Source organism: Ruegeria sp. YTSA064 (assembly GCF_059610325.1).
The window spans coordinates 451,875-504,843 of record NZ_JBXWNK010000001.1; the positions used below are offsets into that span (position 1 = coordinate 451,875).

The window sequence follows — 52,969 nt, forward strand, 5'->3', positions numbered from 1 at the left end:
TTGCAGGATCGCGTTCCGATGATCGTGTTGACCGGATGCGTCGATGCGGACGAAGCACTGACCTACACTCATCAGGTGATGGATCACTCGCAAGTCTACCGCTCGATCACCAAGGGCACTTTCATGCTAACTGCTGACGGGGCCGATATCATCGCCGACAAGGCGGTATCGCTTGCGAACCAGCCGCGCCCCGGTCCGGTGCACATCGATGTGCCAATCTCAGTGGCCGATACGCGCGTATCGGGGGTTAAACACCGTCGTCTCGCGAAAATCGCACCCGTCGCACCTGGCGCTGAATGTCTGGAAAAGGCTCGCCGTTGGGTGGCCGAGGCCGAACGCCCCTTGGCGATCATTGGTCTCGATATTCTCTACGACGACTCGCGCTTTGTCGTGCGGGCGTTTTTGGAGCATTTCAACATTCCCTTCGTCACGACCTACAAGGCCAAGGGGGTGGTGCCCGAGGATCATCCGCTATGTCTGGGTGGGGCGGGTCTTTCGCCGCTGGCCGACAAGCATCTGATCCCGTTGGTGGAACAAGCTGATCTGGTGCTATGCTTGGGCTATGACCCCATAGAAATGCGCCCTGGCTGGCGCGAGATTTGGGACCCGGAAGACAAGCGAGTGATCGACATTGCTGCTGTAGTGAACGATCACTATATGCATCAGGCCGGATTAAATTTGGTGGCGGACACCAGCGCAACGCTTGAGGCCATCGCCAAGGGCAACCCTGCCCGCAAGACTTGGTCGAATGGTGAACCGGATCAAGTCAAGACAGCACTGGCAGAAGCCTTCCCAACCGATGAAGACTGGGGACCGGCGGCGATCATCGCGGAAACCCGTGCAGTGCTACCAACTGAGTCACTCGCCACCGCCGACAGTGGCGCCCATCGCATACTGCTCAGCCAGATGTGGGAGTGTTCGGAGGAGCGCGGGCTGATCCAGTCTTCGGCGCTATGCACAATGGGGTGCGCTGTCCCTATGGCGATTGGACTGAAACTGGCTGAACCGGACCGCCCCGTGATCAGCTTCTCGGGCGACGCCGGGTTTCTGATGGTCGCCGGAGAGCTTTCGACTGCCGCCGAAATGGGCGGCAACCCGATCTTTCTTGTGTTTGTCGATTCCAGCCTTGCCCTGATTGAATTGAAGCAGCGCCAGCGCCAGATGGGCAATCGAGGTGTCGATTTCGACCGCCACGACTTTGCCGCCATGGGGCGAGCCTTTGGCGGGTACGGTCATACGGTGCGCAACCGCGACGAATTGCGGGCAGCGCTGGATCAGGCGTTGAAAGCCGACAAATTCACTGTCATTGCTGCGGAGATCGACCGTGGAGGATATGATGGCCGCATCTGAAGGACCCCTGAAGGGCGTCAAGGTACTGGATCTGTCGCGCATTCTGGCTGGCCCGACCTGCACGCAACTGCTGGGTGATTTGGGAGCCACCGTCATCAAGATCGAAAACCCAGCGACCGGAGGTGACGACACGCGGCAATGGGGTCCTCCCTACATCGAATACGCGGATGGTAACCGCTCGGATTTGAGCGCCTATTTCATGTCATCCAATCGCAACAAGAAATCGGTCGCGTTGGATATCGCCTCGGCGGAAGGTCAAGCGGAAATCCGGAGATTGGCGTCTCATGCGGATATCCTGATCGAGAACTTCAAGCCCGGCGGGCTGGCGAAATACGGGCTCGACTACGCCACCCTGTCCAAAGAGTTTCCCAGCCTAGTCTATTGCTCGATCTCGGGTTACGGGCAGACCGGTCCGAACGCATCGAAACCCGGTTATGACCTGATGGCACAAGGCTATGGCGGAGTTATGTCGCTGACTGGAGATCCCGAAGGCGCACCAATGAAGGTTGGCGTTGGCATCGCCGATGTGATGTGCGGCATGTATGCCTGCGTCGGTATTTTGGCGGCTCTGCGGCATCGCGATCTGACCGGCGAAGGCCAGCAGGTCGACCTTGCGCTGGTGGATTCGCAAGTGGCCTGGCTGATCAACGAAGGCGTGAACTACCTGACCTCGGGCAATGTGCCTCAACGACGCGGCAACGGGCATCCAAACATTGTCCCTTACGACGTATATGCAACCAGCGACGGGCACGTGATTCTTGCGGTCGGAAACGACAGCCAGTTCAAAAGATTCTGCAGTTTCATCCAACACCCAGAGCTTGCTGACGATCCGCGATTTGCCACCAATCCTGCCCGTCTTGAAAATCGTGACGCATTGAATGCAATCCTTCGCCCCGCCGTACAGGCGCTGGATACCAGCCGCGTTATTGCAGGACTGGAAGAATTGAAAGTACCGGTTGGTCCTGTGCAAACACTTGATCAGGTCTTCACCTCAGATCAGGTCGCTGCCCGGCGGATGCAGGTCACCATGCAGGCTGCACCCGGTGAGGTGCAATTGATCGGAAACCCTCTGAACCTGTCCCGTACACCTGTAACATATCGCAGTGCACCTCCAGTCTGTGGCGCTGACACACAAGCTGTTCTAAACGCAGAAAATCCCTTCGAAGATTGAAACACTCTGCCTGATTAGGCGGCAAGTTGCTGAAACATGCCCTTGAATCGGCGGTTTTTTTCGCGTTTTCCACACACGCGTTTTCACCAATTCGAGAGCAGGGTCGATACTGTTACGACCCCGCGGCACACTCTGTTACATCAAACACTATAGAATGCCGCAATCAGATTGGACCCAAGCATGAAACAAGACGTCTTTGGACAGATGAACACCCTGACCCAGCCCGCAAGCGTCGAGGCGTGGGATGGTGTTCTCCTTGGGTTCATGGCGCACGCAGCCGTAACGCCGCAGCATCTGGGCAAGGTGCTGGAGCTTGAGCCGGACTTTGCCCTGGGTCACGCGATCAAAGGTCTGTTCATGGTCCTGCTGGGTCGCCGCGAGATGATCGCGGTCGCGGCCGAAGCGCTGACCGCAGCCAATGCAGCGATGGAGCGTCAGCCGGTTTCGGACCGTGAAAAGCTGTATGTCGAGGCACTGGCGATGTATATGGCTGACCTCCCCACTCAAGCGGTACAGAAATTCGAAGAAATCCTTCGGGCGCACCCCACGGACACTCTGGCGATGAAACTCAGCCACGCCACTCGGTTCGTTCTGGGGGATTCGCACGGTATGCGCCGTTCGATTGAGCGCGTGATGCCCGCTTACGAACCCGACCACGCTGGGCGTGGATATCTGCTGGGCTGCCATTCATTTGCTCTTGAAGAAACGGGTGCCTACGAGAAAGCCGAGATCGCCGGGCGTCAGGCCTTGTGGATGGTCTCGGACGACGCCTGGGGACTGCACGCCGTAGCGCATGTGCACGAGATGACCGGCAATGCCCAGTTGGGTCTGGACTGGCTCGCGGGACGCGAGGACGCCTGGGCGCATTGCAACAACTTCCGCTATCACGTCTGGTGGCACAAGGCGCTGATGCGTTTGGATCTGGGACAGGTCGATCAGGTGATGGCGCTTTACGATCACCACATTCGTCAGGACAAAACCGACGATTACCGAGATATCTCGAACGCCACCTCGCTTTTGTCGCGGCTTGAGCTTGAGGGCGTCGACGTAGGCAACCGTTGGGAAGAATTGGCCGATCTCAGCGCCGCCCGCACCGAAGACGGATGCCTGATCTTCGCCGACCTGCATTACTTGCTGGCCCTGACTGGCGACAACCGTTCGGATGCGACCAGCAAAATACTGCACCGCATCCAGAGCGATGCCCAGCGCAACCAGGGCGATACGCCGATCCGCATGTCTGATCCCGGCGTCGCTGCGGCCAAGGGGCTTGAGGCCTTTGGCGAAGGCCTCTATGGCCAAGCCTTTGACTTTTTGTCAGACGCACGTGGTGGAATGCAGCTGGCTGGTGGCAGCCACGCCCAACGTGATGTATTCGAGCGCATCACAATTGATTCAGGCCTGCGCGCCGGCCGTCTGGATGCTGTCGAGCGCATTCTTGACGACCGCCGCGCCAAGCGCTCCGGTGGCGAAGACAACTATGCCCTCGCCCGCCGCGCGTTGATCGAGGCCGCACGCGACAATGGCGACGCACAAAGCGTCCCCGCCGAATAAGAACAATAAAAAAGACCAAGAAGGACAGAAACCGTATGGCGACTGCATCGCCCGCTTCTGATTTTGCTCCGGTGGCCTCTCAAAGCGCTGCCCCTGCCCGCACGCGCGACCCGCGCCTTGATTTCTATCGCGGTATCGCGATGTTCATCATCCTTATTGCCCATATCCCGAACGATCCCTGGGCCAAGTGGATTCCTGCCCGGTTCGGGTTTTCGGATGCAACCGAAATCTTTGTTTTCTGCTCCGGCATGGCCTCGGCCATCGCCTTTGGCGGAGCGTTCATGCGCAAGGGCTGGTTGATGGGCACCGCGCGCGTATCGTTCCGTATTTGGCAGGTCTATTGGGCCCATATTTGTCTGTTTTTCTTCGTCGCTATGACCATGGCAGCGCTGAACCAAAGCGGGCTGTTCGAGAAAAACTATATCTCGTCGCTGAACCTGCAGCATTTCTTCAATGACCCCGCGCCACAGATCGTAGGGTTGTTCACCCTGACCTATGTGCCCAACTATTTTGACATCCTACCGATGTATCTGGTGGTGCTTGCGATGATGCCGCTGTTCATGGGGCTGCATCGCATCGGGTTTTGGGCAGTCGCCCTGGCCTCGGTCACGATCTGGCTGATCGCGCAATACGACTATCTCGATCTGCCTGCTGAGCCCTGGTCGGATCGGCAATGGTTCTTCAACCCGTTTGGCTGGCAATTGCTGTTCTTCACTGGCTTCGCGTTCATGCGCGGCTGGATTCCCGCCCCGCCGGTTTCAAAAACGTTGATCTGGGCGGCCTCATTATTCCTGATCTTCTCGATGCCGTTTGGTTCGTGGAAGGTTTTTACCTGGATAAATGCCGCAGCACCCGATCTGGCCGATGAAATCCGCAAAGTCTGGCCGGTAACCAAAGAGTTCCGCAACAAGACAGACTTTGGCCTTTTCCGATATTTGCATTTCCTCTCACTGGCCTATCTGGGCTGGGTTGTTGCCGGTGAGCATGGCCATCGCCTGATCACCACCGGTCAGGGAGCCGCAGCGAAGGTTTGGCAGTTGCTGCTGAGTGTCATCACCAAAGTCGGGCAGCAGTCGCTTGCGGTCTTTGTATTTTCCATGGCTGCAGCACGACTTATCGGCGTCGGATTGGACCTGAGTGGGCGGGATGTTGCCAGTGTCTTTGTCGCCAACATGATTGGCTTTGCCATGATCATCGGCGTGGCCTATCTGGCCGCGTGGTTTAAGTCACACCCTTGGAAGACTAAGAAATGAATTTTACACGCCGCGCATTCCTCGCCTCATCAACGGCATTGATCCTCGCTCCGGCAGCTCATGCGACCGGCGGTGAGGTCGCCTTTGACCGCAACACAGTTATCGAAATGGCGCGTGACCTGGCAAGCCGACCTTATGTAGAACGCGAGATGGTGCCGCAAGAATGGCAGGATCTGAATTATGAGCAATATCGCTCGATCCGTTTCCAGTTGGAAAAAGGCCTTTGGTACAGCACCAAGTCACCGTTCGAAGTCGACTTCTTCGCGCCCGGACTTTACTTCCCTCGCGCAGTGCAAATTTCAACCGTCGACCATGGTCATGTGACACCTGTTGCCTTTGATCTGGACATGTTCACAAAAAGCGAAGACGTTCCCTCTTTGCCTGCAGATGAAACGCTGGGCTTTTCGGGGTTCCGCCTGCGTGCCGAGATGCATCGGCCCGGGTTAACCGACGAGTTCTGCGTCTTTCAGGGTGCCAGCTATTTCCGCGCGATCGGTTTGCACGAAGCATATGGTTTGTCAGCACGCGGTTTGGCGCTGAAAACCGGCGATCCCGATGGGGAGGAATTTCCCGATTTCATTCGCTTCTGGCTCGAAAAGCCTGCGTCGGGACAGCGGAACATGGTGGTCCACGCCCTGATGGACAGCCCCAGCGTCAGTGGTGCGTACCGGTTTGAAATCACGCCAGGTGACGACACCATCATGGACGTCAGCGCAACGCTGTTTCCGCGCACCGACCTGTCCCATGTCGGCATCGCACCAGGCACATCCATGTTCCTGTTCGATCAGACCAATCACAGCCGGTTCGATGATTTTCGCCCCGCAGTTCACGACAGCGACGGGTTGCTGATCCGGAATGGTGCGGGCGAAGTCCTATGGCGGCCATTGGCCAATCCAACCCGCCTGCAGATCGCCTCATTTGTGGATATGAACCCACGTGGCTTTGGCCTGATGCAGCGTAAGCGCGAATTCTCAGACTACGCTGATCTTGAGGCCAACTATCACAAGCGCCCCAGCCTGTGGGTCGAGCCCAATGGGGACTGGGGCAAGGGGTCTGTCACGCTGGTAGAAATACCCGCAGATCAGGAAATCTATGACAACATCGTCGCCTACTGGCGGCCGATGGAACCGTACGCGGCAGGCAGCCAAGTTGATATGTCCTATCGCCTGATCTGGGGCGAAGAGCCTCAGCACACACCCGTCGCGCGGGTCATCAATACAGCCATGGGCGATAATACCTTTGGCGAAGGACGGTTGGCCGTGATCGACTTTGAACCAAGCGATCTGTTTGACGACCCCGAGGAGATGACTGTTTTTGTCGACTCGCCTCATGCTGAGACGTCGGACGGGGTGTTGCAGCGTAATCCAGATACAGGTGGATTACGACTGGCGTTCTCGTTTGAACCTGGTGAACGCAACCATGTCGAATTGCGCGCACAATTGCTGAAAGACAAACAGCCGGCCTCTGAAGTCTGGCTATACCGTTGGACCTCATGAGCCGCGATCTTCATATCATGCCGCCCGAGGCCCCTCTGGCGATGCCCGCGCAGAACTTTGCGCAGGGGTTCCGCGATGCGCAGGCCCCGACTGGCGGTCGGAGACCATCAGCCGGATTCTGGCGTGCGCTGGCCTTTTCACCGGCGATGGCGGCAACTTTGGGCCTGCTCTGGGTCATGTCTGACTGGTTCAGCGCCGAGGGGATCAACCTGGTCGAAGGTATCCTGCTAACGTTGATCTCTTTCAACTTCTTCTGGATTTCATTCACGGTCTGTACCGTGTTGCTGGGCATGGTTTCGCTGTCCCGTCAGGAGCAGCCCAAACGCGAAGGCCGACCGCAGCCGCTGCGCGTGGCGCTGTTGACGCCGGTCTACAACGAGGTGCCCTGGAACGTTCTGGGCAATGCTCGCACAATGCTTGAAGACCTGCAGCAACGCGGCGGTCAGCACCATTATGCCATGTTCATTCTATCCGATACCCGCGATCCCGAAATTGCGGCGCAAGAACAGGCCAGTGTCGAGGCATTGCGCACAACCTTGGCACCAGGTTTGGAACTTTACTATCGCCGCCGCCCTGCAAACACGGATCGCAAGGTCGGGAACATTGCCGATTGGGTCAGCCGCTGGGGCGCGGATTGGGATGCGATGCTGGTGCTGGATGCCGACAGCTTGATGACAGGTCGCGCGATCAGCCGTTTGACCGACGCGCTGGCGCGTGATCCGGGTGCAGGCCTGATCCAGAGCTATCCGCAACTGATCGGCGCGCAGTCGGTTTTCGCCCGGATGCAGCAATTTGCCAATGGTGTCTATGGTATCGCATTTGCCGAAGGTCTGGCCCGCTGGTGCGGGCAAGAAGGCAATTACTGGGGCCATAACGCCATCATCCGCACAAGCGCTTTTGCCTCCAGCGCGGGCTTGCCGAAGCTGAAATCTCTCAATGGGCAGGACAAGCTGATCATGAGCCACGATTTCGTCGAGGCCGGACTGCTGCGTCGCGCCGGATGGGCCGTGCGCTTTTTGCCACGCATTCGCGGATCGTATGAAGAAACACCACCCACCCTCATCGGCCACGCCATGCGCGACCGCCGTTGGTGTCAGGGCAACCTGCAGCACCTGAAACTGCTTGGTTCGACGGGGTTCCGTGCGGTCTCACGCTTCCATATGTTTCACGGTGCGGTCGGATATCTGATGTCGCCGCTATGGTTTGCGCTTTTGGTGATGTGGGCTTTGATCGGCCAGGGCAAGGATGCCTCGGTTCTGCATTACTTCAGCCCCGACAATCCGCTTTTCCCGCAATGGCCTGAGATGTCCGAAACACGCCACGTACTGATCATTTTGGTGATGTACGCAATGCTGCTGGCCCCAAAGGTTCTGGGCGTGGCCGCACTGCCCCTCAGCGGCGTACGATATTCCGATTTCGGCGGTACCCGTAAGTTCTTTACTTCATTCCTGTCCGAGGTCGTTTTATCAGTTCTCTATGCTCCGATTTTGATGGTGCAGCAGATGATCGCGGTTTTCCGGACCACCCTGGGCATTCAAAAAGGCTGGTCACCGCAGGCCCGCGATGGCGGCAGCTATGGGCTGCGGACCCTGATCTTGTGTCACGCGCTTGAAACCGTAAGCGGTGTGGCATTGAGCGTTGGTATCCTTGCTGGTCTCGTCTCAGTTTGGTTGGCCCCAATCGCGATCAGTCTTGCGCTGGCAATCCCGCTTTCGGCGCTCAGCGGCGTATCAGCGGGCGCTGCGCGTCGTATGGTCGGGATGCGCGAAGACGTCAGCGAGCCTGCCATCACCCGGTCAGCACGGCTCTATCGTGATGAGTTGAAGCGCCTGATCGAAGGTAAGGGCATCGTCACCCCAGCAGAGTAATCAACTGCCGGGTAAGCCCTCGTACCAATCCACCATCATATCGGCCCAACCTTTGGGCACTGTATGTCCACCTGGAAACAGCGCGAATTCCAGCGCGCTGCTTTCAGCGCATCCCATCCAGTTCCGACGCATGAACTGGCCAGTGGTTGAAAACCCGCTGGGTTTGGTATCGACGCATTCATTGGCAACGCGCCAGATCTCCAATCCAGCAAAGATATCACCTTGATGGAACCGGCCTCCGCCCAGTATGCGCCCTTCCAACGGAACCACATTGTCTGTCCAACCGTGGGTGTGGAACAGACGGACCGGTCCTTCGCAAGTCTCGGGATGCGGCCTCCAGAAACCGCCTGAAACCGGTGCATAGGCCGAGAAGTTTTCCGGCGCAGCGCAGGCAAGGTAATAAACCATAAATGCACCCGCTGAAAAACCGCTTAGCACCACGCGACCGGGGTCTACGTCAAACCGCTTGGCCGCATCCTGAACGGCTTCGGTCAAAAATGCGGCCTCATCACGCCCGTCCCAACCAGGGAAGAAGTTCCAGCTTTGACGACCATTCCGCTCGGAACCTTCCGGGGCCATCACGGCGTAGCCGCGATTCAGGAGCGGATCGACCATTGCCCTGTTCTTGAGTGTCCCAGTACCCGTGCCACCGTATCCATGCATGAATACGACTAGCGGCGGATTGTCAGTTGCCGGCAACTCGATCTGATACGCGCCTGCATCTGTCTTGCAAACCCCATCTTGATCACCGCAAACGGCCAGAGCGGTTTCCCCCGTAAAGGCAAGGCCCAAAGCCAGCAATAATCTCGCTCGCATTACGTATCCTCTTTGTAATCATTGACTGGCAGACCCGCACGAACCCAACCTGGTCCGGCGGCCGACCCCAACATACCCTCAGGCACATCGATGACATTGGTGAAACCCGCTTCGGTCAGTTGGTTGCTTAACCGGGCAGAACGTACACCACGCGCGCAAATCAATGCCACCGGCACGGTGCGATCGCCCTCGAGCAATTGATCCAAAACGGGCACAAAATCTTTGCGTCGCATGTCGAGCGGATGGGCACCTTCACCGATCCCCGTTGCGCGCCATTCGCGAGGGGTACGGATGTCGATCAGAACAATATCCCCCTGCCGCACCTGCTGGTGGGCAGTGGAAACCGCGATCTGATGTCCTGCGTAATCCTGTGGAATCAAACGGTATTCCCGGAGCGCCAAGCCTCCGGCTATCACCGTTCCTGCACCAAGCAAGACCCATCGACGGGTTTTGATCGCGTGTTCTGCCAAATTGCGACTCCTGATGTAAATTTGGGTCATATCACAAGCACGCCACCATTTCGCGCCCCAGTTCGCGCGCGTTGTTCAAGATATCGTCATCGCCCCCCGAACAACTTTGCAATGGTCAATCTCTTCGAAAAAACAGCCCAATCTCTGGACAGTTCGGAATTTTTCCCTACAAAATCAGGACTAACTTGACCGCACAGACCGGAGTATCGCACTTGTCCCTATTCCTTATCGCGGCCCTTCCCTTCCTCGGAGCTGTTTTTCCAGCCCTCTTGATCCGGGCAGGACGAAACGCAGCAGCTTCCGCGGCAGGGCTGACCACATTCCTCGCCCTCATGGGACTATTGATCCATATTCCCAGCGTCATGCGCGGCGAGGTGGTGACTGCGCGATTTGACTGGATACCGGGGCTGGGGCTGAACGCGAATTTCATGCTCGACGGGCTGGGTTTTCTGTTCGCGCTGCTGATCTTAGGGATCGGCTTGCTGATAGTCCTGTATGCGCGGTTTTACCTGTCACGCGAAGATCCGATGGGGCAGTTCTATACCTATCTACTGTTGTTTCAGGGCGCGATGGTCGGTATCGTTCTGTCTGACAACATATTACTTCTTCTTATTTTCTGGGAACTTACGTCCCTAAGCTCATTCCTTTTGATCGGCTATTGGAGGCATCTGCCCGAAGGGCGGCAAGGTGCCCGGATGGCGCTGGCTGTCACCGGCTCAGGCGGGCTGGCGATGATCGCCGGGATGCTGATCCTGGGCAACATCGTTGGCTCCTACGATCTAAGCGTCATCCTGCAGAACAAAGAACTGATACAGGCGTCGCCCTACTACCTGCCCGCGCTGATCCTGATACTGCTGGGCTGTTTCACCAAGTCGGCACAATTCCCGTTTCATTTCTGGCTACCGCACGCCATGGCTGCACCGACACCAGTTTCAGCCTATCTGCACTCTGCCACGATGGTAAAAGCCGGTCTGTTCTTGATGGCCCGGATGTGGCCGGTTCTGGCTGGGACGGATGCGTGGTTTTACATCGTCGCCACCACCGGGCTGATCACCATGCTGCTGGGTGCAGTGATTGCGCTGTTCAAGGACGATCTCAAGGCACTGCTTGCATTTTCGACAGTCTCACACCTTGGATTGGTGACCATGCTGCTGGGCTTTGGCACCAAGATCGCGGCTGTGGCAGCCATCTTCCACATCATCAACCACGCGACGTTCAAGGCGGCCTTGTTCATGACCGCTGGGATCGTGGATCACGAGACCGGAACGCGCGATGTCAAAAGGCTGGGCGGCCTGCGGCACCTCATGCCAATCACCTTTATCATTGGCACCATTGCGGCGTTATCGATGGCCGGTCTACCACCACTGAATGGGTTCCTGTCAAAAGAGATGATGCTGGAGGAGACCGTTCACACCACCTGGCTGAACTCGCATTATCTGGTGCCCGGTCTAGCCCTGCTGGCGGCGCTGTTTTCGGCGGCCTATTCCTTCCGCTTTGTCAGCCATGTTTTTCTGGGCCCCGAGCGCGACGATTATCCCGCGCATCCGCACGACCCGCCCGTCGGTCTTTGGCTGGCCCCGGCGTTCCTTGTGGTGCTGGTCGTCCTGATCGGTCTTTATTCCGCAGCCATCGTTGGCCCGCTTGTCGCGGTTGTCTCCAGCGCGGTGATCGGGGGCGAGAAGCTGCCCTATTACTCGCTGAAACTATGGCATGGTTTCACTCCTGCGCTTTACATGTCGGCAGTGGCAACGCTGGGTGGCCTGTTCCTGCTGTCGCTGCATAAACGCGGCGACCAGATCTGGAACGTCCTGCCCCGCCCCGAGGCCAAGGTGATCTTCGAAGCGGTCATCGACGCGCTTACCCGCCTTAGCCGGTGGATTACGGATGAGCTGCACAACGGCGTGATCAGCCGCTATGCCATCATCCTGATCGCCTTCACGGTCGGCATCGGTTACTACGCCTTTGCAACTGGCACGATAGGCTTAGAAACCCGGGTGCCGCTCCCGGCCCAGATCATTCCCATCATCGGTTGGATTTGCCTTGTCGCGGCGACACTTGCGATCATGTGGTTCCACCGCAACCGCCTGCTCTCACTGGTGTTGATTGGGGTTGTCGGTCTGATCGTATCCATGGCGTTCAACTATCTCTCGGCCCCCGATCTGGCACTGACGCAGATCTCAGTTGAAGTTGTAACCATGATCCTGTTGTTGCTGTCGCTGAACTTCCTGCCCACCGAAACGCCTTGGGACAGCAGCGCCGCACGGCGCTGGCGCGATGCAGCGATTTCGGTTGTTGCCGGGGTCGGCTCGGGCGCGTTGATCTACGCGCTGATGATGCGGGATTTCGCCTTTCCGACGATTTCGGAATTCCATCTTGCGAATTCCTACAAGGGCGGTGGCGGTACCAATGTGGTGAACGTAATTCTCGTCGACTTCCGGGGTTTTGATACATTCGGTGAGATCATCGTGCTGGGTATTGCCGCCCTGATCATCTTTGCCCTGACCGAAGCGGTTCTGAGCACCAACGTGCGCGGCTATTTGCTGAACCGCAAACCGCACTGGCCGCAGTCAGGTGACTCGCATCCTCTGATGATGGTTGTCGCCACACGGGTAATGATGCCAATTGCCTTGATGGTTGGTGCCTACATCTTCTTCCGTGGCCATAACCAGCCCGGAGGTGGCTTTATCGCAGGCCTCATCGTCGCCATCGCATATCTGATGCAATACATGGCCAGCGGATACACATGGGCCATCGAACGGCAACGGTTCTACTACCACGGCACGATCGGCTGGGGTGTCCTGATTGCCGCCGCCACCGGTTTAGGCGCGTGGTTTAATGAGCGCCCGTTCCTGACAAGTGATTTCGGTTATATCCACTGGCCACCTCTGGAAGAGTTCGAATGGGCCACTGCAATTCTGTTCGATACCGGAGTGTTCCTCGCCGTATTGGGGGCGGTGATGCTGGCGCTCGACAGTCTGTCGCGGTTCGCCTGGCAGCCGGGCATGGCGCAGGAATTCCCGATGGATATCAATCCGTTGCGAGACAATCCTCCGGAAGATGAAAATGAGAAGGAGCAGGCCTGATGGAAGCGCTCGTAGCCTCTGCCGTAGGTGTGATGACCGCCGCCGGGATTTTCCTGATCCTGCGCCGCCGAACCTTCCCGGTTATTCTGGGCCTGTCTCTGATCACCTATGCCGTGAACGTATTCCTGTTCGCCACAGGACGTTTGGCGCTGGACGCCCCGGCCGTTCTGAACAAATACGAAGATGTGCCCTATACCGATCCGCTGCCGCAAGCGCTGGTTCTGACGGCAATCGTGATCTCGTTCGGGATGACCGCGGTGATCGTGATGATCGCCCTGTCTGCCTATCTGTCCTCGAAGGATGACCATATTGACATGAGTGCGAGTGACAGCGTGGATGCACCGGGAGAAGACGCATGAACCACTGGATCGTTGCGCCGATCGTCCTGCCCGCGATCCTGGCCCCGTTCATCATCATGGTCCTGCGATATCATCTGGATTTGCAACGCATATTCTCGGTCGCGGGGGTAGTCGGGCTGCTGGGGATCGCACTGACCATCACAGCGCAAGCCACAACCGGGGAAATCCAGGTCTATGAGCTGGGCGATTGGCCTGCGCCATTCGGCATCGTGCTGGTATTGGACCGGATGTCGGCCATGATGGTGCTGCTTACTGCGTTGCTGGCCCTGCCCATCGTTCTTTACGCCATCGGATCCGGGTGGGATGATAGGGGCAAGCATTTCCACGCCCTTTTCCATTTCCAGCTCATGGGTGTTTGCGGGGCCTTTCTGACAGGGGACGCCTTTAACCTATTTGTGTTTTTCGAGGTCCTTCTGATCGCTTCGTACGGGCTCATGACACACGGAGGCGGAGCGGTCCGGCTGAAGGCAGGGGTGCAATACGTCACCTACAACCTGCTGGGATCAACCCTTTTCCTGTTTGCGCTTGGAACTATCTACGCCGTCACCGGCACGCTCAACATGGCTGATCTTGCTGTTCGGGTCGCAGAAATTCCACCCGAGGATACCGCCCTGCTACGGGTTGGGGCCGTTCTGCTGCTGTTGGTGTTTTGTATCAAGGCTGCCGTGCTGCCGCTGCATTTCTGGCTTCCTGCAAGTTATGCCAATGCGCCTCTACCTGTGGCCGCCCTGTTTGCAATCATGACGAAGGTCGGGGCCTACTCTATCCTGCGGGTGTATACTCTGGTCTTCGGACCGGACGTTGCCGCAACCGAAGGCCTGGTTGGTGCGTGGTTGCAACCTGCAGCATTGGTCACCTTGGCGGTTGGTACCGTAGGCATTCTGGGCTCACAGCATATCGCACGGATGGTTGCTTTCTGCGCCATTACCTCGATGGGAACATTGCTCATCGCTATCTCGCTATTCAGTGAGGTCGCAGCGGCAGCAGCCCTGTATTACGTCTTCCATTCGACGCTCGCGACCGCTTTGCTATTCCTGGTGGCGGATATGGTGATGGAACGTCGTGGAGGTGCCATCTCGCCGACTGCACCGATGCCGCAAACCGGGCTGATCTCGGCCCTCTTCTTTGTTGGTGCCATTGCTATGGCAGGAATGCCCCCACTATCCGGCTTCATCGGCAAATTGCTTGTTCTTGACGCCTCGCGCGGGGCACCGGATGCCAATGCGGTCTGGGCTGTGATCTTGATCGGATCATTCGTGACCATTGTCGGACTGGCCCGTGCCGGCACACTCATTTTCTGGAAGTGCCACGACGTGCAGGCAATCCCGCCAACTGAACCAGATTCCGAAGAAGAACCTGTTGCCACCGCAATTGCGCCTGAACCGCACGCAGCCCTTGCGTTTACCTCAGTCTTTGGCGCGGTTCTTGGTCTGGTACTGCTCACACTATTTGCTGGTCCGGCACTGCAGTACACCAGTAAAACCGCAGAACAGTTGTTTACACCCGACAACTACATCTCTGCCGTGTTAGGGAGGGAAGAATGATAAAGCTGCTGCACCGGATTTTCCCCCACCCTCATTTGACCGTTTTGCTGACGCTTGTCTGGATTTTACTGGCGAATTCGCCGTCGCTGAATTCGCTTGTGTTCGGCTTGTTGCTGGGGATCATTATTCCGTTCATCACGCAACCCTATTGGCCTGACCGTCCCAAGCTGCGCAATTGGCCAATGGTCGTGGAATATATGCTGGTCGTGCTGTGGGATATCGTGATCGCAAACATTACTGTCGCCAGGATCATCCTGTTCAAACGGGATGCCGACCGCCAACCCGGATTTGTCTGCGTTCCCCTCGAACTGCGCACGCCCGAAGCGATCACAGTGCTTGCTGGAACTATCACCATGACACCCGGTACCGTAAGCTGTGATCTGTCCGCACAAGGGCACAATCTGCTGGTACACTGCTTGGATGCGCCAAACCCCGAGGAAGTGCGCGACCAGATCAAAAGCCGCTACGAGCGCCGCCTTAAGGAGATTTTCGAATGATCGAATATGCGATATATTTTGCATTCGCCTGTTTCGGAGCGGCGATCATGATGTGCCTTTGGCGGATCATCACTGCAGATGGCGTGGGCACCCGTGTACTGGCACTGGATACAATGGTGATCAACACCATCGCATTGCTGATACTGTATGGGCTTAGCATCGAAACCGAGATTTTCTTTGAGGCCGCGATGATCATCGCCATGCTGGGCTTTGTCTCAACCGTGGCCTACGCGCGCTTCATGCTGCGCGGCAACATCATCGAGTGAGGGCGGCATGACATTCATCTTCGAACTGCTCATTGCCTTCTTCCTGATCGTCTCGGGCATATTCGGCTTTGTCGGCTCGTTTGGCATGATTAAGCTGAAAGACCCGATGTCGCGATTGCACGCACCAACCAAAGCGACAACGCTGGGTGTGGGAGGTGTACTCCTGGCTTCGATCGCACATTCAGTACTGCTTGAGGGCAAACTTTCACTGCATGAGCTGTTGATTACGCTGTTCCTTTTCCTGACGGCACCGATCACGGCCCTGTTCATTGCCAAATGGCACATTCATCGACATGAAAAGCCCAGTGATTTGCCTGATGCGGGCGAGGATGAGCTTTGGGCCACCCACGCCGTTGAGCAGGTTGAAGACGTCCCGGACCACAGCGCGAACTAGTTACAATGCACACACCACCGCTGCCCCTGACCCGCGATCTGGTTCTGATTGGCGGGGGTCACACCCATGCGCTACTGCTACGCAAATGGGGGATGAACCCGTTGCCGGGTGCGCGTATTACGGTGATCAATCCCGGCCCGACCGCGCCCTATTCGGGAATGTTGCCGGGCTTTGTTGCTGGCCATTATCAGCGTTGGGAACTTGATATCGATCTGGTCCGTCTCGCCCGCTATGCAGGGGCTCGGGTAATATTGGGCACAGTTGAGGGGATCGATCCGGACAGACGTCAAATCAATGTTCCCGGACGCGCGCCGGTGGCGTTTGATGTCGCCTCGGTCAACGTGGGGATCACGTCAGATATGCCTGCCTTGCCCGGTTTTTCCGACCATGCGGTCCCCGCCAAACCCCTTGGCCGCTTCGCCGCACAATGGGAGGAGTATCTTTCAGAGCCCGGCCCCGCCTCGGTCGCGGTGATCGGTGGCGGTGTTGCCGGTGCTGAATTGGTCATGGCAATGGCCCATGCCCTGCGCGCCAACGGGCGTGACGCAAAGGTCACTTTGATCGATAATGCAACCGCCCTGTCCGCAACAATTCCAAAAGCCTCAGCAACCATCCGTCAGGCCATGAAGCAACTAGGGATCGAGGTTCTTGAGCACGCTTCCATTCAGCAAATTTCAAAGGGGCGAATTGATTTGTCAAACGGTCATCAGATCGTTGCCGAATTCATCACCGGAGCGGCAGGCGCACGGCCATATGATTGGATTTCCAACAGCGACCTCGCGCTTCAAGACGGCTTCATCCAGGTGAACGCGTTCCTGCAATCCAGCGATCCTGCGATCTTTGCCGCCGGCGATTGTGCGCACCTCTCAGATAACCCGCGCCCCAAAGCCGGGGTATACGCGGTGCGCGAGGCACCGATCTTGTATGACAATCTGCGCGCGGCACTGGGTGCCGGGAAGATGAGGCGATATGCCCCTCAAAAGGATTACCTGAAGCTCATCTCGCTCGGCCAAAAATCTGCGGTTGCCGAACGATTGGGAACCTCGTTCAGCGGAACGCTCATGTGGAAGTGGAAGAACCGCATCGATCAGCGTTTCATGAACAGATTTCGTGAACTGCCCCAAATGCCCGCCCCCCCTCTGCCTCGGTATCACACTGCTGGGATGCAAGAGGCACTGGGAGAAAAGCCGATGTGCGGTGGATGCGGTGCCAAAATCGGTCGAAGAGCGCTGCAAACCGCGCTGGCCGAACTGCCGCGGCTTGAAAAGCCTGACATCACTCAGCTGCCCGGCGACGACGCGGCATTGCTGAAGACCGGCGGTGTACGACAGGTTATAACTTCGGATCATCTGCGAAGCTTCACCAATGATCCGACCTTGATGACCCGGATTGCCGCAGTTCACGCACTTGGTGATATTTGGGCGATGGGCGCACAGCCACAAGCCGCGACGGCCACAATCATCCTGCCCCGCATGTCCGCTGAACTCCAGCAACGCACGATGGCCGAAATCATGCAGGTTGCCAGCTCTGTCATGCATCAGGCCGGTGCCGAAGTTGTCGGTGGGCACAGTTCGATGGGCGATGAATCGACCTTTGGCTTCACGTTGACAGGTCTTTGCGAAGCCGAACCCATCACGCTAGGCGGTGCGAAATCCGGTGATGCCTTGATCCTGACAAAGCCACTGGGCAGCGGTGTGTTGATGGCCGCTGAAATGGCCGGGCAAGCAAAAGGAGATTGGGTCGTATCCGCCTTCGAGCACATGATACAGCCGCAAGGCGAGGCATCCCACATCTTAAGAAGCGCCCACGCGATGACCGATGTCACAGGATTCGGTCTGGCAGGTCACCTGCAGGGCATGTGTGAGGCTTCGGGATGTGGCGCGACCCTGTCTCTGGCGCAGGTCCCGGTTATGAAAGGTGCAGTTGAACTAAGTGATCAGGGCATCCGATCCACAATCTACGCCGATAACCGCACCATAACCCCTGAACTTCCAACCGGAGGCAAAGCTGACCTGTTGTTCGACCCCCAAACAGCCGGAGGCCTATTGGCAGCCGTTGCATCCGAGGAGGCTGAACATCTGTGTGCCCAACTGCAGGCCGTCGGCTATCCTGCTGCTCTGATCGGCCACTTGAACACGACACCGGTCCTGCGCGTTCACAACTGATCAAGTATCCTTTCGATCTGTTCCGCTGTCGCGGACAACCCCTTGCCATCAAGTGACGGCGCATCAATCTGGGCGATTACCTCAGCGTGTTGTGCTTTACGGGATTTGGCGTAAGCCGGATCATAGTGCTGCTCCATCAGTGCCTGAGTCAGAGCCCTTTTGTCCCCCGCGTCAATCAAATCCAACCAACCATCTACAACATCATGGCCACGATGAAGCCGCAGCAGTGACAATCGGTCTCGTAGCCTTTCTCTATCTGACAAGATGTCGTCATAGGCCGAAACCAGATACTCCGTCCGCGCCTCGATCGGCGCATTGATTTGAATTCTAGGTGCCGAACACAGGGCAGACCAAAGGCTGGGTGGCAGGATCAGGCTTCCGATTTTCGACGACTCCGCCTCAACTACGATCGGCCGGGCCTCGTCCATTTCGACCAGAGCTGCGGTCAAAGCGGATTCAAACGCTTTCTGACTCGGTTGGCCGCCGGGCATTTCGCCCAACAATGATCCTCGGTGATTGGCCAACCCTTCCAGATCAACCACCTGAACACCTAACGTCTGCAGGTGTGCTAGCAGGTTAGTTTTGGCCGTCCCGGTGTATCCGTCCAGTGCGACCAGCCGATAGGGCAGCGCATCATCATAAAGGTATTGCTTCACCATCCGGCGATAGGATCGGTATCCGCCTTCAACCACCTCGGCGCGCCAGCCAATCTGCTGAAGCATCCAGCCGAAGGACCCGGATCGCTGACCACCACGCCAGCAATAAACCAAGGGTTTCCAGTCTCCCTCATGGTGGCTAAGTCGGTTCTCAATGTGATCCGCTGCATTGCGAAATACCAGTGCCGCACCCAACTTGCGGGCCAGAAACGGGCTTTGCTGGACATACATGGTGCCAACCCGCGCACGCTCTTCATCGTTCAGAACGGGAAGGTTGATGGCGCCGGGCATGTGATCCTCGACGAACTCAGCTGGGCTTCGCACGTCGATGACCGTATCAAACTCGTGGCTGTAAAGCTGTGCCAGACTGGAGAATTTCAATGTCATGCCAACGGTCTATCGCGCCTATCGGCAGAAGAAAAGCAAGCGGCCATCAGTGACACCGGAACGCCGCATTGATGAGCCATTGCAATACGCGTGCGCTTGGGTAATGAACTTTCTAAATAGATTTCATTCATGGGACCTGCGCTCGAATGGCACAACAGACCCCGAACTCTCTCAAAAGCAAAGCACTAAGTGATCTTGAGGCGGGAAAGCTGCCTCAGGCACTGAAAAAGGCGCAACTGGGCATCAAGAAATTCCCCAAGGATTCAGATTATCAAGCCATTGTTGGTTTTGTGCTGACTGAGATGAAGCGGTACAAGCAAGCCATTCCCCATTTCGCCGAAGCATCGCGCATGAAGCCAGACGATGTGCAATTTGTTGAAAATCTGGCAAATGCGCTGATGCAAACAGGGCAAATCCCACGCGCGCTTACGTATTCCGAACAAAAGCTGGCGCGTTTCCCCAACAGCAAAGAACTGGTTCGTGTCATCGACGAAATCCAGCTCAAAGGGCAGAACTGGCGCTTGATCATCGAACATGCCACGCAAAAATTGGCGACTGATCCTGATAATGCTGATCTGCTTTCATCGCGTGCCCGGGCCTATGGGCAGATCGGCTTTGCGCAACAAAGCACCGAAGATATTTCACGCGCCTTTGAGATAGCACCTGAAAAAGAAGACATCGCCATCCGAAAAGCAGTGAACCTGCATCAGGCCGGCGACAAGGACGGGTCAAGGCAGATCTTGCTCTCTGTTCTTGCGGCAAATCCTGTTTCAGCTGCGGCGCTATACCAAATGTCGATGGTAGCGGATGAAAAGCAAGCAGAGGAACTTGCCGACACCATTGAAACCGCGATTTCACAAAGCGATCACGACGATTCATTGCTTGGCTTTGCAAAGGCAAACGTGACTTTGGCACGCAAAGGGTTGCATGTGGCGTTGCCTCTATTCGCGCGCGCCAATGCGGCACAACATGCGACGAACCCGTATGACTTCGCAATTGAAGAGAAAAAGCAAAGCGAAATTTGCAGCCTGTTCACCGATGATATGTCTTCAATTGGTTCGATGCCTGACGGCGAGCCAAGACCGATTTTTGTGGTGGGGCAGCCCCGGTCGGGCACGACATTGATGGAAATGATGTTGAGTTCCCTACCCGGTGTTGTTGGCTGCGGAGAGCTTATGCTGGGGGCTGATCTTTCAAATTCCTATCTGGATTCGAACACGCCTTTTGACGCGAATGCAGCCGCAGACTTTGCACAGGAATTCCGCAGACTAATGCCACCGCCCCCCAAGGGTTCAACTGCATTTGTCGACAAGATGCCTCACAATTATCAGCGGGTTGGATTTTTATTAGCGGCTTTCCCTGAAGCCCGGGTTATCAACATGATCCGCGATCCGCGGGATGTTGGCCTGTCCAAATGGATCAGGCGTTTTCCTGAACCGGGGCTGCGCTATGCGTCTGATCTTAAGGCAATTGCGCATTCGGCCAACCTGTACAGGCGCTATATGGCGCACTGGAACAACATCTTCGGGGACCGTATCCTGTCGGTATCTTACGAAGAGCTGGTCGCCGATCCCGAAACTCATAGCAAGAACATTACAGCGTTTTGCGGCATCGGATGGGACGAACAGATGATGCACCCTGAAAGAAATACACAGCAAGTGCGCACTGCCAGTGTCGATCAGGTACGCCAGAGAATCTCGACCCGTTCCATAGGCGGCTGGCGTGATGTCACATACCACATTCAACCTATGTTAGACGGCTTCGACCAAGCGCTTTGGCCTGAGTACAAGTTCGACTGAACCAAAAAAAGGCCGCCTGCAATGGGCGGCCTTTCCGTTTGTTGTGCTAGCCTTACTTTTGTTTGATACGACCGTCCAGATAGGGCTGGTATGGGGCGTTTTCGGCAAGGTATTCGGCCGTTACATCCGCCAAATCGGGGCCAAAGTCATAAGCGTTCTTGTCATCGCCTGAGAATACGCTGTACCCGTCACCACCGTTGCGGACATAGTTGTTTGTGACAACCAGATATGTCGCCGCCGGGTCAATTGGTGCGAACCCGTCGCCGTTGGCGACCAAGACCTCGACAACCCGGCCTTCATTCGGTGCAACCGATGGATCCCAGGTAAAGGTCATACCCGCCACCTGCGGGAAGCGACCTTTGACCTCTTCAACCTGGCTCACGCCATTCTCAAGCGCATCAATGACACCCTGGCCGCTGATCTCAAAGGTCGAGAGCGTGTTCTGGAACGGCAGAACCGTCAGCACCTCGCCCATGGTCACCTCGCCTGGGTCGATTGAGGCTCGCAGCCCGCCCGAGTTTGCAATCGCAAGCTGGACGCCCTGATCCGCGACCCGCGCCAACATCGCATCCGCAACAAGATTGCCCATCGCGCATTCCTGTACGCGGCAGACCGACCGATCGCCTTCAATCGCGTCTGCAGCCTCGGCCACAACTTTTTTACGAATCTCTTCGAGCGGAACGGCCAGCTCAGCGATGCGGTCCAGCGAACTCGGGTCCTCGGTCACGGAATTGTCCATGATCAGCGGCTCACCAACAGCCGCAACGACATTGCCGTCATCGTCGAATGTCACATTGAGTTCGCCCAGGAATTTGCCATAGGCATACGCCTGCACGATCTGCACCCCGTTCACTACGGTCGGATACGGTCCCGCTGCTTTATCGGACGTGTTCGACAAGTAGGTATTCGAATGACCGCCTACAATCACGTCGACACCAGTGGTTTCCTGCGCCACGCGCTGATCCACCCCATAACCCGAATGGCTGAGGACGATGATCTTGTTCACGCCCTCTGCGGTCAATCTGTCCACTTCATCCTGAACCGCAGGCACTGGATCCGAGAAGGTGATATTCGGTCCCGGCGACGCCAGGTCATGTGTGTCTTCCGGCGTCAAACCAATCAGGCCGATCTTCTCACCGCCCACCTCAATCACGGTGGATTTCTTGATCTTGTCGGTCAGAAGTTCTTCGTCCGCTATATCGGCATTTGACATCAGAACCGGGAAATCAACCGAATCGATGAAGCCACGTAACACTTCGGGGCCATCGTCAAACTCGTGGTTGCCTACGGTCATCGCGTTATAGCCCAGTTTGTTCATGAACTCAGCGGCGACTTTGCCCTTGTAGTAGGTATAGAACAAAGAGCCCTGAAACTGGTCACCTCCGTCCACGAGAATCGAGTTTTCGGCCCGTCCACGCGCCTCTTCCACCGCGGTCACCAGACGTGCCGAGCCGCCAAAACACTTACCCTCGGCATTGTCTTCATCACCACAAGCGCTGTCGTACTTGTTGATCGGTTCAATGCGCGAGTGAAAGTCATTGGTGTGCAAAATCGTAAGCTTGTATTCGGCAGCCGCCATACCGGCTGTCAGGCCCAATACAGCCACCGAAGTTAAAAATCGGGTGAACATCTCAAAACTCCCTATCGTTGTTTTGTCGTGATCGTGCGCGTTGCGCGGCGAAGAGTCAAAGGGGGAAATCCGGCTTGATTCTACCCGACGCGCAAGGCATCAGACCGATATGCTGATTTACAAGATTTTCCGGGCCGACGAGTGGGCCGACTTGCAGGCACACGGAGCCTCGAACGGGGCTCCGATTGATGTGACAGATGGGTTCGTCCATTTCTCAACCGCCGAACAGGCTGCAGAGACAGCCGCCAAGCACTTCGCTGGTGTCGCGGGGTTAACACTTCTGGCATGTGATGCGGATGCCATGGGCGACGATCTGAAATGGGAGGTCTCGCGCGGCGGTGCGCTGTTTCCTCACCTTTATCGTCAAATTCGAATGTCGGACGTGATTTGGTCGCAAGACCTGCCCTTTGATGGTCAAGCCCACCGGTTCCCGGAGGGGATGGAATGACCCGCTTCATCGACCCGGATCGGGAACAGTTTGAGGCATTCAAAGACCTCAACCGTGACCATCCGATCGAGATGCTCAACTTGGTGAAGTTCCGCGACACAGCGCAGTATCCGTCGGATCATCCGCTGGCCAATGCTGGGTTGACCGGAGCGCAAGCCTACCGCAATTACGGGGCAGAGACTACCCCAATCATCGCCCGCATAGGTGCAACGATCCTTTGGCGCGGTACGTTTCAGACCACGCTAATCGGGCCGCAGGATGAAGAATGGGACGAAGTGTTTATCGCCCGCTATCCCACCACCCATGCGTTTCTTGAGATGGTGACCGACCCAGCTTATCGCACTGCCGTGATGCACCGGCAAGCCGCCGTTGAAACCTCGCGCCTGATCCGCTGCGCGCCAACAGAGGGTGGAGCTTCCTTCGGATGAAACTGACTGAGAAACTGGGGCTGGCCGCCCTGCACCGCCTTGACCCTGAAACTGCACACGGGCTTTCGATCAAGGCCCTGACCTCGGGGCTGGCACCGACGCCCGGGCCGGTCACATCGGATCGTCTTAAAACCCGTGTTGCAGGCCTGGATTTGCCAAACCCCGTTGGACTGGCTGCGGGGTTTGACAAAAATGGTGAGGCGCTGACACCGCTCTCGCGCGCCGGATTCGGGTTTATCGAAGTGGGCGCGGTGACACCCCGCCCACAGCCCGGCAATCCAAAACCACGCCTCTTCCGCCTGACCGAAGACCACGCGGCGATCAACCGCTTTGGTTTCAACAATGAAGGTATGGAGGTCATGGCCGCGCGTCTGGCGCAGCGCCCAAAGGATGCAGTGATCGGGTTGAACCTTGGGGCCAACAAGGACAGTGACGATAGGCCTGGAGACTTCGCCAAAGTGCTTGCCCATTGCGCTGCGCATCTGGACTTTGCCACCGTCAACGTGTCCTCGCCCAATACCGAAAGACTACGAGATTTGCAGGGCAAAGCGGCGCTAACTGCGCTGCTCAGCGGTGTGATCGAAACCCGAAACGCCCTGCCCCGCCCGATCCCGATCTTCCTGAAAATCGCCCCTGACCTGACCGAGGCCGAATTGCAGGACATCGCCGATGTCGCCGGTGAAACCAGTGTGGACGCGGTGATCGCAACCAACACCACACTGTCGCGCGATGGCCTGCGCAGTGCACACAAGGATCAGGCTGGTGGCCTATCCGGCGCGCCCCTGTTCGAGAAATCGACACGTGTGCTGGCGCAGCTCAGCCAGTTGACGGGCGCAGATATCCCGCTGATCGGGGTTGGCGGCATCAGCTCAGCAGAACAGGCCTATGCCAAGATCTGCGCCGGTGCTTCCGCAGTGCAGTTCTACACGGCGATGGTTTATGGAGGGATTTCTCTGGCCGCTGAAATCGCGCAGGGGTTGGATGACCTGCTGGCACGCGACGGATACACCTCGGTCGCGCAGGCGGTGGGCAGCAAACGAGAGGACTGGCTATGATCGAATATTGGCACAACCCGCGCTGCTCCAAGTCCCGCGCGGGTTTGGCATTGTTGCAGGAAAACGGTGCACAGCCTGAGGTGCGCAAATATCTTGAAGACGCGCCCTCGGCTGATGAAATCCGGACAGTTCTGGCCAAGCTGAATATCCCGGCGATCAGCATGATGCGCAACGGAGAGAAGACGTTCAAAGAGCTGGGTCTGACCAAGACCTCACCCGATGAGGTGCTTATTCAGGCCATGGTCGACCACCCAATCCTGATCGAGCGCCCGTTGGCCATCGCGGGCGACAAAGCCGCTATCGGACGCCCGCCGGAAAACCTGCTGGACTTGCTTTAGGCGATCTGTGCCTCAAGTCGAGGATAGCGCCAGCCAAGCGTAAGCCCACGCGCGATGTTCAAGACCATCAGCGCGGCCCAGAGGCCATGATTACCCATCGTCGGCACCAGCACGAACAGCGCGACCACGTACAGTGCGACCGACTGGATCATCGCATTGCGCATATCGCGGGTCCAGGTGGCACCGATATAGATACCGTCGAACATCCAGCTTGCCACCCCGATGACCGGTGCCAGAGCAGCCCAGAACAGATATTCGCGTGCCGTCGCCCGAACCTCGGGCGATGTTGACATCAGATCGATGAGCGCCGGCCCTGCCAAATAAAACATCAGCCCAAGCCCGACGGCCCCGCCAACGCCCCATTGCGAAGCCATGACCGATGCGCGCCGGACTTTCCGGCGGTCGCGCGCGCCGACGGCTCCACCGACAAGCGCTTCAGCCGAAAAGGCAAAGCCGTCCAAAGCAAAGGCAGTGATTTCGAGAAACTGCAACAGCACCTGATTGGCCGCCAAATTCACGTCGCCCAGATCGGAACCGACAAACAGAAACGTTGTGAATGCCCCGGTCAACAAAACCGAGCGCACCATAATATCACCGTTTACCTGCATCATCCGGCGCAAACGCATTGGGTCAAAAATTCGCGGCCAATCCCGCCACTGGTTGCCGCCAAACGCCTCTCGACACAGGCATAAGCCCAACGCAAGGCCTGTCCATTCGGCGATCAGAGTGGCAATGGCAACGCCTTCGACACCCCATCCAAGGCCAAGCACGAACCATAGATCCAGCACGATATTCAGCCCGTTCATCCATATCTGCAGGATGAATACGCCTCGCGTGCGTTCGACTGCGATCAGCCAGCCTGTCACCGCATAAAGGGCAATCGTGGCCGGAGCGCCCCAGATGCGAATTTCCAGATAGGCGCGCGTCAGAGACTCGACCTCGGCGCTGGCTGGAGACAGTGCAAAAGCCCCAAGGAATACCCAAACTTGTGCAGCGATAAAGACCAAACCGGCCGTTGCGCCCAGCAGCAAGCCGCGCATGAGCAACGCTCCGGTTTCTGCTGTATCGCCCGCACCGCGCGCCTGTGCGGCCAGCCCGGTGGTCCCCATCCGCAGAAAGCCGAAAATCCAGTAGATCGCCGACAGGATCACCGCACCCATGCCCACTGCCCCGATAGGTGCTGCCAGCCCCATCTGACCGACAACGCCGGTATCGACCGCGCCAAGGATCGGCACGGTCGCGTTCGACAGCACGATCGGCATCGCGATTTTCAGGACGCGCCGATGGGTGATGGGCGCGTTGGCCTCCTCCAAGCTCACGGCTTTGTCGGAGGCTGCGGCATTAAGAAATGCCCGGTGCCTTGCGCAAAGAGTTTGGCGTGGTTGTCCTGCCAAGCCTCGACCCGGACAGAAGCATAACGTCGACCCGATCGGTTGATGAATGCGCGTGCATAAGCGTCTCGCGGCAAACCAGACCGCAGGTAATCGACCGTGAAGTCGATGGTTTTGGGAAAGCGGATATTCTCGTCGGTCAAGATATCTTCGGCACCGATCTCACCGCTTTCAATCCTGGGGAACATATGCTCCCAACTCAGCGTGATAACGGCAGTGACTTCCAGGAACGCCGCCGTCACACCGCCGTGGATGGCAGGCAGAAAGGGATTGCCGATCAACTTCTCATCGAAATTCAGTACACCTGTCAGTTCGTCCCCACGCCGGTCGAATGTAATGTTGAGGAACCGAATATACGGCACACCTTCGACCAAAGCGGTCAGAGCGGCATCACGGCGTTGCTTGACTACCTGCATGGGTTCGGGGCGAGGTCTTGCCATCTCAGCGCCCCTCCACGGTGAATGCGCCCGAGGCAGTAGCAACCGGTCGGTCGCTGTCATCATCCGTCGCCGTCGCACGAACAAAGGCCACATTGCGCGTGATGTGATAGCAGGTCGCCCGTGTCCGGATACTTTGACCGGGCGTCGCGGCCCGCATGTAGTCAATACGAAGATCGATTGTAGCGGTTCCTCCGGGGGCCGATGGGTGGCTCATCACCGCAGCACCACAGCAAGTATCAAGCATGGCAGAAACCGCGCCACCATGGATTACTCCGGTTCTGGGGTCGCCGATTAGTTGCTCGTTGTAGGGCATCGAGATTTCGGCCTCACCCTCTCCGATATGGGTCAAATCAAGCCCCAGGGCTTTTGCATGCGGAATCGCCTCGATGAACTGCCGCGCTAAAACTGTCTTATCGACCATGGGGTTGGGTCCTATCCTTATAGCCACCCCTTTATGGGCCTGCGTTTACGCCAAGGGCAAGCCCACCTGTTGCGCTTGCCGCAACGACGCCCTAGGTTGCAGCCGAGGAGACCCAGAATGTCCGACACCCGTTTGTCATTCAAAGAGATGTGCGCCGAGTTCGACGTGACCCCGCGCACCCTGCGCTATTACGAGTATATCGAGTTGCTGCAACCGGACCGCGAAGGTCGGTCGCGGTTCTATGGTGCTCGTGAATGCGCAAGAATGAAACTGATCCTACGTGGTCGCAAGTTTGGATTTCCTCTGGAAGAGATTCGCCAGTGGTTGCTGATCTACGAAGATCAGGGCGATCAGGCCCAGATGGCGACCTTCATCGAGATGGCAGATCGGCAAATGGAAGAGCTGCGTCAGCAACGCGCGCAGCTGGATGAGGCGATGGATGCGCTGCAGCAATTGCGCGACCAGACCGTCAATCTGTTGAAGTAATCGCCCTTCCCTTACGGCAACAAAATTGCCGAAACCCCTGCTTACGCGACCGGATGTTACGTCAACTTATTTGTGACGTAGCGTCCGCATTACGTAAACGTCACTTGTGTGTTGTAAAACGCTCATCGACTGCGCAACTCAGGTTGCATGACGCCAGTGATGAGAGTTTGAACCTTGACCGAAGATCTGCTGACCATCCGCGAAATGTGCGAGACATATGATGTCACGCCCCGCACATTGCGGTTCTACGAGGCCAAAGAGCTTTTGTTTCCGATCCGCGAGGGCCAAAAACGCCTGTTCACCAAACGGGATCGTGCACGCCTGAAACTGATCCTGCGCGGCAAGCGCTTTGGCTTCAGCCTCGAAGAAATCCGCCAGCTTCTGGACCTGTATCACGTCGGTGACCAACAGCTGACACAGATGTCCCGCACATATGAAATCGCGTGCGAGCGCCTTGCTGACATGGAATCGCGCCGCGAAGAGCTGACACAGGCCATCGACGAGTTGAAAGAGCAGTTGCGCTGGGGCGAGAAGGTGATCGCCTCGATGAAACAGGAAAAGAAGGCGGCTGAATAAACCCGCCTCCGGACATATGAATTAAGGGAGCTTCACATGCCCGTCTACAACGCGCCAACCAAAGACACGCAGTTCATCCTGCACGACGTTTTGAAAATCTCACAGTCGGATATCCCCGGCTATGACGAACTGGAAGCCGAGTTTACCGGCGCGGTTCTGGAAGAGGCTGGCAAGGTTGCCTCCAACGTATTGCACCCGCTGAACGTGGTGGGCGACACCGAAGGGTGCCGGTTGGAAAACGGTATTGTGTACACCCCCACAGGTTTCAAAGACGCCTTTGAGCAGATGAAAGAAGGTGGCTGGACGGGCCTCGACATGCCGGGAGAGTATGGCGGCCAGAACATGCCCTATGTGATGGGCACAGCGGTGGGTGAGATGTTCTCGGGCGCGAACCAGGCATTTGTGATGTATCAGGGCCTGACCCACGGCGCGGCCTCAGCCATTCTAGCGCACGGCACTGACGAGCAGAAGAACACCTACCTGCCGAACATGGTCAGCTGCGAATGGACCGGTACCATGAACCTGACGGAACCGCATTGCGGCACCGATCTTGGGCTTATGCGTACCAAAGCCGAACCGCAGGACGACGGCAGCTACAAGATTTCCGGTCAGAAGATCTTTATCTCGGCTGGCGATCACGACATGGCCGACAACATCATCCATCTGGTGCTGGCCAAAATCCCTGGCGGCCCCGAGGGCATCAAGGGCGTATCGCTATTCATCGTCCCCAAATTCATCGTGAACGAAGACGGTTCGCTGGGCGAGCGCAACGGTGTTTCGGTCGGCAAAATCGAAGAGAAGATGGGCATCCACGGCAACTCGACCTGCGTCATGAATTATGACGAGGCAACCGGCTGGCTGCTGGGCGAAGAGCACAAAGGTATGCGCGCCATGTTCACCATGATGAACGAAGCGCGTCTAGGTGTGGGCATGCAAGGCCTGTCTCAGGCCGAAGCGGCCTATCAAAACGCCTTGGAATACGCAAAAGATCGCCTGCAAGGCCGCGATGTAACAGGCGTAAAAAACCCGGACGGCCCCGCCGATCCGCTGATCGTACACCCCGACATTCGCCGCAACCTGATGGATCAGAAAAGCTTCACCGAGGGTGCGCGTGCGTTCATCCTGTGGGGCGCGACCATGATCGACAAGGCGCACCGCTCGGGAGACAAAGACGCGGACGGGCTGATCTCACTGCTGACGCCAGTCATCAAAGGCTTCCTGACTGACGAAGGCTACGACATGACTGTTCAGGCGCAGCAGGTCTATGGCGGCCATGGCTACATTGAAGAATGGGGCATGTCGCAATACACCCGCGATGCCCGGATTGCGATGATCTACGAAGGTGCAAATGGCGTTCAAGCGCTGGATCTTGTGGGTCGGAAGCTGGCCCAGGACGGCGGCAAGCATGTCATGGCCTTCTTCGAGATGGTCAAAAGCTTCTGCAAGGAGAACGGTGGCAAGGACGAAGCTTATGATAAAGCCTTCATCGAACCACTGAAGGCCGCCTCCAAGGACCTGCAGGCCGCCGGCATGTATTTCATGCAGGAAGGTATGAAGAATCCAAACAACGCTCTGTCCGGGTCATACGACTTCATGCACATGTTCGGCCATGTCTGTCTGGGCCTGATGTGGGCGCAGATGGCAAAGGCCGCTCAGGACGCACTGGACGGTGGTGCCTCGGATAAAGAGTTCTACGAGACCAAGATCAATACCGGCCGCTTCTACATGGCCCGTCGCCTACCCGCGACGGCCATGCATCTGGCCCGCATCCAGACCGGAGCGGACACGGTAATGGCGCTGGACGCGGCGAACTTCTGATCTCAGTGTGGGCTCGGGCGTCGTAACCCGAACCCACCCCTGGAGGAGACAAGATGCCAAAACGCTTTCGCCTGACCCGCCGATTTCCGGTCGCGATGACCGAGGACGGCTACCGTAAGCTCCGCGGTTTCGCACGAGAGGCGGGATTGGATGAAGGTGAGGCTTTGTCGTTCCTTTTTGAGAATTTCAACAGCGTGATCGATGACGAAAACCTGACGCATAGGCTGCGCATATTTAATTCAGAGCTGGAAGCTCGAAAACGTTAAAACTTCGTGCTGGCCACTGAAGGTCGCACAGAAAACATATCTTTATGCCTTGGGAGGCGCGCGCTCATGACCATTCAACTGCATTGCTTTGGTGAAAGCGGAAACAGCTACAAAGCCGCGCTTGCGTTGGAAATGTCCGGTCTGGACTGGGAGCCGGTCTTTGTTGATTTCTTCGGGGGTGTGACGCGCACCCCTGAATTTCGGGCAGAAGTGAATGAGATGGGTGAAGCCCCCGTGATGGTGGACGGTGATTTTCGCACCAGTCAGTCCGGCGCGATTCAGGCTTATGTGACGGAAAAATCCGGAAAATTCGGCGGCAAAGATCGTGATGAAAATTACGAGATCTTCAGATGGGTTCTGTGGGACAACCACAAGCTTAGCTCGATGGCCGGGCTGACCCGTTTCCTGATCAACTTCTTGCCCGAGAAGCACCGCAACCCGGATGTTATCGCGTTTAATCAGGGTCGCCTCAAGGCAGCTTATCAGACGCTGAACGCCCATCTTGACGGCCGTGACTGGATCGTTGGCAACGGCGTGACCAATGCTGACATCAGCTGCTGCGGCTACCTCTATTACCCCGAACCATTCGGCTTTGATCGCGCCGACTGGCCCAATATTGACGCCTGGCTGACGCGCCTCAGCGAACAGCCCGGCTGGAAACACCCCTACGACCTGATGCCCGGCAACCCGTCGGATCGAGCTTAAGGAGAAGACCCCATGACCGAAGCCTATATCTATGACGCCCTGCGTACTCCGCGCGGCAAGGGCCGCAAGGATGGCAGCCTGCACGAGGTAACCTCGGTACGCCTGTCGGCCCTGACCCTGAACGCAATGAAAGAGCGCAACAATCTGCAAGGTCACGCCGTCGAGGATGTGATCTGGGGCAACGTCACGCAGGTGATGGAGCAAGGTGGCTGTCTGGCACGCTCGGCAGTTCTGGCTTCGGATCTGGATGAATCGATCCCCGGCCTGGCGATCAACCGTTTCTGTGCCTCGGGCATGGAGGCCGTGAACTTGGCCGCAAATCAGGTCAAAGGCGGCGCAGGTGAAGCCTATATCGCAGGCGGTGTCGAGATGATGGGCCGGGTGGCCATGGGCAGCGATGGTGCGGCGATTGCCGTTGACCCGTCTTTGGCGATGGAAACCTATTTTGTGCCGCAAGGTATCTCGGCCGACATTATCGCAACCGAATATGGGTTCAGCCGCGACGATGCGGATGCGCTGGCCGTTGAATCTCAGAAACGAGCGGCTGCTGCGTGGGAAGACAACCGCTTTGATAAGTCGGTGATCTCGATCAAGGATCAGAACGGCCTGACCATTCTGGACCACGATGAGTACATGCGCCCCGGCACAGACATGCAGAGCCTCGGCGCGCTGAACCCATCCTTCCAGATGATGGGCGAGCAAATGCCGGGCTTCGACAAGGTTGCGATGATCAAGTACCCGCATCTTGAGCGCATCAATCACATCCACCACGCCGGCAACAGCTCGGGCATCGTGGATGGAGCGGCGGCTGTACTGATCGGCAACAAGGAGTTCGGCGAGAAATACGGCCTGAAGCCGCGCGCGCGCATCAAGGCGACCGCAAAAATCGGCACCGACCCGACCATCATGCTGACCGGCCCGGTTCCTGTGACCGAAAAGATTCTGGCCGACAATGGCATGAAGATCGGCGATCTGGACCTTTTCGAAGTGAACGAAGCCTTCGCCTCGGTCGTGCTGCGGTTCCAGCAGGCGTTTGATGTCGATCCTGCGCTGGTGAACGTCAATGGCGGCTCGATCGCGATGGGTCACCCGCTGGGTGCGACTGGTGCAATGATCATAGGTACGCTGCTGGACGAGCTGGAGCGCCAGGACAAAGAAACCGGTCTGGCCACACTCTGCATCGCGTCCGGTATGGGTGCGGCAACCATTATCGAGCGTGTCTGATGCCTAAAATTGATCTTTCCAAAATCCCGTTTCGGAACGGCTCGGGCTATCCTGGCAAACTGGCCAGAGCAGGTGGCGACCGCTACGTCCAACCCTTGGGGGATGCGAACGGTTTGACGCAATTTGGGGTCAACATCGTACGGCTGGAACCGGGCGGTCTATCCTCGCTGCGCCATTACCATATGGAGCAGGACGAGTTTGCCATCATGCTCAGCGGCAAATGTGTGCTGATCGATGATGATGGCGAGCATGAGATGCTGCCCGGTGACTGCGCCGCCTGGCCTGCAGGTGACGCCAATGGCCATCACCTTGTGAACAAAACCGACGCGCCCGCGAGTTTTCTGGTGGTGGGCACACGGACCCCGACCGAGACCGGCTATTACAGCGACATAGACATGATGGTGAAGTTCGAGGGCGACGACTTTCGCTTTACCCGCAAGGATGGCAGCCCACTGACGGCTGACCAGATTGGAGATGACAATGACTGATTTCACCCTCAGCAAAGACGCCGACGGCGTTGCCTTCATCACCTGGGACGTTCCGGGCAAATCCATGAATGTCCTGAGCCGCGAGGCTTTCACTTTGGTCGGTGAACTGATCGATCAGGCGCTGGCAGATGATGAGATCAAAGGGATTGTTATCACCAGCGGCAAGGAAGGGTCGTTTGCGGGCGGCATGGATCTGAGCACCCTCGCCACGATCCGTCAGGAAGCCGGAGACGAGCCGGCTCAGGCTTTGTTCGACTTTGTCATGAGCGGCCACAACATCCTGCGTCGGTTGGAGCTGGCAGGTATGGACCCCAAGTCCAAAAAGGGCGGCAAACCAGTGGCTTGCGCCATCAACGGCACCTGTGCCGGGATCGGGACCGAGATCGCATTAGCCTGCCACCACCGGGTAATGACCAACAATCCAAAGGCTAAGATCGGCCTGCCCGAGATTTTGCTCGGCATCTTCCCCGGCGGCGGCGGCACCATGCGCTACAGCCGGATGGTTGGTGCAATGGCGGCAGCTCCGGTGCTGCTGGAAGGTAAGATGATGGACTCGAAGAAGGCCAAAGGCGCGCAACTGATCGACGCCGTGGCGGACGATCCGGTTGCCGCGGCCAAGGAATGGGTTCTGAACGCCAAGGATTCCGATCTGGTCAAACCATGGGATGCGAAAGGCTACAAAATGCCCGGCGGCGCACCCTACCACCCAGCTGGCTTCATGACGTTCGTCGGCGCAAGCGCGATGGTGAATGGCAAGACACAAGGTGCATTCCCGGCGGCCAAGGCTCTGTTGAGTTCCATCTACGAAGGCGCGCTGGTTGACTTCGACACCGCCCTGAAGATCGAAGCCCGTTGGTTCACCAACGTGCTGATGAACCCTTCGTCTTCGGCGATGATCCGCTCGCTGTTCCTGAACAAGGAGGCGCTAGAAAAAGGCGCTGTGCGGCCCAAGGATGTGCCCGATCAGCGGGTCAAAAAGATCGGCGTCCTGGGTGCTGGCATGATGGGCGCAGGCATTGCTCTGGTCTCGGCTCAAGCGGGCATGGAAGTTGTTCTGATCGACCGTGATCAGGAAGCTGCCGACAAAGGCAAAGCCTATTCCGAGACCTATCTGGACAAGGGCATCAAGCGCGGCAAGGTTACGGCTGAGAAGAAAGAGGCCATGCTGGGCCAGATCACCGCGACCCCCGACCTAGAGAACCTAAGAGGCTGTGATCTGATCATCGAAGCCGTGTTCGAAGACCCGTGCGTCAAGGCTGAGATGACCAAGAAGGTCGAAGCGATCATCCCCGAAGATTGCATCTTTGCCTCGAACACTTCGACCCTGCCGATCACCGATCTGGCTAAAGCTTCGGTGCGGCCCGAGCAGTTCATCGGCATCCACTTCTTCTCGCCCGTAGAGAAGATGTTCCTGGTCGAAATCATCAAAGGCAAGGAAACTGGCGATCGCGCGGTGGCCAAAGCGCTAGATTACGTGCGCCAGATCCGCAAAACGCCGATCGTGGTCAATGACGCACGCTTCTTCTACGCCAACCGCTGCATCATCCCCTATATCAACGAGGGTGCTCGGATGATCACCGAGGGCGTCAGTCCGATCTTGATAGACAATGCCGCGCGGCAGTTGGGTTTCCCGGTAGGACCGATCCAGTTGACGGACGAAACCTCAATCGATCTCGGGGCCAAGATAGCACGGGCAACGAAAGCAGCGATGGGCGATGCCTATCCTGATAGCCCCTCGGACGATCTGATCTTCTGGATGGAGGAACAGGGGCGTCTGGGCCGCAAGGCCAATGCCGGATTCTTCGACTATGACGACAAGGGTAAACGCGTCGAATACTGGAAGGGTTTGCAGGACAAATACCCGCTGGCTGCCGAACAACCCGACCTGATCGAAGTGCAGGAACGCCTGATGTTCGCGCAGGTTTTGGAAGCGGTTCGTGCGTTGGAAGAAGGTGTTCTTGAGGACATCCGCGAAGGCGACGTGGGTGCAATCCTTGGATGGGGTTTTGCCCCTTGGTCGGGTGGTCCGCTCAGTTGGCTGGACATCATCGGCACGCCCTATGCATCTGAGCGTTGCGACCAACTGACCGAGGCCTATGGCGAGCGTTTTGCGTGCCCACCGCTCCTGCGCGAAATGGCCGAGAAAGGTCAGAGTTTCTATGGTCGCTTCAACCCAGAGGCCGAAGCTGCCTGATATTGAGCTGCTGGCGCAATCTGTTTTGCGCCAGCAGATTACGTTCAGATGCGCCAGTCCGATCGCAGAAACAAGATCGGGGCATTAGGCCGCCCTGGCCGCCCTGGCCGACGCATGCCCTTGGGGGGGCGAATAGGGAATATTGGTTCCTGCGGGATGGGCGCAGGCAGCGCACCCAATGGGTTTGCAAAAACCGATATGTCGCCTTTCATGGCCACCGCTTCGATCAACAGATCAGCATCTTCTTGGTCGGCAACTTCGTATGTGCAGACCGGTCCCATACCTCCCGCAGGACAGTAGGCTTGGAATCCCCCCTCGATAAAGACAATCTCATCCTGATCAAAATACAACGACGTCACATCAAAGGTTTGCGCCGGAGTATTTGATCTGAGATTGCCAACACCGCTTAGCATACGCGCAGGGACAATTGAGAGCCCCTCAATTCCCAGATCCAGTTTAGTCTGATCCAGCGCCATTCCCTGCTCTGGCATCAGCCAGACCGGCCGCCCATTATACGCGGCGCGAGCCGGGACAAGGACCGGCAGATACTCTGGCCTGCGTTCCCCCCCTGGAACCACAACGCTATCGGCGCAGACACGGCGCAATTCTCTAAACCCGTGATCCAGCGTTCGCACCAGTTCGCCAGTAACCAGATTTTCAACCGGCTTCCAGCCACTGGTTGTTGCAACCCTGGTCCCATGCAGCAATCCACCGCGGCGCACTGAAACGGCTGACTCTTGAACAGGTTGCGGGCCTTGACCCTCACGTTTCGAATACCCCGAAACACTCACTAACTCTAACACTTGCGCCCCCCTCTTGGCACTTCGACATAGTTCAGATTGACCATGCGAATGTGCCACGAGCTGGCTAAGTTTTGCCACAATTGCGGCGAAACAAGGACCTTTTGGCCATATTTCACGTGACGTTCCGGAACAATATGGGCGGCGAAGATCGCTTTGCACGACACCTGGAAACTATAAGCGATGTGCAAGTAACTTTGCTTTATCTACACACGTCCTCAATTTGGCAGAGCTTTGGGCAGCTTTCCGGCAGTGCGCTTCTCTCTCCATGCCAATAAAATTCCTGCAGTTGCGATCATGCCAATACCGACGACCTGCATTAATCCTACCGATTGTCCAAAGGCGATCCATGCAAAGAAGGGTCCGAATATCATGACCGAATACTCGAATACGGCGACGTAGGAAGGCTCTCCTAATTGGTAAGCTTTGATCAGCATGAAAACGGCGATCGTAGACCCAATCGCCTGCAGCACCACCCAAGGCAGGGCTTCATGTATCGGCCAGACCCAACCGCGCATGGCAAACCCCTCTGGGCCTTCAGGCACGTCAACCGGAAACACAGCCAGCCATATCAGACCAATCAACCCTGCCAATCCCAGAGTTACCACCATCGCGGCCAGCAGGGCGACGGTGCTTTCATCACGGCAATGCGTGCGGGTTACAACGGCGCTGAGAGCATAGAAAAAACCTCCAGCTACTGGGATCAGCGTCTTGAGATCAAATGAATTGGGGTCAGGCTGCAAAACACTGAGTATTCCGGCAAAGCCCAAAAGAACGGCCACGATCCGCCAGGGGCCGATATGCTGCTTCAGAAAAAGCGCGGAAATCAGCAGCACAAAAATCGGTGAGGTAAACAGCCCTGCCAACGCCTGCGCAATCGGCATCAGAGCCAGAGCTGTAAAATAAAAAAGCATCGCCATGGTTATCAATACGCTACGCACCGCGACGATGCCGTACCGGCGCGGTTTCAAACCGCCCAAGCCAAGAACCGAAAGAAGCGCAATCAGGGGTAACATCAACGTCGCGCGGCTTAGATGAAACTGCCAAAGCCCAATGCTTTCGGCGACCCGGATCACAAAGTTATCGATGACGCCGATAATGGCCATCGAGGCGACCATCAGTAAAGAGGCCAGCATCGAATGGGATTGTTGTTGTGACTGCATTCCCGCCTCTGCGCTTGATTAGCCAGTGCTGGCCAGAAAACTACCCGCTACAATCAGCACATTTCACAAACCTGACGCAACAGGTTTGCGCCGCTGGTTTTTGCCATGCTAAGCTTAGTGCAAAATAATACTCGAGCAGCATTAACCGATGACCGCACTCAAACAGTACCAGCGGATCGAAGCCACCGGTTTGTGGCGCCCTTCGCCCGATGAACAGCGGCGTGAGGTTGTGGTTTCGATTGGCGAAGCCACTCTGACGATCTCGGATTTCAATGACAGCGCGCTCACGCATTGGTCTTTGGCTGCGTTAGAGCGTCAAAACCCGGGTGCGTATCCCGCCATCTATTGTCCCGACGGCGATCCCGGCGAAACGCTGGAGCTTGCAGAAACGGAAACCACGATGATCGAGGCCATCGATCGTCTGCAACGTGCTATCGACCGCGCCAGACCGCACCCCGGCCGTCTGCGCTGGCTCAGCGTTGCGGGGGTGGCGCTGGCCGTTGTGGCAGTTCTTTTGCTGTGGTTGCCCAGCGCTTTGCAGCGTCATGTCGTTTCAGTCGTGCCAGAGATCAAACAGCAAGAGATCGGTGATACGATCCTGCAGCGCATTGAAAGGGTCTCAGGCAAGGCATGCAATTCACCCGAAGCGCAGGACTCGTTGGACCGGCTTGCAAAACGAACTGGTGTTCGACAGATCGTAATTCTGCCCGCAGGTTTGTCCAACAGCCTAAGCCTGCCGGGGGGGACTGTATTGCTGAATCGCGCGCTGGTGGAGGATCATGAAGACCCCGCCGTTGCCGCGGGGTATGTTATCGCCGCGCGCGCTCGCGCGGCACAACAGGCACCGTTGGACGACCTGTTAGATCGTACCGGCCCAACAACCGCGTTTCGGCTGTTGACGACTGGCGAGTTGACCACTGAAGTAGTCGATACCTACACCGAAGAAATCCTGGCTGAACCTCAACCACAAATTAGCGATGATGATCTGCTGGCAGTGTTCGCTCAGGCCGCCCTTCCCTCAACACCGTACGCTTATGCTGTTGACATCACAGGCGAGTCCGTTCTCGGGTTGATAGAGGCGGACCCCATGGCAGGTCGAACTTTGGAACAGGTATTGCCGGACCGCGATTGGGTCCGGCTGCAGAATATCTGCGGGCAATAGCGCCTATTTGGTGCCGAACATCCGATCCCCGGCATCGCCCAGGCCCGGCATGATGTAGCCCTTGGAGTTCAACTCACGATCCAGCGCCGCAGTCACGATTTTGACATCCGGATGCGCCTCTTTCATGCGAGCCACGCCTTCGGGTGCAGCCAGAAGACAAAGGAAACGGATATCTGCGGCCCCCTGCTCTTTCAGCAGATCGATCGCTGCGGCCGAGCTGTTGCCAGTTGCCAGCATCGGATCAACAGCAATGACCAGACGGTCCTTCAGCCCTTCGGGGGCTTTGAAATAATACTGAACAGGTTTGAGCGTCTCTTCATCGCGATAGAGACCCACAAAGCCGACCCGTGCCGAGGGGATCAGCTCCAACACCCCGTCCAGCATCCCGTTTCCGGCCCTCAGGATCGAAACCAACGCAAGCTTCTTGCCCGCCAATATGGGTGCGTCCATCTCTTCCATCGGGGTTTCGATGTGGCGCGTCGTCAGCGACATCTCGCGGGTGACCTCATAGGCCAACAGCAACGTGATCTCGCGCAACAACTGCCGGAACACGGCGGTCGAGGTGCCCTTGTCCCGCATGAGCGTCAGTTTGTGCTGCACCAGCGGGTGGTCGACGACGGTCAGGTGATCGCTCATGATGTCTCCAGTCTTTTCTTGACCCGCGCGCGGGTCTCTTCATCACAAAAGGCCGCATTAAGGGCCGTTACATTAAGGGCTGCAAAATCTTCGGCTTGCCAGCCGAATGCTGCACCCAACATCTCATATTCGCGCCGCATCGTGGTATGGAAAAACGGCGGATCATCAGTAGATACGGTGACATTGACACCTGCATCGCGCAGTTTCGCAATGGGATGCGCCGCGAAATCGGGGAATAGGCCAAGAACCACGTTCGAGCCCGGACACACTTCCAACGTGATATCTCGGTCGATCAGTTCATGCACAAGGTCCGGGTCTTCGATGGCACGGACACCATGGCCCACACGCTCGACCCCCAGATCGCGAATTGCGTCCCGCACACTATCGGGACCGCCAAATTCGCCAGCATGTGTGGTCAACTGCAGCCCTGCCTCGCGCGCGCACTCAAAGGACCATTTGAAATCACCCTGCGTTCCGACGGATTCATTGCCGCCCATGCCAAATCCGGTGATCCAGTTACCAGCAGTTTCGGCTGCACAATGTGCACTGCGCTTGGCTTGCTCGGGTCCGAAATGGCGCACACAGGTCACGACACCGCGCAGCGTAATCCCGAATTTGCGCTCGGCCTCATCAGCGGCATCCTGGATCGCGGTCAAATAGTCCTTCCATGCATGCAAATCTCCTCCGCCGCAAAAATCGGGGCTAAGGAAAGTTTCAGAATACGCCACCCCGTTGGCTGCGCTTTCTTCGAGAATGGCCAACGTCAATCGGCGAAAATCCTCTGGCGATTTCAGAACCTCGCAGGCAGCCTCGTAGACACTGAGGAAATGTGCAAAGTCGCGAAAATCATACGAACCATCTGGCTTGAAGATCCCGCTCAGATCCACGCGTTTTTCATGCGCCAACTGGCGAATAAAGGCGGGCGGTGCTGCACCTTCGTGATGCAGGTGAAGTTCGATCTTGGGTTGGTCAGCCACAGTCATAGAAAACTCCGCCCCGGTCCTTGCGCCGGGATATTCAGGTGATGCGCGATACTGGCAGCGACATCGGCAAAGTTGATCCGGCCGATTTCACCTGTGCCATGTCCGGCAATCAATACCGGCACTTGTTCGCGCGTGTGATCGGTTCCGATCCAACTGGGATCATTGCCATGATCGGCGGTTAGCAGCATCAGGTCGCCGGGGAGCAGTTTTTGAAGAATGGCACCCAACTCGCGGTCAAACCACTCCAACGCGCGGGCATAGCCGCTGATATCCCTACGGTGGCCATAGATGCTGTCGAACTCGACAAAGTTGGCAAATGTCAGGCTGCCATCTTCGGCTTCGTCCACCAGATCAGAAAGATGGGTCATCAGTTCGGCATCCGAACCTTTGCGCAACGTATCGATCCCCTGCATCGAGAAGATGTCGCCGATCTTGCCAACTGCATACACGTGCTGACCCGCGTCCTGCGCCCAGTTTGTCAGCACCGGGCTTGGGGGTACGATGGCAAAATCCTTGCGGTTGGTGGTGCGGGTAAATCCAGTTTCCGGTGTTCCGATGAATGGCCGAGCTATCACACGGCCAACTTTCATTTTGTGAAGCTGCGGCGCGAGCACCTTGCACAAATCCAGCAAACGGTCGAGGCCAAAGCTCTCCTCATGTGCGGCAATCTGGAACACACTGTCGGCAGATGTATAGCAGATCGGCCAGCCGGTTCGCATATGCTCAGCCCCCAATTCAGCGATGATCGCCGTGCCAGAAGCGTGGCAATCGCCCAGAATGCCCTCGGTACCTGCAGCCTGGGCCGCTGCCCGGCTCAGCTCGGCGGGAAAGGCAGGTGTCGTATCCGGGAAATAGTGCCAGTCCCACGGCACCGGAACGCCTGCCAATTCCCAATGGCCAGAGGGCGTGTCCTTGCCCGGCGAATACTCTCGCGCACATCCCCAGAGACCTGCTGGTGTGGCTTCTAACCCCGGCGTGAAATCATTTGAGGCCAGTCGCGTTGCAGCGCCCAGTCCCAGAGCGTCGAGATTTGGCAAATGCAATGGGCCGGAGCGTCCTTCTTCTGCGCGCCCTTCGGCACAGGCCTGCGCAATATGAGCCACCGTGTTCGCACCCGTATCGGGCGTGGCGCCGTTGTAGAACTGATTGGCATCTGGCGCGCCGCCGATACCAACCGAATCCATAACAACAAGGAAAGCGCGGCTCATGCGCTGATCCTTTCGTGTATATGCGGAGGTTGTTCTACTGGCGCATCGCCAAGCGCTACGGCATTCAATACCGCCTCGGACGCAAGTCGCGCTGCATCTTCTCGGGCTGCGTGGACCACGGCCAATGGCGCGCCCTTCTGAACGTGCTGACCCAACCGCAAGATATCCGACAATCCAACCGCCGGGTCGATCTCATCACTCTCAACCTGGCGTCCACCACCCAGGGCAACCACCGCCAGTCCTAGTGCCTCACCATCTATCGCAGAGATGTAGCCATCGCGGGGCGCAGGCACCTCTTGGATCACGTTTGCTTCGGGCAGGAATCGCGCCCAGGTATCGACGAAGTGCACAGGTCCTCCGACAGCGGCCATCATGCGGCCAAACCGTTCGGCGGCGCGCCCGTCACGTATTACTTCTGCGATCCGCGCCCGGCCTTCTTCCGCCGATGCGCACATGCCCGCATCTGCCATCAACACGCCACCCAGTTCAGCAGATATTTCGGCCAAAGGTGAGGATTGACCACTGGTCATGACCTTCATCACTTCGGCAACTTCCAGCGCGTTGCCAAGCGCTGGCGCAAGCGGTTGATTCATGTCGGTGATCACCGCTGAGGTCCGGCACCCAGCGGTATTTGCAGTTTCGGTCAGCGCCCGAGCAAGCTTGCGCGCCTCATCCAACGTCTTCATGAACGCCCCGCTGCCCACCTTGACGTCCAGCACCAGCGCATCCGGGCTGGCGGCCAGCTTCTTTGACAGGATCGACGCAGTGATCAGATCAAGGCTTTCCACCGTCGCCGTCACATCGCGGATCGCGTACAGCCGTTTATCCGCCGGTGCGATCTGCCCCGTAGCGCCGACAATCGCAGCGCCGGTCTCATTCAGTATCTGCGCCAGCCTTGTCTGGCCGATCTGTGTTGTCACGCCGGGGATTGCTTCGAGTTTGTCCAAAGTGCCGCCGGTGTGGCCCAGCCCCCTGCCCGAGATCATTGGTACATAGGCCCCGCATTCGGCCAGGGCCGGTGCGAGAACCAGGCTGACGCAATCCCCGACTCCACCAGTCGAGTGTTTGTCGATCACCGGGCCATCAACATCCCAGTTCAGCACCTCACCGCTGTCACGCATGGCAACCGTCAAATCAGCCCTGCCCTGAGCCCCCAGCCCACCCATGCAGACCGCCATGGCAAAGGCTCCCGCCTGCGCGTCACTTACGCCACCATCAGCCAACCCCTGTGCGAACCAATGCAATTCGGCTGATGTCGGTATCTCGTTACGGCGAAGCTTGGCGATAATCGAACGCGCATCCATCTGATCAGGTGTCCCTCATATGCGCGGCACCAAATGCACCCGGCAACAGATCAGCTATTGTGGTTTTGGTTTCAAGACCATCGGCAGTCGCCATAGTGACCACCACATCGCCTTTTCCGAATTCAGCCAGTTTCTGACGGCAGCCGCCGCAAGGTGGCACCGGATGCGGACTGCTGGCAACCACGTAAACTTCGGTCAGTTCTTTGTCGCCTGCGGCGATCATCGCGGCAATCGCCCCTGCCTCGGCGCAGGTGCCTTCTGGGTAGGCTACGTTTTCGACATTGCAGCCGATGTAAACCGTGCCTGAACCTGCCCGGATCGCCGCCCCGACCTTGAAATTCGAATAAGGCGCGTGCGCATTTTCACGAGCAGCCAAAGCAGCATCTTTCAAAGACATGACGATTCCCAATTTTTGATCACTTGGTCAGAATGTCATACCCTAAATGAAAGCGCCGGGGAATTTGAAGCCCCCGAGCGCGGATAATCACAAGCATTTAGCCCAGAGTCGTGTTGAATGTGCCGGGCAGCGTTACTTCCAACAATTCGACATCGTCAGTTGGATCAGACAAACGAGTTCTCATGCCAGGTGGAATGACGAAGGCGTCGCCCTGTTCCAGCCGATAGGGTTCGCGCCCCTCACCCTCAAGTGTGACCTCGCCATCCATCACAAAGGTAAAGTGGATATCAGTATCGTGGCTGGCCCACTCTGGCTGACCTTGCCCGCGACGGAAGACCTGCACACCCGCGACACCCTTGGTGTTTTCGGCAATGGTTGTGTCGCGACAGACATATCCGGGCAGACGGAAAGGTATCCACTCCGCGTCTTTGGCCTGATTATAAACAAACCGTTGGCCCTGCCATTCCCGGTCCGGTCGGAAGTGTGGTGTTGGCAGGTCCATCTCGTGGTCGATCTCGGTCACATGTTCAGCCGGTACACCAATCTCGATCACCTGCACGTTGTCCGATGCCTCAAGCACTCGGTGACGGATTTCGGGCGGTTGAATAAAGCAATCACCCGCTGTCAGGCGCATTTTCTCACCCTGATCCTCGTAAACCACATCCACCCAACCGTGGATGCAGAAGATAAGCTGAAACCCGACCTTGTGAAAATGCACCATGTCCGGCACCGGGCCGCCATCGGGAATGCGGATATGACTGGCGATGATCGAACCGCCCAACCTGTCAGGCACCAGATCGCGATAATGCATCCCTGCCCGCCCTATGATCCAAGGTGCCTGATCTTTGAGGCGGCGAACAACAAATGAATGAACCGTTTCCGGCATAACCAGCGGTGGATCCAGTTCCTCTATTTCGATCCGGGTGCCATTTGGTGCGACAAGACTGCGCTGGCCGTCAGCGAACCTGTCGGGGTCAGACGTCAAAATGCGCAAGGTCCCAGGAGACCCGGATGCGTCTTTCTCGATCCGCAAACGTAAACCATGTCCGGAAAACACAGCGGTATTTGGATCGTCGGCTGGATAGATCATGTCCATCCGCATCCCCAGCACCTTGGTGTAGAACGGAATATCGTTGCGGAGTTCCTGCGTCGGCAGGCGGATTTCAGCGCGCGTCTGGAAGTCTTTCGGATCGCTTGTCATTCTGTATCTCTTCGGATCTGATTTTTGGCCATCCGATCAGAACAGCGGCCAAAATGCCAATTGAAAAGTACATTTCAAGCATTTCTTCAAGCACGAACAGGCGCGTAGCCATCGTGACCGAAAGGCTTTCCGAGAAAAATCCACTGACTTCTTCGAGTATCTGCGCCAGTACAGCAACACTTCCGGCTAGGACAAATACCGTCAGAAATGGTGCGCGGATCCTAAGTGCGCGTACTCCGTTTGGTATCCCGTGCCAAAGCAAACCACCAATGACAATCACGCCCAAAGCGATCCGGACTGTGGTCGCATCAAGCAGTAAATCCAGCCATTCTAGCACGACGAAAAGTACGCTGCCTTCGGTGTAGACCTCTGCTTCCAGCTCGCGCTCGGCCAACAGTAGGCAGACAAGTGCAATATATAAGCGCGAGAGGCCTGGAAAACGCACCAGCGCGACCAGCCCGGCAGTCAGCAACGCAGTGGCTGAAATTGTCTCGATCAAGCCGCCCTCTTGGTTGAATGCTGCGGCCTGCAAAGGCCAGATCATGATCACGCAAAGCAGAACAGCAGCCAAAGAAAGCGAACCAACCAAGGCACCCCCTTTGGTGCCAAGCCTGTCAAAAGCGGTGGCCATTTGCGCGTCAGCACAAGCTTTGTTTTTATTGCGCATGATCAGATCCATCGCTTCTGAGGCCCGTTAGATTGTCGGGAATTGACTGTACATAGAAGCAAAGCATCAAATCTCAACCAGCAACCCCTTAACGTATCCGTGAGACCTTATTTCGACAGCAATCCGAGGCGACATAGCCAAGCGTTGAGAAATGGTTTAACCATCAAACGAATATTGGAACGGAGTTGAATTGCCGATGTCTGACACACCGAACCTGCGACAGGCTGCGCTTGAATATCATGCCCATCCGAAGCCCGGAAAGCTTGAGATCAAGGCCACGAAGCCGATGGCAAACGGCCGGGACCTTGCACGCGCTTATTCGCCTGGAGTGGCCGAAGCCAGCCTCGAGATCAAAAGCGACGCAGCCAATGCAGAAAAATATACTGCGCGCGGCAATCTGGTGGCTGTTGTTTCGAACGGCACTGCGGTTCTGGGGCTCGGCGACATCGGTGCTCTGGCATCAAAGCCGGTGATGGAAGGCAAGGCGGTCCTATTCAAAAAATTCGCTGGCATCGACTGTTTTGACATCGAGGTGGATCAGCCTGACCCCGAAAAACTGGCAGATATCGTCTGCGCGTTGGAACCGACTTTTGGCGCGATCAACCTTGAAGACATCAAGGCACCGGATTGTTTCATCGTTGAAAAACTGTGCCGAGAGCGGATGAATATCCCCGTCTTTCACGACGACCAGCACGGCACCGCGATCGTTGTTGGGGCCGCTGCCAAGAACGCCCTGCATGTGGCAGGCAAGAAGTTTGAGGATATCAAAGTTGTCTCAACCGGTGGTGGCGCCGCGGGGATCGCCTGCCTCAGCATGTTGGTGAAGCTTGGGGTCAAACGCGAGAATATCTGGCTGTGTGACATTCACGGTCTGGTCTATGAGGGCCGCGCCGAGGATATGAACCCGCACAAGGACCAGTTTGCCCAAAAAACCGATCTACGCACTCTGGACGATGTGATCCCGGATGCCGATCTGTTCCTGGGGCTGAGTGGACCGAACGTGTTGAAGCCCGAGATGGTTGAAAAGATGGCTAAAACCCCGATCATCTTTGCATTGGCCAACCCAACTCCGGAAATCCTGCCACAAGCGGCACGCGAAGTTGCGCCAGATGCAATCATTGCAACCGGCCGCAGCGATTTCCCGAACCAAGTGAACAATGTCTTGTGTTTCCCGTTCATCTTCCGGGGTGCCCTGGATGTTGGTGCGACTGAAATCAATGACGAGATGCAAATCGCCTGCGTCGACGGAATTGCCGACATGGCCCGTGCGACAACCAGCGCTGAAGCTGCGGCAGCCTACAAGGGAGAGCAGTTGACCTTTGGGCCGGATTATCTGATCCCCAAACCTTTCGACCCGCGCCTCGTCGGAGTCGTTTCGTCATCTGTTGCGCAAGCAGCCATGAAAAGTGGGGTCGCAAAACGGCCCATTGATGACCTAGAAGCCTATAAGGAACGGCTAAATCAGACTGTGTTCAAATCGGCTCTTCTGATGCGACCAGTATTTGAAGCCGCAGCAGTTGCTTCCCGGCGGATCGTTTTTGCGGAAGGCGAGGACGAGCGGGTATTGCGTGCAGCACAGGCTATTTTGGAAGAAACCACAGAAACCCCGATCCTGATTGGTCGCCCGGACGTAATCGACGCACGATGCGAACGACTGGGGCTGACAGTTCGTCCGGGGCAGGATTTCCAGATTGTGAACCCGCAGGACGATCCGCGCTACTACGACTACTGGAACTCATATCACCAGATCATGCAGCGGCGGGGGGTCACTCCGGACCTCGCAAAAGCCATCATGCGCACCAACAATACTGCAATTGCGGCGATCATGGTGCATCGCGGCGAAGCTGACAGCATGATCTGCGGTACATTCGGCGAATACCGCTGGCATCTCAATTATGTTGAGCAAGTTCTGGATGATGGCGATTTACGCCCGCACGGCGCGCTGTCACTTATGATTCTGGAAGACGGCCCCCTATTCATCGCCGACACGCATGTACGGCAACTGCCCACCCCCGAGGAACTCGCCGAAACAACCATCGGCGCAGCCCGTCACGTGCGGCGGTTCGGACTGGAGCCGAAGATTGCATTCTGTTCGCAATCGCAGTTCGGCAATCAGGCAGAGGGATCGGGCAAGCGCCTTCGGGCGGGCCTTGAGATACTCGATTCTGAGCCGCGCGATTTCAGCTATGAGGGCGAGATGAACTTGGACCTGGCCCTTGATCCTGAATTGCGTGCACGTATTTTCCCGAACTCGCGTATGGAAGGCGCTGCGAATGTCCTGATTTTCGCACACGCGGATGCAGCAAGCGGGGTGCGTAACATCCTCAAGATGAAAGCGGACGGGCTAGAGGTGGGACCGATCTTGATGGGAATGGGAAACAAAGCCCATATCGTAACGCCATCAATCACTGCCCGGGGGCTGTTGAACATGGCGGCCATCGCCGGAACGCCAGTGGCACATTACGGGTAAACTGGGCGCGGCGGTAAGAGGATACTCACGAACGGGCTCCGGACCAGTTGCCCAAGTTGATTCTATTGGCACAGTCGCTTTTGCAGCGGTGAGTTAGCAAATTTGCAAAACCTTAGATGGATCAACTAGAGGGTCATAAATATCAGAGAATTTGCAAAACTTTGCAGTCCAATCTGAAAGGTTCTGCAAAGATTTTGCGATAAACTGACGCGCCGCATTCCGCGTCGCTTGCCCGAGGCACCTTCGGCGCCTAACACAAAACGCGAGGAATTTGGGAGGAGGCCATCATGGCATATCAGGACGTCTACGAGAGCTGGAAGAACGACCCCGAAGCATTCTGGATGGATGCGGCAAAAGGGATCGACTGGGTTCAAGAGCCCAGCAAAGCTCTGTTCGACGACAATGCGCCTCTCTATGAATGGTTCAGCGATGCCAAGGTAAATACGTGCTGGAACGCAGTCGACCGGCATGTGGAAAACGGTCGTGGCGAGCAGACCGCGATCATCTATGACAGTCCCATCACACATACCAAACGCGAAATCTCCTACGTCGAGCTGCGCAACAGGGTCGCTAATCTGGCCGGTGCGCTCCGCGCGAAAGGCGTTGAGAAAGGGGACCGGGTCATCATCTATATGCCGATGATCCCTGAAGCGTTGGAGGCCATGCTGGCCTGCGCCCGCCTTGGAGCGGTGCACTCGGTGGTGTTCGGCGGCTTTGCCAGCAACGAGTTGGCCGTGCGTATCGATGATGCGAAACCCAAGGCGATCATCGCCGCTTCATGCGGGATGGAACCGGGTCGTGTCGTGCACTACAAACCGCTGTTGGATGGCGCGATCGATCTTGCCAGCCACAAGCCCGAGTTCTGCGTAATCTTCCAACGTGAACAGGAGGTTGCACAACTTATCGAAGGGCGCGATGTCAATTGGCATGGGTTCCAATACGGAACTGAACCTGCAGAATGCGTGCCTGTAAACGGCAACGATCCGGCGTATATTCTGTATACCTCGGGCACCACCGGGGCTCCAAAAGGTGTCGTGCGCCCGACCGCTGGCCATCTGGTCGCGCTGAATTGGACGATGAAGAACATCTACAACGTTGATCCAGGTGACGTGTTCTGGGCAGCGTCAGATGTGGGCTGGGTCGTGGGGCATTCCTATATCTGCTACGCTCCGCTGATCCATGGCAATACGACCATTGTGTTCGAAGGCAAACCCGTTGGCACGCCAAACGCTGGCACCTTCTGGCGTGTGATCTCCGAACATAAGGTCAAAAGTTTTTTCACGGCCCCGACAGCCATTCGCGCCGTCAAACGCGAAGACCCCGATGGGAAGTTGATGTCGAAATACGACCTCTCCCGCCTGAAGGCGCTATACCTTGCAGGTGAGCGGGCCGACCCGGACACCATCATCTGGGCGCAGGATGCGTTGAATGTCCCGGTCATCGATCATTGGTGGCAAACCGAAACCGGATGGACAATCGCGGGTAATCCACTTGGTATCGAGGAACTTCCGATCAAATTGGGTTCACCTGCAAAGCCCATGCCAGGCTATGACGTTCAAATTCTGGACGAAGGTGGCCATCCCATGAAACCAGGTGAATTGGGAGCTATCGCGGTCAAGCTGCCATTGCCCCCAGGTACGTTGCCGACCCTCTGGAACGCCGAGGCGCGGTTCAAGAAGTCGTATCTGGAGCATTTCCCAGGCTACTACGAGACCGGTGACGCAGGCATGATCGACGAAGACGGTTATCTTTATATCATGGCGCGCACCGATGATGTCATCAACGTTGCTGGCCACCGTTTGTCGACTGGCGGGATGGAAGAGGTGCTGGCTGCGCACCCCGATGTGGCAGAATGTGCCGTGATTGGCGTGTCGGACCAACTAAAAGGGCAAATGCCGGTTGGATTCTTGTGCCTCAATGCCGGATCTGAACGGAACCACCAGGATGTGGTGGCGGATGTGGTCAAGATGGTCCGGGACAAAATCGGGCCTGTCGCTGCGTTTAAGAATGCGGTGGTGGTAGATCGCCTACCCAAGACGCGATCGGGCAAGATCCTGCGAGGCACGATGGTGTCGATTGCGGATGGCGATGAATACAAGATGCCTGCCACCATCGATGATCCAGTTATTCTGGACGAGATCAAATCGGCCCTGCAAACCATCGGTTACGCGCAGTAACTTTGCAATGGAATCCAACAGTGCACCAAAAAGGCGCACTTGATTTGCGCTAAAGCGCGAATGCGAGGCTCTGCCTCGCGCTCCGGGATATTTTCGGCCAGATGAAGGGTGGATCCGTTTTGTCTTACTGGGGCTTGTCATTGGTCGCGCCTCCCCTCAGGTTGAAGTGAGGAGGACGAGCATGACAAACGGCGAGATTTGGCGTCTGAGTGCGACCGAACTGACTGTTCTGACAAAAAAGGGCGATCTGAGCGCGGAGGCAGTCGTCAAGGATGCATTGGTGCGTATGCACCAAGTGAACCCCGAGTTGAATGCAGTTGTGGAAGATCTTGGTGCGGAGGCGATGGAGCGTGCATCCGCTCTTGACCGTGCCCGTCGTGATGGTGCTTTGGCTGGTCCCCTGCATGGTGTTCCGGTTACGATCAAGGTGAATGTGGACCAGAAAGGTCATGCAACCACCAATGGCGTGGTGGCCCTGAAGGATGTCATTGCACCAGATGATGCTCCTGTGGTCTCAAACTTACATAAAGCAGGTGCGATTGTCATCGGGCGGACCAATACCCCCGAATTTTCATTCCGTGCTGATACGGACAACCCGCTTCATGGGCGCACGCATAATCCCTGGGGCCGCCATATTTCACCCGGCGGATCGTCTGGTGGCGCCGGCGCGGCCGTTATGGCGGGAATAGGCGCTCTGGGTCATGGCAACGATATCGGTGGTAGCCTGCGTTTTCCCGCCGCAGCCAATGGTGCGGTCACCGTGAAACCGGGGCTTGGCCGCGTGCCCGCGTGGAACCCAAGCCAAAAGGCCGAGCGGGGAATGCTGGCGCAGTCGATGTCGGTTCAGGGGGTGATTACCCGAACGGCCGCAGATTTACACCTGTCTATGCCAAGCCTGATTGAACCAGACCCTCGGGATCCCTTTCACGTACACCTACCCTGGCGCGGCAATATGCAAGACGGACCGATCAAGGTCGCCTTCACAAAAAACACGTTCGGCTACGCATTGCATCCAGAAGTAGACAAGGCGCTGGATACGGCACGGGACGCCTTAATCGATGCCGGATATCTGGTTGAAGAGATTGATCCGCCAGATGTGTTCGAATGCGGCAGGTTGGGCTACCGCGCGCTGATGGGCGAAGTGCTGACCTTGATGAAAGGTGATATCGAAGCTGCCGGATCGCAAATCATCCGCGACATTTTTGAAGTTTATTTCCAAGAGTTTCCCCCGATTGTCGGAGACGATCTGATTCAGGCCCTTGCGCAGCGCAGCCACCATGCGCGCGAATGGTCATTGTTCCTGCAGGATTATCCGTTAGTCCTGTCTCCATTTCTGCCGCAGCCATTTTTCAAGCCTGATCGAGACACCGAAGGCGCGGAGGGTGTTCATGAGGTGCTGGGCTGTGCAGTATATTCTTATGCGATGAACTTTCTGGGGTTGCCCGCTGCCAGCGTTCCCGCACGCCTTGCGGAATTGCCGAATGGCCCCCAACCGATCAACATTCAGATCGCTGCCCGGTGCTGGCGCGAAGATATGGCCGTAGATGCCGCAGCCGCCATCGAAGAGCGCGTCGGGCAGATGGCCCCGATTTTATGGGAGCAAATGAGCAATTAGGTCCAACTTGTGCCCACGTAGCAGCTTGCCATAGAGAATAGACCCCGGGGTTTTGTGCCCGGGGTCCGCATAATAAAATATGCCCGGATTTTAGAAGACGAGCGTAGCACCACCCACCCTCGCCAGCGCAAAAACTGCGCAATCATTCGAAAACACCGTCAGATGGCCACTCACTTCCACCTTGGCGTGTTCTCCGGGCAAGTTGAAGCTAACAAACCATTATCGGTGTGGATGTGAACTGGTTCACACAAACGACAGGAAATTTATCAATTCGCTCACATTTATGTGAACTGCTCGGAAATCAGTCGCTCCTCCAATCCATGCCCCGGATCAAAAAGTATCCGGTGTTGGATGCTCGTATCAGACCTAATTTCGACCCAGTCGATATCTGGAAAAGAGATTGAATCAGCCGCAACGATAACTGGTCGCTTGTCAGCATCGATCACGTCGAACCTGACCTTTGCCATTTTCGGCAGCAAAGCACCGCGCCACCTTCGCGGGCGAAATGCCGCGATGGGTGTCAGCGCCAACACGTCTGCGCCAATCGGAACAATAGGTCCATGCGCAGAGTAGTTATAAGCCGTTGAACCCGCAGGAGTGGCGAGTAATGCGCCATCACACACAAGCTCGGCCATGCGAACACGCCCATCCACACTAATCCTGAGTTGCGCTGCTTGCGGTCCTGCACGCAACAGCGACACCTCGTTGATCGCCAGCGCTTCGTGTTTTTGGCCAGACTGATCCATCGCGGTCATTGCCAATGGGTTGACGACCTCTTCCTCTGCCTCGGCAAGCCGAGCCATCAGATCGGTCTCGGCATATTCGTTCATCAGAAACCCGATGGTCCCGCGGTTCATACCGTAGACTGGTGTATTCAGATGCTGGATACCCTGCAGCGTTTGCAGCATGAAGCCATCCCCACCCAGCGCGACAACCACATCCGCATCCCTGGGTGCGGCATTTCCATAGCACGCCACAAGAGAGTCTCGGGCAGTTTGCGCCACTTTGGCATCGCTGGCCAGAAAGGCGATTCTCTTGGTCATGTTTTATGGTTTCCAGTGCTGCACATTTGGTTCCGAAACAAACATACCTTTCCGCAATAGGCCAGACTTGACGCCATAGCGGGCCAATTCGTCGCTTTACAGCCTTTCTGATTTCTACCGTTTCCGATAGGAAATCCGCCAGATAAACCCCAGCCCTGTGGAGCCATTATGAACGCCAATCTTCGTGATACCGGTTTCTTCACCCAATCCCTTGCCGATCGTGACCCCGAGCTATTTGGCTCGATCACATCCGAATTGGGCCGCCAGCGCGATGAAATCGAGCTGATCGCATCGGAAAACATCATCTCTGCCGCTGTCATGGAAGCGCAGGGCTCGGTGATGACCAACAAATACGCCGAAGGTTATCCCGGTCGTCGCTACTATGGCGGTTGCGAGTTCGTTGATATCGCTGAAAACCTGGCCATCGACCGCGCCAGGCAGCTGTTTGGTTGCGGCTTTGCCAACGTGCAGCCGAACTCGGGCAGCCAAGCGAACCAGGGCGTGTTCCAGGCGCTGATCCAACCCGGCGACACCATCTTGGGCATGAGCCTGGATGCCGGCGGTCACCTGACCCACGGCGCGCGCCCCAACCAGTCGGGCAAGTGGTTCAACGCGGTGCAGTACGGCGTCCGCAAGGAAGACAACATGCTGGATTATGATCAGGTCGAGGCGCTTGCGAAAGAACACCAGCCCAAGCTGATCATCGCAGGCGGTTCGGCCATTCCACGTATTATCGATTTTGCCCGCATGCGCGAGATCGCCGATATGGTCGGTGCGTATCTGCACGTGGATATGGCGCATATTGCGGGCCTGATTGCAGCGAGTGAGCACCCGTCGCCCTTCCCGCACGCGCACGTCGCGACAACCACCACGCACAAGACGCTGCGCGGCCCCCGTGGCGGCATGATCCTGACCAACGACGAAGCGATCGCGAAAAAGGTAAACTCGGCAATCTTCCCCGGTATTCAGGGTGGTCCGCTGATGCATGTGATCGCTGGCAAAGCAGTAGCGTTTGGCGAGGCGCTGCGGCCCTCGTTCAAGGACTACATCAAGCAGGTTATTGTGAACGCTCAGGCCCTTTCAGATCAGCTGATCAAGGGCGGTCTCGAC

Annotated in this window: 48 protein-coding genes (1 of these 48 running past the window's edge); 31 read left to right on the forward strand and 17 right to left on the reverse strand. The window is 57.0% G+C overall.

Going from position 1 to position 52,969, the window contains the following annotated elements; genetic code table 11:
- From AC2FI7_RS02250 to mdoH, 6 genes are all read left to right on the forward strand, one after another.
- Window positions 1-1,350 carry the 3' portion of a thiamine pyrophosphate-binding protein gene (locus AC2FI7_RS02250; protein WP_010438954.1) on the forward strand. It extends 270 nt beyond the left edge of the window, so 1,350 of the gene's 1,620 nt are visible here — the last part of the coding sequence; its start codon lies off the left edge, out of view; its stop codon occupies window positions 1,348-1,350.
- On the forward strand, window positions 1,337-2,521 hold the full coding sequence (locus AC2FI7_RS02255) for a CaiB/BaiF CoA transferase family protein (protein ID WP_010438953.1): 1,185 nt from the start codon (window positions 1,337-1,339) through the stop codon (window positions 2,519-2,521). The genes AC2FI7_RS02250 and AC2FI7_RS02255 overlap by 14 nt, the downstream gene beginning before the upstream one ends.
- Window positions 2,522-2,701: 180 nt before the next feature.
- On the forward strand, window positions 2,702-4,072 hold the full coding sequence (locus tag AC2FI7_RS02260) for a tetratricopeptide repeat protein (protein ID WP_010438951.1): 1,371 nt from the start codon (window positions 2,702-2,704) through the stop codon (window positions 4,070-4,072).
- 35 nt (window positions 4,073-4,107) lie between these two features.
- Entirely contained in the window at window positions 4,108-5,325 is a 1,218-nt protein-coding gene (locus AC2FI7_RS02265; protein WP_010438949.1) for an OpgC family protein, read from the forward strand.
- Complete coding sequence (locus AC2FI7_RS02270; protein ID WP_010438947.1) at window positions 5,322-6,821, forward strand: OpgD/OpgG family glucan biosynthesis protein; 1,500 nt, start codon at window positions 5,322-5,324, stop codon at window positions 6,819-6,821. Before AC2FI7_RS02265 ends, AC2FI7_RS02270 begins: the two co-directional genes overlap by 4 nt.
- Complete coding sequence (mdoH, locus tag AC2FI7_RS02275) at window positions 6,818-8,689, forward strand: glucans biosynthesis glucosyltransferase MdoH (protein ID WP_496815585.1); 1,872 nt, start codon at window positions 6,818-6,820, stop codon at window positions 8,687-8,689. Before AC2FI7_RS02270 ends, mdoH begins: the two co-directional genes overlap by 4 nt.
- Here the strand turns inward: mdoH and AC2FI7_RS02280 are convergent, their stop codons facing one another.
- Both AC2FI7_RS02280 and AC2FI7_RS02285 read right to left on the reverse strand, forming a co-directional pair.
- Entirely contained in the window at window positions 8,690-9,505 is an 816-nt protein-coding gene (locus AC2FI7_RS02280) for a CE1 family esterase (protein ID WP_010438940.1), read from the reverse strand.
- The gene (locus AC2FI7_RS02285) at window positions 9,505-9,975 is read right to left on the reverse strand and encodes a rhodanese-like domain-containing protein (protein WP_010438938.1); all 471 of its coding nucleotides are present in this window, start codon (window positions 9,973-9,975) and stop codon (window positions 9,505-9,507) included. Before AC2FI7_RS02285 ends, AC2FI7_RS02280 begins: the two co-directional genes overlap by 1 nt.
- A gap of 212 nt (window positions 9,976-10,187) precedes the next feature.
- On the opposite strand from AC2FI7_RS02285, the gene AC2FI7_RS02290 reads away from it, so the two are divergent.
- Genes AC2FI7_RS02290 through selD form a run of 7 tightly spaced genes read left to right on the forward strand, consistent with a single transcriptional unit; the run spans window position 10,188 to window position 18,283 of the window.
- On the forward strand, window positions 10,188-13,058 hold the full coding sequence (locus AC2FI7_RS02290) for a monovalent cation/H+ antiporter subunit A (protein ID WP_029621726.1): 2,871 nt from the start codon (window positions 10,188-10,190) through the stop codon (window positions 13,056-13,058).
- Window positions 13,058-13,417 carry a Na+/H+ antiporter subunit C gene (locus tag AC2FI7_RS02295; RefSeq protein WP_010438934.1) on the forward strand — a complete coding sequence of 120 codons (360 nt, stop codon included), beginning with the start codon at window positions 13,058-13,060 and terminating at the stop codon, window positions 13,415-13,417. Before AC2FI7_RS02290 ends, AC2FI7_RS02295 begins: the two co-directional genes overlap by 1 nt.
- Window positions 13,414-14,961: a monovalent cation/H+ antiporter subunit D gene (locus AC2FI7_RS02300; protein WP_010438933.1), complete on the forward strand. Its 1,548-nt coding sequence runs from the start codon at window positions 13,414-13,416 to the stop codon at window positions 14,959-14,961. The genes AC2FI7_RS02295 and AC2FI7_RS02300 overlap by 4 nt, the downstream gene beginning before the upstream one ends.
- Window positions 14,961-15,458 (forward strand): Na+/H+ antiporter subunit E, encoded by a 498-nt coding sequence (locus tag AC2FI7_RS02305; RefSeq protein WP_029621724.1) that lies wholly within the window; start codon window positions 14,961-14,963, stop codon window positions 15,456-15,458. Before AC2FI7_RS02300 ends, AC2FI7_RS02305 begins: the two co-directional genes overlap by 1 nt.
- Window positions 15,455-15,724 carry a K+/H+ antiporter subunit F gene (locus tag AC2FI7_RS02310; protein WP_010438928.1) on the forward strand — a complete coding sequence of 90 codons (270 nt, stop codon included), beginning with the start codon at window positions 15,455-15,457 and terminating at the stop codon, window positions 15,722-15,724. Before AC2FI7_RS02305 ends, AC2FI7_RS02310 begins: the two co-directional genes overlap by 4 nt.
- A gap of 7 nt (window positions 15,725-15,731) precedes the next feature.
- Window positions 15,732-16,118 carry a Na+/H+ antiporter subunit G gene (locus AC2FI7_RS02315; protein ID WP_010438925.1) on the forward strand — a complete coding sequence of 129 codons (387 nt, stop codon included), beginning with the start codon at window positions 15,732-15,734 and terminating at the stop codon, window positions 16,116-16,118.
- A gap of 5 nt (window positions 16,119-16,123) precedes the next feature.
- Entirely contained in the window at window positions 16,124-18,283 is a 2,160-nt protein-coding gene (gene selD / locus AC2FI7_RS02320) for a selenide, water dikinase SelD (protein WP_496815586.1), read from the forward strand.
- On the opposite strand, the gene mnmH is transcribed toward selD, so the two are convergent.
- Entirely contained in the window at window positions 18,274-19,326 is a 1,053-nt protein-coding gene (mnmH, locus tag AC2FI7_RS02325) for a tRNA 2-selenouridine(34) synthase MnmH (protein ID WP_496815587.1), read from the reverse strand. The genes selD and mnmH overlap by 10 nt on opposite strands.
- A 146-nt stretch (window positions 19,327-19,472) precedes the next feature.
- Between mnmH and AC2FI7_RS02330 the strand changes: the two genes are divergently transcribed.
- A complete protein-coding gene (locus tag AC2FI7_RS02330; RefSeq protein ID WP_496815588.1) occupies window positions 19,473-21,125 on the forward strand; it encodes a tetratricopeptide repeat-containing sulfotransferase family protein in 1,653 nt (550 codons plus the stop codon).
- A gap of 52 nt (window positions 21,126-21,177) precedes the next feature.
- Here AC2FI7_RS02330 and AC2FI7_RS02335 read toward each other — a convergent pair whose 3' ends face one another.
- Window positions 21,178-22,755: a bifunctional metallophosphatase/5'-nucleotidase gene (locus tag AC2FI7_RS02335; RefSeq protein WP_010438917.1), complete on the reverse strand. Its 1,578-nt coding sequence runs from the start codon at window positions 22,753-22,755 to the stop codon at window positions 21,178-21,180.
- 109 nt (window positions 22,756-22,864) lie between these two features.
- Here AC2FI7_RS02335 and AC2FI7_RS02340 point away from each other — a divergent pair, with 109 nt between their 5' ends.
- The 4 genes from AC2FI7_RS02340 to arsC are packed head-to-tail and all read left to right on the forward strand — an operon-like array spanning window position 22,865 to window position 25,024.
- Window positions 22,865-23,203 carry a DUF952 domain-containing protein gene (locus tag AC2FI7_RS02340; RefSeq protein ID WP_010438914.1) on the forward strand — a complete coding sequence of 113 codons (339 nt, stop codon included), beginning with the start codon at window positions 22,865-22,867 and terminating at the stop codon, window positions 23,201-23,203.
- Window positions 23,200-23,631, forward strand: a complete 432-nt coding sequence (locus AC2FI7_RS02345) for a DUF1330 domain-containing protein (RefSeq protein WP_496815589.1) — start codon at window positions 23,200-23,202, stop codon at window positions 23,629-23,631. Before AC2FI7_RS02340 ends, AC2FI7_RS02345 begins: the two co-directional genes overlap by 4 nt.
- Window positions 23,628-24,686: a quinone-dependent dihydroorotate dehydrogenase gene (locus AC2FI7_RS02350; RefSeq protein ID WP_496815590.1), complete on the forward strand. Its 1,059-nt coding sequence runs from the start codon at window positions 23,628-23,630 to the stop codon at window positions 24,684-24,686. Before AC2FI7_RS02345 ends, AC2FI7_RS02350 begins: the two co-directional genes overlap by 4 nt.
- Window positions 24,683-25,024 (forward strand): arsenate reductase (glutaredoxin), encoded by a 342-nt coding sequence (gene arsC, locus AC2FI7_RS02355; protein ID WP_010438909.1) that lies wholly within the window; start codon window positions 24,683-24,685, stop codon window positions 25,022-25,024. Before AC2FI7_RS02350 ends, arsC begins: the two co-directional genes overlap by 4 nt.
- Here arsC and AC2FI7_RS02360 read toward each other — a convergent pair.
- Genes AC2FI7_RS02360 through AC2FI7_RS02370 form a run of 3 tightly spaced genes read right to left on the reverse strand, consistent with a single transcriptional unit; the run spans window position 25,021 to window position 27,276 of the window.
- Window positions 25,021-26,337, reverse strand: coding sequence for an MATE family efflux transporter (locus tag AC2FI7_RS02360; protein WP_029621722.1), 1,317 nt, complete (start codon window positions 26,335-26,337; stop codon window positions 25,021-25,023). The two genes, arsC and AC2FI7_RS02360, sit on opposite strands and share 4 nt — an antisense overlap.
- A 2-nt stretch (window positions 26,338-26,339) precedes the next feature.
- A complete protein-coding gene (locus tag AC2FI7_RS02365; RefSeq protein WP_010438904.1) occupies window positions 26,340-26,855 on the reverse strand; it encodes a PaaI family thioesterase in 516 nt (171 codons plus the stop codon).
- A gap of 1 nt (window position 26,856) precedes the next feature.
- Window positions 26,857-27,276, reverse strand: a complete 420-nt coding sequence (locus tag AC2FI7_RS02370) for a PaaI family thioesterase (RefSeq protein WP_010438901.1) — start codon at window positions 27,274-27,276, stop codon at window positions 26,857-26,859.
- Window positions 27,277-27,393: 117 nt separating this feature from the next.
- Between AC2FI7_RS02370 and AC2FI7_RS02375 the strand changes: the two genes are divergently transcribed.
- The 8 genes from AC2FI7_RS02375 (at window position 27,394) to AC2FI7_RS02410 (ending at window position 35,033) form a co-directional block, all read left to right on the forward strand.
- Window positions 27,394-27,762 (forward strand): MerR family transcriptional regulator, encoded by a 369-nt coding sequence (locus tag AC2FI7_RS02375; protein WP_010438899.1) that lies wholly within the window; start codon window positions 27,394-27,396, stop codon window positions 27,760-27,762.
- A 174-nt stretch (window positions 27,763-27,936) separates the two neighbouring features.
- A complete protein-coding gene (locus AC2FI7_RS02380; protein ID WP_039536426.1) occupies window positions 27,937-28,338 on the forward strand; it encodes a MerR family transcriptional regulator in 402 nt (133 codons plus the stop codon).
- Between the two features lie 36 nt (window positions 28,339-28,374).
- Window positions 28,375-30,156: an acyl-CoA dehydrogenase C-terminal domain-containing protein gene (locus AC2FI7_RS02385; protein WP_010438894.1), complete on the forward strand. Its 1,782-nt coding sequence runs from the start codon at window positions 28,375-28,377 to the stop codon at window positions 30,154-30,156.
- 53 nt (window positions 30,157-30,209) lie between these two features.
- Entirely contained in the window at window positions 30,210-30,422 is a 213-nt protein-coding gene (locus tag AC2FI7_RS02390; protein ID WP_260025088.1) for a hypothetical protein, read from the forward strand.
- Between the two features lie 66 nt (window positions 30,423-30,488).
- Window positions 30,489-31,127, forward strand: coding sequence for a glutathione S-transferase family protein (locus AC2FI7_RS02395; RefSeq protein WP_260025087.1), 639 nt, complete (start codon window positions 30,489-30,491; stop codon window positions 31,125-31,127).
- Window positions 31,128-31,139: 12 nt separating this feature from the next.
- Window positions 31,140-32,351, forward strand: coding sequence for an acetyl-CoA C-acetyltransferase (locus tag AC2FI7_RS02400; protein ID WP_496815593.1), 1,212 nt, complete (start codon window positions 31,140-31,142; stop codon window positions 32,349-32,351).
- A complete protein-coding gene (locus tag AC2FI7_RS02405) occupies window positions 32,351-32,839 on the forward strand; it encodes a cupin domain-containing protein (RefSeq protein ID WP_496815594.1) in 489 nt (162 codons plus the stop codon). The genes AC2FI7_RS02400 and AC2FI7_RS02405 overlap by 1 nt, the downstream gene beginning before the upstream one ends.
- Entirely contained in the window at window positions 32,832-35,033 is a 2,202-nt protein-coding gene (locus AC2FI7_RS02410; protein ID WP_496815595.1) for a 3-hydroxyacyl-CoA dehydrogenase NAD-binding domain-containing protein, read from the forward strand. Before AC2FI7_RS02405 ends, AC2FI7_RS02410 begins: the two co-directional genes overlap by 8 nt.
- Window positions 35,034-35,077: 44 nt before the next feature.
- Here the strand turns inward: AC2FI7_RS02410 and AC2FI7_RS02415 are convergent, their stop codons facing one another.
- Both AC2FI7_RS02415 and AC2FI7_RS02420 read right to left on the reverse strand, forming a co-directional pair.
- Entirely contained in the window at window positions 35,078-35,836 is a 759-nt protein-coding gene (locus AC2FI7_RS02415) for a Hint domain-containing protein (protein ID WP_238528764.1), read from the reverse strand.
- A 215-nt stretch (window positions 35,837-36,051) separates the two neighbouring features.
- Window positions 36,052-36,996 carry a DMT family transporter gene (locus AC2FI7_RS02420; RefSeq protein WP_010438875.1) on the reverse strand — a complete coding sequence of 315 codons (945 nt, stop codon included), beginning with the start codon at window positions 36,994-36,996 and terminating at the stop codon, window positions 36,052-36,054.
- A 148-nt stretch (window positions 36,997-37,144) separates the two neighbouring features.
- On the opposite strand from AC2FI7_RS02420, the gene AC2FI7_RS02425 reads away from it, so the two are divergent.
- Window positions 37,145-38,158: a hypothetical protein gene (locus AC2FI7_RS02425; RefSeq protein WP_010438872.1), complete on the forward strand. Its 1,014-nt coding sequence runs from the start codon at window positions 37,145-37,147 to the stop codon at window positions 38,156-38,158.
- A 3-nt stretch (window positions 38,159-38,161) separates the two neighbouring features.
- Here AC2FI7_RS02425 and upp read toward each other — a convergent pair whose 3' ends face one another.
- The 7 genes from upp to AC2FI7_RS02460 form a co-directional block, all read right to left on the reverse strand.
- Entirely contained in the window at window positions 38,162-38,794 is a 633-nt protein-coding gene (gene upp / locus AC2FI7_RS02430; RefSeq protein WP_010438870.1) for a uracil phosphoribosyltransferase, read from the reverse strand.
- Window positions 38,791-39,777, reverse strand: coding sequence for an adenosine deaminase (locus AC2FI7_RS02435; protein ID WP_010438868.1), 987 nt, complete (start codon window positions 39,775-39,777; stop codon window positions 38,791-38,793). The genes upp and AC2FI7_RS02435 overlap by 4 nt, the downstream gene beginning before the upstream one ends.
- Window positions 39,774-40,985, reverse strand: a complete 1,212-nt coding sequence (locus tag AC2FI7_RS02440; RefSeq protein ID WP_496815597.1) for a phosphopentomutase — start codon at window positions 40,983-40,985, stop codon at window positions 39,774-39,776. Before AC2FI7_RS02440 ends, AC2FI7_RS02435 begins: the two co-directional genes overlap by 4 nt.
- A complete protein-coding gene (locus AC2FI7_RS02445; protein WP_010438864.1) occupies window positions 40,982-42,289 on the reverse strand; it encodes a thymidine phosphorylase in 1,308 nt (435 codons plus the stop codon). Before AC2FI7_RS02445 ends, AC2FI7_RS02440 begins: the two co-directional genes overlap by 4 nt.
- A 4-nt stretch (window positions 42,290-42,293) precedes the next feature.
- Window positions 42,294-42,686 (reverse strand): cytidine deaminase, encoded by a 393-nt coding sequence (locus AC2FI7_RS02450; RefSeq protein WP_010438862.1) that lies wholly within the window; start codon window positions 42,684-42,686, stop codon window positions 42,294-42,296.
- 97 nt (window positions 42,687-42,783) lie between these two features.
- Window positions 42,784-43,887 carry a cupin domain-containing protein gene (locus AC2FI7_RS02455; protein ID WP_010438860.1) on the reverse strand — a complete coding sequence of 368 codons (1,104 nt, stop codon included), beginning with the start codon at window positions 43,885-43,887 and terminating at the stop codon, window positions 42,784-42,786.
- A complete protein-coding gene (locus AC2FI7_RS02460) occupies window positions 43,850-44,554 on the reverse strand; it encodes a hypothetical protein (RefSeq protein WP_496833221.1) in 705 nt (234 codons plus the stop codon). Before AC2FI7_RS02460 ends, AC2FI7_RS02455 begins: the two co-directional genes overlap by 38 nt.
- Before the next feature lie 196 nt (window positions 44,555-44,750).
- Between AC2FI7_RS02460 and AC2FI7_RS02465 the strand changes: the two genes are divergently transcribed.
- The 3 genes from AC2FI7_RS02465 to AC2FI7_RS02475 all read left to right on the forward strand — a co-directional run bounded on the left by AC2FI7_RS02465 (window position 44,751) and on the right by AC2FI7_RS02475 (window position 50,816).
- The gene (locus AC2FI7_RS02465) at window positions 44,751-47,024 is read left to right on the forward strand and encodes an NADP-dependent malic enzyme (RefSeq protein WP_010438856.1); all 2,274 of its coding nucleotides are present in this window, start codon (window positions 44,751-44,753) and stop codon (window positions 47,022-47,024) included.
- A gap of 287 nt (window positions 47,025-47,311) precedes the next feature.
- Complete coding sequence (gene prpE / locus AC2FI7_RS02470) at window positions 47,312-49,201, forward strand: propionate-CoA ligase PrpE (RefSeq protein WP_010438852.1); 1,890 nt, start codon at window positions 47,312-47,314, stop codon at window positions 49,199-49,201.
- Between the two features lie 181 nt (window positions 49,202-49,382).
- A complete protein-coding gene (locus AC2FI7_RS02475; protein WP_496815599.1) occupies window positions 49,383-50,816 on the forward strand; it encodes an amidase family protein in 1,434 nt (477 codons plus the stop codon).
- A 281-nt stretch (window positions 50,817-51,097) separates the two neighbouring features.
- Here the strand turns inward: AC2FI7_RS02475 and AC2FI7_RS02480 are convergent, their stop codons facing one another.
- Complete coding sequence (locus AC2FI7_RS02480; protein WP_010438846.1) at window positions 51,098-51,859, reverse strand: NAD kinase; 762 nt, start codon at window positions 51,857-51,859, stop codon at window positions 51,098-51,100.
- Window positions 51,860-52,027: 168 nt separating this feature from the next.
- Here AC2FI7_RS02480 and glyA point away from each other — a divergent pair.
- A partial coding sequence (glyA, locus tag AC2FI7_RS02485; protein ID WP_496815600.1) for a serine hydroxymethyltransferase occupies window positions 52,028-52,969 on the forward strand: 942 nt, incomplete at its 3' end.

Bases quoted from the DNA above. Each gene is read 5' to 3' on its own strand.
- AC2FI7_RS02255 (WP_010438953.1), top strand. From the start codon at position 1,337: ATGGCCGCATCTGAAGGACCCCTGAAGGGCGTCAAGGTACTGGATCTG.
- AC2FI7_RS02260 (WP_010438951.1), top strand. From the start codon at position 2,702: ATGAAACAAGACGTCTTTGGACAGATGAACACCCTGACCCAGCCCGCA.
- AC2FI7_RS02265 (WP_010438949.1), top strand. From the start codon at position 4,108: ATGGCGACTGCATCGCCCGCTTCTGATTTTGCTCCGGTGGCCTCTCAA.
- AC2FI7_RS02270 (WP_010438947.1), top strand. From the start codon at position 5,322: ATGAATTTTACACGCCGCGCATTCCTCGCCTCATCAACGGCATTGATC.
- mdoH (WP_496815585.1), top strand. From the start codon at position 6,818: ATGAGCCGCGATCTTCATATCATGCCGCCCGAGGCCCCTCTGGCGATG.
- AC2FI7_RS02280 (WP_010438940.1), bottom strand. From the start codon at position 9,505: ATGCGAGCGAGATTATTGCTGGCTTTGGGCCTTGCCTTTACGGGGGAA.
- AC2FI7_RS02295 (WP_010438934.1), top strand. From the start codon at position 13,058: ATGGAAGCGCTCGTAGCCTCTGCCGTAGGTGTGATGACCGCCGCCGGG.
- AC2FI7_RS02300 (WP_010438933.1), top strand. From the start codon at position 13,414: ATGAACCACTGGATCGTTGCGCCGATCGTCCTGCCCGCGATCCTGGCC.
- AC2FI7_RS02310 (WP_010438928.1), top strand. From the start codon at position 15,455: ATGATCGAATATGCGATATATTTTGCATTCGCCTGTTTCGGAGCGGCG.
- AC2FI7_RS02315 (WP_010438925.1), top strand. From the start codon at position 15,732: ATGACATTCATCTTCGAACTGCTCATTGCCTTCTTCCTGATCGTCTCG.
- selD (WP_496815586.1), top strand. From the start codon at position 16,124: ATGCACACACCACCGCTGCCCCTGACCCGCGATCTGGTTCTGATTGGC.
- mnmH (WP_496815587.1), bottom strand. From the start codon at position 19,326: ATGACATTGAAATTCTCCAGTCTGGCACAGCTTTACAGCCACGAGTTT.
- AC2FI7_RS02330 (WP_496815588.1), top strand. From the start codon at position 19,473: ATGGCACAACAGACCCCGAACTCTCTCAAAAGCAAAGCACTAAGTGAT.
- AC2FI7_RS02335 (WP_010438917.1), bottom strand. From the start codon at position 22,755: ATGTTCACCCGATTTTTAACTTCGGTGGCTGTATTGGGCCTGACAGCC.
- AC2FI7_RS02340 (WP_010438914.1), top strand. From the start codon at position 22,865: ATGCTGATTTACAAGATTTTCCGGGCCGACGAGTGGGCCGACTTGCAG.
- AC2FI7_RS02345 (WP_496815589.1), top strand. From the start codon at position 23,200: ATGACCCGCTTCATCGACCCGGATCGGGAACAGTTTGAGGCATTCAAA.
- AC2FI7_RS02350 (WP_496815590.1), top strand. From the start codon at position 23,628: ATGAAACTGACTGAGAAACTGGGGCTGGCCGCCCTGCACCGCCTTGAC.
- arsC (WP_010438909.1), top strand. From the start codon at position 24,683: ATGATCGAATATTGGCACAACCCGCGCTGCTCCAAGTCCCGCGCGGGT.
- AC2FI7_RS02365 (WP_010438904.1), bottom strand. From the start codon at position 26,855: ATGGCAAGACCTCGCCCCGAACCCATGCAGGTAGTCAAGCAACGCCGT.
- AC2FI7_RS02370 (WP_010438901.1), bottom strand. From the start codon at position 27,276: ATGGTCGATAAGACAGTTTTAGCGCGGCAGTTCATCGAGGCGATTCCG.
- AC2FI7_RS02375 (WP_010438899.1), top strand. From the start codon at position 27,394: ATGTCCGACACCCGTTTGTCATTCAAAGAGATGTGCGCCGAGTTCGAC.
- AC2FI7_RS02385 (WP_010438894.1), top strand. From the start codon at position 28,375: ATGCCCGTCTACAACGCGCCAACCAAAGACACGCAGTTCATCCTGCAC.
- AC2FI7_RS02390 (WP_260025088.1), top strand. From the start codon at position 30,210: ATGCCAAAACGCTTTCGCCTGACCCGCCGATTTCCGGTCGCGATGACC.
- AC2FI7_RS02395 (WP_260025087.1), top strand. From the start codon at position 30,489: ATGACCATTCAACTGCATTGCTTTGGTGAAAGCGGAAACAGCTACAAA.
- AC2FI7_RS02400 (WP_496815593.1), top strand. From the start codon at position 31,140: ATGACCGAAGCCTATATCTATGACGCCCTGCGTACTCCGCGCGGCAAG.
- AC2FI7_RS02405 (WP_496815594.1), top strand. From the start codon at position 32,351: ATGCCTAAAATTGATCTTTCCAAAATCCCGTTTCGGAACGGCTCGGGC.
- AC2FI7_RS02410 (WP_496815595.1), top strand. From the start codon at position 32,832: ATGACTGATTTCACCCTCAGCAAAGACGCCGACGGCGTTGCCTTCATC.
- AC2FI7_RS02420 (WP_010438875.1), bottom strand. From the start codon at position 36,996: ATGCAGTCACAACAACAATCCCATTCGATGCTGGCCTCTTTACTGATG.
- AC2FI7_RS02425 (WP_010438872.1), top strand. From the start codon at position 37,145: ATGACCGCACTCAAACAGTACCAGCGGATCGAAGCCACCGGTTTGTGG.
- upp (WP_010438870.1), bottom strand. From the start codon at position 38,794: ATGAGCGATCACCTGACCGTCGTCGACCACCCGCTGGTGCAGCACAAA.
- AC2FI7_RS02435 (WP_010438868.1), bottom strand. From the start codon at position 39,777: ATGACTGTGGCTGACCAACCCAAGATCGAACTTCACCTGCATCACGAA.
- AC2FI7_RS02440 (WP_496815597.1), bottom strand. From the start codon at position 40,985: ATGAGCCGCGCTTTCCTTGTTGTTATGGATTCGGTTGGTATCGGCGGC.
- AC2FI7_RS02445 (WP_010438864.1), bottom strand. From the start codon at position 42,289: ATGGATGCGCGTTCGATTATCGCCAAGCTTCGCCGTAACGAGATACCG.
- AC2FI7_RS02450 (WP_010438862.1), bottom strand. From the start codon at position 42,686: ATGTCTTTGAAAGATGCTGCTTTGGCTGCTCGTGAAAATGCGCACGCG.
- AC2FI7_RS02455 (WP_010438860.1), bottom strand. From the start codon at position 43,887: ATGACAAGCGATCCGAAAGACTTCCAGACGCGCGCTGAAATCCGCCTG.
- AC2FI7_RS02460 (WP_496833221.1), bottom strand. From the start codon at position 44,554: ATGCGCAATAAAAACAAAGCTTGTGCTGACGCGCAAATGGCCACCGCT.
- AC2FI7_RS02465 (WP_010438856.1), top strand. From the start codon at position 44,751: ATGTCTGACACACCGAACCTGCGACAGGCTGCGCTTGAATATCATGCC.
- prpE (WP_010438852.1), top strand. From the start codon at position 47,312: ATGGCATATCAGGACGTCTACGAGAGCTGGAAGAACGACCCCGAAGCA.
- AC2FI7_RS02475 (WP_496815599.1), top strand. From the start codon at position 49,383: ATGACAAACGGCGAGATTTGGCGTCTGAGTGCGACCGAACTGACTGTT.
- AC2FI7_RS02480 (WP_010438846.1), bottom strand. From the start codon at position 51,859: ATGACCAAGAGAATCGCCTTTCTGGCCAGCGATGCCAAAGTGGCGCAA.